The organism is Amycolatopsis sp. NPDC034160 (assembly GCF_055575355.1).
The window spans coordinates 15,528-73,198 of sequence record NZ_JBVISU010000009.1 but is presented as its reverse complement, the minus strand read 5'-3'; the positions used below and the strand labels follow the sequence as shown (position 1 = coordinate 73,198).

Below are 57,671 nucleotides of genomic sequence, written 5' to 3'. Positions count from 1 at the left end.
ATGCTGAACCTCACCGGAGCCCAGTTGGGCATTTGGACCGCGCAGCGGCTCGAACCCGACTCGCCGTACTACGTCGTCGGTGACGTCATCGAGATCGTCGGCGAAAAGCCGGTCGACCTCGACGCGCTGACCGAGGCGATCCGCGCGACCGCCGAAGAGGCCGACAGCCTGCGGCTGCGTGTCTTCGAGACGCCGGACGGCCCGCGCCAGCTGGTGTCCACGGATCCGGTGCCGTCGCCGTCGGTGGTGGATCTGCGCGGCGAGGCCGATCCGGTGGCCACCGCGCACGCGCGGGTGGACGCCGAACGCCGCCGGGTCGCCGAAGCCTGCCGCGAAATGGTCGACCGGCCGCTGTTCTCCCACCTCGTGCTGAGGCTTTCCGACTCGCACGTGTGGTTCACCCAGCTCGGGCACCACCTCGTGTTCGACGGCTACACCGCGGCGATGCTCGCGCGCCGGACCGCCGGCCGCTACACCGCTTCGGTCCTGGGCAAGGAAGTACCGCCGTCGACATTCGCGCGGTTCGCCGATCTCGTCGAGTCCGATCGCTCTTATCGCGAGAGCGAACGGTTCGCCCAAGACCAGGAGTACTGGCGCGAGCGGTTCACGCCGTTGCCGGATCTCGACGACGGCGGCAGCGCGTCGGGCCCGCCCGAACGCACGGTGACCGCCCGGTCGGTCCTGCCCGCCGAGGACCTGGCACGGTTGCGCGACTTGGGGAAACGCGCCGGAACGACCTGGGGCGACGCGCTGATCGCCTGCTACGCCGCCTTCCTGCACCGCGTCCTCGGCTGGACCGACGTCGTGTTCGCGATGCCGTTGATGTGCCGTGAAGGGGCCGCGTTGCGGACCCCGGCGATGGCGGTCAACGTGCTGCCGCTGCGGGTCACGGTGCTCCCGGAGGACTCCGGCACCGAACTGACCGCGCGCGTCGCGGGCGTACTGAAGGAGATGCGCACGCACCAGCGGTATCGCGGCGAGGACCTGCCGCAGGACCTGGCGGTACCCGGCGCCGGGGCGCTGCTGCACGGCCGGGGTATCAACCTCAAGGCCTTCGATCTGAAGCTCGACTTCGCGGGCTCGCACGGCACCATGCGCAACGTCGCCGGCGGACCGCCCGAGGACATGGGCCTGTCCGTGCTCCCGACGTCGGACGGTGGGCTGCTGCTCGGCTTCGAGGTCGACGCGCGGACCCACGACCAGGCCGCGGTCGACGCCAAGCTGACCGCGCTGCGCTGTCTCATCACCGCGTTGACCGAGCCGGACGGTCCGGCGCTCGCCAGTGCCGATCTGGTGCCGTCGGGGGAGCGGGACACGCTGCTCCAGGAGTGGTCGACACCCGCTCCGGACGGCGAACTCCTGGGCGTACCTGAACTTCTCGCCGGACTCGACCCAGAACAGACCGCTTTGGTGTCCGGTGACGAACGGCTGACCGGCGGGGAACTCGTCCAGCGCGTGCACCGGCTCGCGCGGGTGTTGCGGGCGCGTGGCGTCGGGCCTGACGACGTCGTCGCGCTGGCCCTCCCACGCTCCGCGGAACTCGTCGTCGCCCTGCTGGCGGTGCTCGACGCGGGGGCCGCGTTCCTGCCGCTGGACCTCGCCCATCCCGTCGAGCGGTTGCGGGAACTCGCCGCTGAAGCCGGTGCGGTGCTCACGATCGCGCTTGACGCGGAGATCGTGCCCGGGCGGCAGCTGCTGCTGAACGAGACCGATCTGTCCACAGTGGACGCCTCGCCGCTCGCATCGGAGCGTCATCCGGAACACCTCGCGTACGTCATCTTCACCTCCGGCTCGACCGGCCGCCCCAAGGGCGTCCTCGGCCGGGTCGGCGGGCTCGCGACGCTGTTGCGTCACCACCGCGCGACCACGGTCGCCGAAACCGAACGCGCCGCGGGCAGGCGGCTCCGGGTTGCGCACACGTACTCGTTCGCCTTCGACTCCGCCCTCGATCAGCTGATGTGGCTGCTGTTCGGGCACGAACTCCACGTCTACGGCCCCGACGTCGCCCGGGACGCCGACGCACTGCTGACGGCGTTCGCGCGTGATCGGATCGACGTCGTCGACACCACGCCGTCGATGGCCGGGCCGCTCGTCGACGCCGGACTGCTCGACGGCCCCCATCCGCCCGCCCTGCTCGTCCTCGGTGGTGAGGCGACCCCGCCCGCGCTGTGGCACCGGGTCGCGGAGTCGGGTGTCCGCGCCCGCAACATGTACGGCCCGACCGAGGCCACTGTGGACGGTGCTGGATCCTGGCTGGACGACGGGGAACCGACGATCGGGACCGCGGTACCCGGTACGGCGGTGCGGGTGCTCGACGCCGCGCTGCGTCCGGTGCCCGCCGGAACGCCGGGCGAGCTGTATCTCGCCGGACCGCATCTGGCGCGCGGCTATCTCGGGCGTCCCGGTGCCACCGCCGAGCGGTTCGTGGCGGATCCGTTCGGCGCGCCCGGCGACCGGATGTACCGCACCGGCGACCTCGCGCGCTGGGTGCCCGGCCGCGGCCTGGAGTACCTGGGCCGCCGCGACGGACAGGTAAAGGTCCGTGGCCACCGCGTCGAACTGGGCGAGGTCGAGGCCGCGCTGGCCGCCGTGCCCGGAGTGCGGGCGGCGGCCGCCGCCGTGCGCGGGCCGCGGCTCGTCGGGTACGTCGTCGGCGAGGTCGTGCCGGACGACGTTCGCGCGGAACTCGCCGGGCGGATGCCGGAGCATCTCGTCCCCGCCGCCGTGGTCGTACTCGACGCGCTTCCCTTGACCTCCAACGGGAAGATCGACCGGGCCGCGCTGCCCGCGCCGCGTGCGACGGCCGGCCGGACCGCGGCCACCGAACGCGAGCGCCTGCTGTGCGCGACCATCGCCGAGGTGATCGGCGTCGAAGAGGTCGCCGTCGACGACGACTTCTTCGCGCTGGGCGGCGACAGCATCACCGCGATCAGCGTCAGCAGCAGACTGCGCGCGCACGGCCTCGACCTTCGGCCGCGTGACCTGCTGGCCCGGCGCAGTTTCGAAGCGCTGGCCGCGGCGAGCGCCGAGATCGGCGGCCCCGCCGCACCGCCGGATGAACCTGTCGGTGAGGTACCCGCCCCACCGATCGTCCGGGCCCTGCTCGACCCGCATCCGGACGTCGCGACCATCGCCGGATACACCCAATGGACCGCCGTCCGGCTCGACGAACCCCTGCCGCTCGCCCGCCTCCTCACCGGGGTGCAAACGGTCCTGGACCACCACGACGCCCTCCGGCTGCATTTAGAGGACGAAACGCGGGTGCGCGAACGCGGGTCCGTGCGCGCCGCCGACGTCGTCACCGAAACGACGGGCGATCCGGCCGAGGTCGCGGCGGGGCTCGCGGATTCGCTCGATCTCCGCAGCGGAGTGCTCAGGCTCGCCCTGCTGCCGGATCACCTCGTCATCGTCGTCCACCACCTCGCGATCGACGGCGTTTCCTGGCGCGTCCTCCTGCCGGACCTGCACGCGGCTTGCGCCGGGGACCGGCTCGAACCGACCGGGACGTCGTGGCGGCGGCACGCGCTCCGCCTCGCCGGACAAGGAGCTTCGGGCGCCCGGCGCGGCGAACTCGACCACTGGCGCGGCGCACTCGACGGACCGCGCCTCGGCGACCGGCCCCTCGACCGTGCCGTCGACACGGTCGCGACCGCGAGGCGTTCGGTCACCCTCGCCTCACCGGAGCAGACCGAGGCGATACTTGCCAGTCTCCCGACGGCCTACCGCGCCGGGCCGGACGACGTCCTGCTCGCCGCGCTCGTGCTGGCCCTCCGGTCGTGGCGCGGTGCTCCGGTCGAGGCCGAAACCGTGTCCCTCGAAGGACACGGCCGGGATCAAGACGGCCTGGATCTGTCCCGCACCGTCGGCTGGTTCACCGCCGAGTATCCGCTGCGCGTACCCGTCGGCTCGGTGGCAGCGACCACGGACTTCGACAGCGCGCTCGCAGGCGGCGACGCGGCCGGACAGCTGGTGCGGGCGGCCAAAGAAGCCAAACGTGCCGTCCCGGACAACGGCGTCGGCTTCGGTGTCCTGCGCTACCTCGACCCGCTCACCCGGGACGAACTCGCCGCCGTCCCGTCGCCGGACGTCGTCTTGAACTACCTCGGCCGGTTCGCGGCGCTGCCCGGCAACGGGTGGCGGTTGCCGGAAGAAGACCCGTTCGCGGTGACCGAGCCCGAAGGCAAGTCACTGGACCAGGTCCTGGCACTGAACTGCTTCGTCCGCGAGGACGGCCGTGCCCGGCTCGCCGTCGAATGGACCGCGGCCGGTGCGGTGCTTTCCGAGGACAGCGTCGTGGCGCTTCAGGAAGCGTGGTCGCGAGCGCTGGCGGCCCTGGCCGCGCACGCCGCCCGGATCGGACCGGACGGCGGTGGGCTCACGCCGTCGGATCTGCCGCTGGTCGGCCTCGGCCAGGCCGACATCGACGCGCTGGAGAGCCGGGGCCGCGTCGAGGACGTCCTGCCCGCGACCCCGCTGCAGACCGGGCTCGCGTTCCACACCCTGGCGCGCGGTGACGACGAGACCGACGTCTACGTGGTGCAGGCCGTGACCCTGCTCAGCGGCGCACTCGAGGCCGACCGGATGCGCGAAGCCGCGGCGGAGGTGTTGCGGCGGCATCCCGCGCTGCGTGTCCACCTGCACACGACCGACGCGGGCGAAGTCGTCCAGGTCGTGCCCGCCACGGTCGCCCTGGACTGGCGGCACGCGAGCGTGTCACCGGAGCAGGTCGACGACGAATGCCGTACCGAACTCGCGCGGCCGTTCGATCCGGCGACCCCGCCGCTGATCCGGTTCCTGCTGCTCACCCTCGGCCCGGACGAGCACCGGCTGGTGCTCACCAACCATCACGCGCTCCTCGACGGCTGGTCGATGCCGCTCGTCGGCCGCACGCTCCTGGCCACCTACGCCGAACTCGGCGGCGGCCCGGCGGCCCCGGTCGCCCCGCCGCTCGCGGAGTACCACCGGGTGCTCGGCGAACGCGATCCGGACGCGGCGCTGGAGGCGTGGCGCGAGGCACTGGCCGGACTGGATGAAGGGACCCGGCTCGCCCCGGCGAGCGTGGAGTCCATTGTGGAGCGTCCGGAGCGCGTCACCGTGGAATTGGGCGGGGAGTTCAGCGAACGGCTGCGCGCCTTCGCCCGCGAGCGCGGAGTCACCCCGACGACGGTGTTCCAGACCGCCTGGGGTGTACTGCTCGCCAGGCTGACCGGCCGTCGCGATGTCGTCTTCGGCTGCCCGGTGTCCGGCCGTCCAGCCGAGGTCCCCGGCGTCGAGCGGATGATCGGGCAGCTCGGCGGCACGATCCCGGTGCGAGTGCGGTTCGATCCCGCCGACACCGCGGCCGCGGTGCTGGAGCGCGTGCACACCGAAAGCGTCCGGCTCACCGATCACCATCATGCCGGGCTGCCCGACATCCAGCGCGCGATCGGCGTCGGCGACCTGTTCGACACGATGCTGGTGATGGAGAACTTCCCGCTCTCCAGCCGCGCCCGCACCACCCTGGCCCCGGGGCTGGCTCTCGTCGGCGTCGACATCACCGACGCCACGCACTATCCGCTCACGGTGATCGTGCTGCCCGGCGACGAGTTCACCGTCGGGCTCGGCTACCAGCCCCAGGCCTTCACCCGCGACGAAGCCGAGTCCTTCGGCCGGTGGCTGCGTGCCGTCCTGCACGAGATCGTCACGGACCCGGCCCGCCCCGTCGCCCGGCTTCGCGCGCTCGACGCCGACGAGGAACGGGCGATGCTGCGTCTCGGCGAAGGCCCGGAACCGAAACGGGAGCGCGGCGGCATGCTGGCGGAGTTCGGCCGCTGGGTCCGCGAGACTCCGGACGCCGAAGCCGTCGTGTGCCGCGACCGGAGTCTGACCTACGCCGAGCTGGACCGGCGGGCCAACCGGTTGGCGAACACCCTGATCGACGCTCGCGTGAAACCGCAGGACCCGGTCGCGGTCCTGCTGCGCCGTGACGTCGACCTCGTGGTCGCGTTGTTCGGTGTGATCAAGGCGGGTGCGGTACACGTGCCGATGGATCCGGACTACCCGGCCGATCGGCTCGCGTACATGATCGACGACATCAGGCCCGCCGCCGTCGTGTCCACTTCGGACGTCGACGGCCTTCCGGTGGTCGACCCGGCGAAATTGTCCACAAAGGACACCGATCCGGCCGTCCGCCTCAGTGCGGACGCGCTCGCGTACGTCATCTACACCTCCGGCACGACCGGTAAACCCAAGGGTGTCGCGGTGCCGCACCGCGGCGTCCCGAGCTTGATCGCGTTGCAGGAGGACATCGTCGGGATCGGGACCGCCGAGCGGTACCTGCACTTCGCGTCGACGAGTTTCGACGTCGCCTTCTGGCAGTTCATGCTGCCGCTGCTGTCCGGCGGCACCTCGGTCATCGCGCCGGAAGAGGTGCGGGTCTCCGGTGACGACCTGCTGGCCTACGCCGCCGAACACCGCGTCACCGGGCTCAACCTGCTCCCGTCGTTCCTCTCCGCGATGCCGGACGACGCGACCGTCGATCCGGACGTGTTCTTCGTCGTCGGAGCCGAACGGCTCGACCCGGAGCTGGCCCGGCGCTGGGGGAACCGGCGCGCGCTGTTCAACGCCTACGGCCCGACCGAGGTCACCATCAACTCGGTCACCTGGCACTACGACCCGGCCGACCCCGGGCCACTGCCGATCGGCCGCCCGGATCCGGAGGTCCGCGCGTACGTGCTCGACGGCGGGCTGCTCCCGGTCGGCACGAACGTCACCGGCGAGCTGTATCTGGCCGGGCCGAAGCTGGCTCAGGGCTATGTCGGCCGGGCGGCGCTGACCGCCGAACGGTTCGTGGCCGATCCGTTCGGGCCGCCGGGGGAGCGCATGTACCGCACCGGGGACCTGGTCCGCTGGCGGCCGGACGGGCAGATCGTCTTCCTCGGCCGCGCCGACCACCAGGTCAAGCTGCGCGGATTCCGGATCGAACTCGGGGAGATCGAGGCCGCGCTGACCGCGCACGATGACGTCCGTGCCGCCGCGGTGATCGTCCGTGAGGACCGGTTGGTCGCCTACTTCGTGCCGGTGGACGGCACCGAACCCGATCCGGCCGCGCTGCGCGAGTACCTCGCCGCGGAGCTGCCCGCGTACATGGTGCCGACGGCGTTCGTGGCGCTGGAGCGGTTGCCGCTCGGCCCGAGCGGCAAACTCGACCAGGCCGCGTTGCCCGCGCCGGAAGCCCGCTCCGGCGACGGGCGGGAACCCACCACCCCGGCGGAAGCGGTGCTCCTGCGAGTGGTCCGCGAACTGCTCGGCCCCGGCGTCGGCCTGGACGACGGCTTTCTGGACGCGGGCGGCGACAGCATCGCCTCGCTCCGGGTCGTCTCCCGTGCCCGGCGCGAAGGGCTGAACCTGACCGCCCGCGACGTGCTCGAAGGCGGCACGGTCGCGGGGATCGCCGCGCGCTGTGGCGAACCCGAACAGGCCGAGGAGGCCCACGCCGTCGGCGACGCCCCGCTCACGCCGATCATGCGCGATCTGTTGCGGCGTGCGGGAAAGGCGGCGGACGGGTTCTGCCAGTGGGTCGAGATCTGCGTGCCTTCGGCGGACGACGTTCCTCGCTGGCGCTCGGTGCTCGACGTCGTTCTCGCCCGTCACGATGTCCTGCGTGCGCATCTGGTCGAGGATGCGCTCCGCGTACCGGATATCGGCGCCGTGACCGGTGCCGATGTGCTCACCGCCGTCCGCGTGACCGGTGATCCGCGTGCGGTGCTGGACGCCCAGGTCGAGCAGATCGTGGCGAGGATGGACCCACGCACCGGGCCGCTGGTGCGGGCGGTCCTGGTGGACGCCGGAGAGCACCGGCCAGGACGGTTGCTGCTGGTGGCACACCATCTGGTCGCCGACGCGGTGACCTGGCGGGTGCTGCTCGACGATGTCGAACAGGCCTTCCACGGCAACACCCCGCACCGGCGCGGTCAGTCGTTCCTCGGCTGGGCACGGTCGCTGCGGGCGGCCGCACCGCATCGAGAGGACGAAATGCCGTACTGGCGAGCGATCGCCGCCGCCCCCGAGACCCGGCTGGGCCGCACTCGGCTCGACCCGGCGCGGGATACCGTCGCGACCGCTCGGCATCACCGGATCCACATCGGGCCGGACACGACCCACGCCGTGCTCACCGCGCTGCCCACGGCGTATCGCACCGGCCCGGACACCGTGCTGTTGACCGCGCTCGCCCGCGCGGTCGCCGCGTGGCGGGGGACCGAGGCCGACTTGCTGGTCGCCGTGGAGAGTCATGGGCGGCCGGGGCACACCCCGGACTTCGCGGGCAGGGTCGATCTGGCCCAGACCGCGGGCTGGTTCACCGCCGTGCATCCGGCGCGCATCGCCCCGCCGGCCGGGCCGCTACCGGACGCCCTGCGGGCCGTCCGCGATCACTTGCGCGCGGCGGGAGACGGTCTCGGCCACGGAATCCTCGGCATCGGCGGCCCCCGGCCCGAGGTCGCCTGGAACTACCTCGGCCGCTTCCCGGCGGCCCCGATCGCCGAAACCCCGTGGCAGCGACCGCCGGACGCCGATCCGCTCGGTTCCGGCGGCGGCGCGGAATTGCCGCTGCCCTACGCGCTGACGGTGAACGCGATGGTTCCCGACGGCGGCGGGCTCGGCGTCCGCTTCACTTGGCCGTCCGCGCTGTTCACCGACGACGAGATCGCCGTCCTGGGCGAGCACTTCCGCCGGGAACTGGACGAACTCGCCGCCGATGTGCCGGGACCCGGCGAGGTGCTCCCGCTGACGCCGTTGCAGGAGGTGATCCTGCGTGAGTCCCGGGTGGCGGCGGAAGATCCGTATCCGGTGCAGGCCGCGTTCACGCTGTCCGGTGACCTCGACGTCGAGGCACTTCAGGCAGCGGCGGACGCGCTGGTGCGGCGGCATCCGCACCTGGGCGCGCTCTTCCCGCCGTCGCACGAGGTCCAGGTGATTCCCGCCGAACCGCGGGCCGGTTTCCGGATCCGTGAAGTGTCCGAAGTAGACACAGCTTTGGACGCGGAACTCGCCGAGCCGTTCGACCTCGCCCATGGGCCACTGTGGCGGGTCACCGTGCTGCGGCAGGGACCCGGCCGTCAAACCCTCGTGCTGACCAGTCACCATCTGCTGTCGGATGGCTGGTCCGCGCCACGGATTCTGGACGAGCTGTTCGCGCTGTACGCGGGAAAGCCGTTGCCGGAGCCGGTTCCGCTGACCCGGTACACCCGCTTGCTCGCCGCGGCCGATCACTCCGCCGACCTCCGGGCCTGGCGGGCGGAACTCGACGGCCTTCCCGAAGGCGACCATCTATCGTGCACCGGCGGGTCGGCCGAACCGGCTCTGTTCAGTGTGGACAGCCAGCTGGTGGCGGAACTGACCCGGCTGGGCTCGTCGCGCGGTCTCACCGTCAACACGCTGTTGCAGGGTGCCTGGGCGGCGGTGCTCGCGAGCCGGGTCGGGCGTGCGGACGTCAGCTTCGGGGTGATGACCTCGAACCGGACGTCCGATGTGGACGGTGTCGAAGAGATCATCGGACTGCTGGCGAACAGTGTCCCGGTCCGCGCCCGGTTCACCGGGACGGTCGCCGAGACTCTCGCCGATGTGCAGGCCCGGCAGCAGGCGATGGCGGGGCACCACCGGATCGGCCTGCCCGAACTCGCGTCGCTCGCCGGCCGCGAGCGGCTGTTCGACAGCCTGCTCGTCTTCGAGAACTACCCGGTGGACCCGGCGAAACTGCGCGAACCCGCGCCCGGCCTGACCGTCACCGGCACGAGGTTCCGGGAACGGACGCACCATCCGGTGAGCGTCACCGTGGTTCCCGGTGAACACGGCTGGGAGGGCGTTCTCTACGCGCGGCATACCGACGCACGGTCGCTGGCCGACGATCTGGTCCGGTTCCTCCGGAAGCTACCGTCCTGTTTGGACGGCGACGCCGCCGGATTCGTGGGGGAGCGGTGACCGCGCGCCCGATCGACGCCGCGTTGTGGCGGACGGCGGCCGTTCTGGTGCTCGGCACGTTCATGGCGACCCTGGACAGCACGATCGTCTCGGTCGGCGTCGACACCCTCGCCGACGAGTTCGGTGCGCCGGTCACCACCGTCCAATGGGTGACGACCGCCTATTTGCTGGCCGTGGTCACCGCCGTGCCGGCGTCCGGCTGGCTCGCCGACCGGTTCGGCGGCCGTCGCGTCTGGCTCACCGCCGTCGTCGTGTTCCTGCTGGCGTCGCTGTTGTGCGCGCTGGCGCCCACGCTGCCCGCGCTCATCGCCTTCCGTGTCCTGCAAGGGCTCGCCGGGGGCTTGCTGCCACCGACCGGACAGGCGTTGCTGGCGCGGTCCGCCGGGCCGGACCGGATCGGCCGCGTGATCAGCGTCGTCGGCCTGGTACCGCTGTTGTCGCCGGTGCTCGGCCCGCTGGCGAGCGGCACGATCCTCGCGGTCGCCGACTGGCCGTGGCTGTTCTACGTCAACCTTCCGGTCGGCGTGGTGGCCGTGGTCCTGGCGCGGCGCTGGGTCCCGGCGGACGAACCAGCCGGCCGGGGTGACCGGTTCGACTTCCGGGGCGCGTTGCTGTTGTCCCCGGGGCTCGCGGTCCTGGTGTTCGGACTCACCTGGTTCGAACGCGGGACGCCGGTTGTCGCCGGGATCGCCGTCGCGGTGGGCGTCATGATGCTCGCGGCGTTCGTGCGGCACGGGCTGCGCGCCGACGCGCCACTGCTCGACCCGCGCCTGTTCACCCGGCCGCCGTTCGGGGTCGCCGCGCTGGCGCTGGTCCTGCTCGGCGCGTCGGTGTTCGGCACGATGTTCCTGCTGCCGCTGTATCTCCAGCGTGGCGCCGGACTGTCCACTTGGGACACCGGGTTGCTGCTGGTGCCACAGGGTATCGGCGCGGCGGCCGGGTCGGTGCTGGTGAACCGGCTGGTGGACCGGCTCTCCCCACGCACGCTGGTGCTGAGCGGGATCGCGCTGGTCGCGCTCGGGACCGCACCCTTCACCCAGCTCGGCCCTGATTTCCCGGACTGGGTGATCGTGGCTTCGCTGCTGCTGCGCGGTTTCGGCGCGGCGCTGATCGGCGCACCGGTGATGACGATCGTCTACCGCCGGGTCGAACCCGCCCGGCTGCCCCGGGCCGCCGGGGCGCTGAACCTGCTCAACACGCTCGGCGGCTCGATCGGCACAGCGGTCTTGGCCGTGGTGCTGCAGGCGCGACTGGCCGCACGCGGCCCGGACGTCGCCGCGGCCTTCGCCGACGCGTTCTGGTGTGTTCTCGGCCTCGCCGTCGTGGCGGTCGCCGGTGCGACGCGGCTGCCCCGGGCGGCCGCCCCCGACAAGAAGAGAGGTCACGCGGATGCCTGACCAGGACACCCTGCCCAGCCCGGCCGAGGTGGCCACGAACGGCGTCGTGCCGGAGATCGCCCGGCACCGCGAAACCGTCGCGAACGTCCTCGCCCGGCGCGATTCCCGGCTGCTCGTCGTCGTGGGACCGTGTTCGGTGCACGACACCGCCGGAGCGCTCGAGTACGCGCACCGGCTCGCGGACGCGGCGCGGCGGTTCGCCGACGACCTCGTCGTGGTCCTGCGCGCCTACCTGGAGAAACCGCGGACGATCGCGGGCTGGACCGGCCTGGTGCCCGACCCCACCCTGGACGGCAAGGGCGATCTCGCGTCCGGCGTGCGGATCGGACGGCGGTTCCTGGACGACGCCGCCGCGACCGGGCTGCCGCTGGCGTACGAGTTCGTCGACCCGTTCCTGGCGCCCTACTTCGCGGACACCGTCAGCTGGGGCGCGATCGGCGCGAGGACCGTGGCCAGCCAGCCGCACCGGCACCTGTCGTCGTGGCTGCCGATGCCGGTGGGCATGAAGAACTGCGTCTCCGGGCGGCTCGACACCGCCGTCGCCGCCGTCCAGGCCGCCGGGCTGCCGCATGTCTTCCCCGGCGCCGCCGCGGACGGGCGCCCGCGGGTCCTGCGCAGCACCGGGAATCCGGACGCGCACCTCGTCCTGCGCGGCGGCCCGAAACCGAATCACCACGCGCACGCCGTCGCGGACGCCCTCGACGCGCTGACCGCCGCGGGTTTGCCGCACCGGCTCGTCGTCGACGCCTCGCACGGCAACAGCGGCAAGGACCACAACCGGCAACCCGTCGTCGTCGCGGACCTGGCGGACCAGATCTCGGCGGGCAACGACGCGCTGGCCGGGGTGATGATCGAGTCGTACCTCTCCGACGGCCGACAGGACGTCGGCGCGGTGCCGCCTCGGCCCGACCTCAGCATCACGGACGCTTGCCTGGGCTGGGAGCGGACGGTGCCGCTGCTGGAGTCGCTGGCCTGCGCGAACGCGGTGCGGCGGATCAGCGCCCCTCGGCGATCTCCGCATTTGGTCCTCTAAGTGCGGAGCGCTTCCAGCGCCTTGGTCATGGTCGGCACGAGTTCGTCGCCCATCTTCTCGAATTCGCGCTTCAGCAAGGGATCCGCGAGCTTCGCCAGTCCGTGGAACTTGATGGTGGCGTGGTAACTGATGGTCGTCTCGCCGCCTTCTTCGGTCACCGTCAGGTCGTCGGTGGAGGTCGCGGTCTTGTTGCTGCCGACGAACACGACCCGCCCCGGTTCCAGCTGGTCGAGGCGATAGGTCAGTTCGGTCTTCTTGCCGCGGAACTCGGACACGTTGCGCCATCGCGTCCCGACGGCGATCGGGCCGGCGTCCGCCCGCGTGCAGGACACGGTGCCCGGGTCCCACTCCTCGGCGTGCGCGAAGTCCCGCAGATAGTCGACGACGGTCTGCCTGGGGGTGCGGACGGTGACCGTCCGGTGCACGTGGACCATCCGGACAACGGTACGCAGGAGAATCGGTCACCGCAGTCTCAGTACATGAAGGCCCCCTTCCTTGCGCCAGGCGCAAGGAAGGGGGCCTTCATGTACTTGGGGGGCTTACTTCTTCCAGACGATCGGGTCGTCCTTGTACCCGTCACCGTCGCTGTAGGTCGCGCCGCCGACCTCGCCGCCGTCGCGCACGGCCTGGAGTTCGCAGGTGTCGTAGGTCGCGCCGACGGTCTTGAAGTCCTTCTTCGCTGTCTCGGACTGGCAGTTCGGGGTCTCGCCGGTGATGATCACGCCGGTGCTCTTGTTGTTCGGGCCCACCGCGCGCAGCCGCACCGTGCTGTAGGTGAGGTCGGTGCCGCCGACGTTCTCCACCGTCATCCGGATGTACACCGGCGTCATGCCCTTTGCCTTGTCGCCGTACGCGGCGAGGTCGTCCTTCGGGCCCAGTTCGATGGACTTCACGGTGATCGCGACGGTGCCGGTCTTGTCGGTGCCGTACTTGAACGGGACGACGGCGCGGTCGCCGACCTTCAGTTCACTGCCGGGCGCGGTGGCGTCCGCGTTCGAGACCGGGACGGTGCCGGTGGTGGCGGGGGAGGACGCCGCGGCCGACGTCGGCGCGGGCGACGGGGCGGGGGTGGGGGTGCCCGATTCCTCTTTGCCACCACAGGCGGAAAGCAGCAGAACGGCGGCGCAGCCGGTGGCGGACAGGGCGATGCGGTCGAACTTCATGGATCTCCTCGGACTCCCCGCCGAATCCTGCTCCGGCGTTCTCGCCACGCACCGTAGTCGACGGCGGAGTAGAGCGGTGTGGGCCATTCGCACCACGAATGATCACGAAAAGGTTGCGCTGATCGGCCCATGGGCACGTCCGCCGAACCTGTACCCGCGTGCTCGTGACGCACCGTAGCCGCAGCTGATGATCGCGACTGTGGCCCGTTCGCACCACAACCGATCACAAATCGCTTACGCCGATCAGCCCATCCTGGATCGCCCGCGCCACGAGCGCGGCCTTGGTCGGGGCCTCCCGGCCGATCTGGGCGTACTTGACCCGGATTCGCTCGAGATGCGAGTTGACCGTGTTCGGCGAGATCCCCAGCCGGTGCGCGACGAAGTCCTTCGACTCCGACTGAAACCACTCGATGAGCACTTCGGTCTCCCGCGCCGAGAGGGCGGGACGCCGGTCCGAGCGGTCCCCGGCCAGCGCGCCCGCCAGCGAAGGCGGCGTATACGGCCGGTCGGCGGCCGCCGCGCGCACGGCTTCGAGGAGGTGTTCCGCGCCCTCGGCCTTGGTGAGATAGCTGAGCGCGCCGAGTTCGAGGCACTGCAGGACGGTCTCGTCGTCGGCCCGCATCGAGTAGACGACGACGCGGCGGCCTGCCTCGGTGAGCCTGCGCAGATCGCCCATCGCGGGGGTGGTGCTGTTCAAGTGCAGGTCGAGGATGACGACGTCGGCCCGCGCCCCTTCCCCGATCCAGGCGGCACGCACGTCCTCACCCTCGGCCACCACCTTGACCGGCGGGGTCCCCGAGGACAACCAGTGCACGACCCCGGCCCGCACGGCCGGATGATCGTCGACGACCACCGCGGTCAGTTCGGTCGCGAACGCCATTTCGCCTCCATCCACGATCGTTCTCCCAGCGCGTGCCATTCGACGTCGACGGCGCCCGATCCGTTCACCGCCGCGCCCGGTTCACCGTCGGTGATCGCCGCGACCCGGACCTCGTCGCCGGTGCGCAAGACGCTGACCCGCGCCTGTGACCGGGCGGCGACCAGCGCGGTCATCAGCGGACCGGTCAGCTCGCGGCGGACCGCCGTCGGCACGGCCGCCGGTTCGCCGCTGACCGCCAAGGCCACCGTCAGCCCGCGTCGTTCGGCGAGGTCGACGCACGCCGACACCTCGTGCACCAGCGGATCGGGGACGTCGTCGTTCTCCGCGAACAGCCGCCGCAGCTGCGTGGCCGCGAGCGCGCACCGCCGCTGGACCGCCTCGTCGCGCGGGTCCAGTGTGCGGTCGGCCAGTCCGGCGAGCAGCGGCAGGGTGGCGCCGAGCTGACCGGCGAACCGGCTCCGCTGGTCGGCTTCCCGTTGCTCCGCGAGCGCCTTGCGGTGAAGCAGCCGGTCGCGTTCGGCCGAAGCCTCCGCGGCTTCGCCCGCCCGCCGGTTGACGACCCTGATCAGCGTCAGCGTCGCGGCCTGGAAGGTGAGCACGCTGAGCCCGACGATCACCAGGCTGCCGATCTCACCGCGATCGGTGGGCGCCGAACCGATCTGCCGGAAGAAGGTGAGTGTCATCTGGAGGATGAGCCCGCCCATCGCGAGCGCGGGGCGGTCCAGCAGCAGCACCAGCAGATGCCAGCCCGCGAGGCCGGACGCCCAGTCGTCGCTGTCGAGCAGCCTATCCGGTGGCAGCGCCCAGATGGCGGTCGTCGACGCGGCGAGGACCACCACCGCCCCCGCGAGCGCGACCGGCCAGGGCACCGGCTTCCAGCGCAGGACCCACCACGCCGCCACGACGAGCACCACGGCGAGCGCCGTGAACGCGATCAGATCGGCGGTGTCGTCCAGCCGGGCCAGGCTGAGCCCGACCTGGATCGCCGCCGTCGCGAGCAGGACCGCGATCCGGCAGCCACCGAGGACCCGGTCCGCCGTCTCATCCATCGGGCCACACCAGTTCCACCGTGGTCCCCGCACCGGGCGTGGAGGTCACCTTCGCGCGGCCGCCCACCGCGGCCATGCGCTCCACGAGCGAGCCTCGGACGCCTCGCCGCTGCGCCGGGGTCCCGGCGGGATCGAACCCGCGGCCCTCGTCCCGGACGGTCACGCGTACGCCGTCTTCGACCGTCAGCCGGGCTTCGCCGACGCCCGCGTGCCGGTCGACGTTCGCCAGGGCCTCGCGTACGGCGCGTACCAGCGCGAGCGCCGCGGAGGCCGGGATCGCCGGGAGCGGTGACCAGTGTGTCTCGACCTTCACCGGGCTTTCCGCGAGCACTCCGCGCAATGAGGTTTCGAGATCGACCACACCACCGGGGCCGGACTCGCCGGTGAGGATCGCGAGATCCCGGCGGGCGTACTCGGCGACCTCGGCCGGGCCCGCGCTCTCCCCGCGCTGGGCCACGGTGAGAAAGGTGGCCGCCGCCGTGTCGTGCAGGACGGCCAGATACTCCCGTTCCTGACGTCGTCGTTCCACGGCGAGGGATTCCTCACGCGCGAGCCGGGCGCGCCGCTCACGCAGGTCGTCGATCCGGCGGGTGGTGCGCAGCAACAGGAGGAAGGCGCCCCTGGCGAGCGCGGCTTCGAGCACCACCCGCAGCACCACGAAGAGGCCGTCCTCGAACCCGAGCGGCACCACCTCGATCGCCAGCAGGCAGGCGACGGCGGGCACGGTGACCTTCGGCGGCCATTCCCATTGGAGGGTGATCGCGGTGATGGTGAGGACGTTCAACGCCCACTGGTTCAGCTCGCCCACTTCGGGCGCGGTCAGGAACTGGGTGCCGCAGATCGCCGCGGCGCGCACCAGCGTCAGCGCGAACGTCACCGGCTTGCCGCGGCCCGTCTTCCCCGCCAGCTGCTCGGCCACGGCGGTGCCCAAGGCCAGCGCGAGCAGACCGAAGCCGAGAGGGAGCGCGCCCGACGGCGTCGCGAGCACCCCGAATACACTGATCACCAGCAGCCCGACGCCCCGCGCCGGTCCGGCGAACCGGCCGACCACCGTCAAGAACTCCGCTTCGACGGAGGTCTCACGAGCGGATGGCACGGCAGCAGTCAAGCAGACGCCTTGAGCGTGGGCAGGTCCAGCACCTCGCTTTGACGGGGGCACCACGACGGCGTGCCGTCGACCAGTTCGGCCGAGCTCGTGTCCGTCCACTTTGGTGTCCAGGGTTTTCGCCTTCCACCAGGGATTTCGTGGTCTGGACAACACTGGACGGCCACGAACGGAGGTGGGTGACCCATCTCGCCCGGTCGGGGGTATTTCGAGTTTTCGATTGTGCTCGCCCGGTCGGCCGGCACAAGAATCGCCCCATGCGTGCAAGGCGGTTCGCCTCGATTTCTGCCGGTGCCGCCGCGGTGGTGTGCGTGGCGGCCCTCGTCGTCACCGATGGGGCGGTCGCCGACCCGTTGCCGGGCGGACTGGGACCGTGTGTCGGACCCGCTTGTCCCGGCACGTACCCCCCGGTGAACAACAAGGACTACGCCGGGCGGGACAACGGGATCAACGTTTATGTCGGTGGCGAATTCCAGGTACGCGAAGCGGCGGCGGAAGCCGAAGGCCGAGTCGTCGTCCTCGGTGATTTCGACATGGCGAAACGAGCCGGTGCGTCCGCCGTGTACAACGTCGGCATCGCCGGGGTCGGCTCACGGGTCCCGCCGCCGGACGGGGCGGATTTCCTGACGACCGGCGGGGACGTGAGCATCGCGGCGGGACAGCGGCTGCTCGCCGAAAGCGGTGTGGTCCGGCACGCGGGAACGGTCATCGGGACGGTGGTCGGCGAACGCGAAAAGGACCCTTACGCGGCGAAACCGTATCTGGGCCTGCGTGAGGATCTTCGCGTGGCGAGCAAGTGCTACGCACGCGAGGACTCCACCCCGCGGCCCGCGACGGGCACGGCGCGCAACGAGGGACACCGCACTCTGTTCACCGGGGACGGGAAATCCGCCCTGCAGGTGTTCACCGTGGACTTCGACCTGACCGGCCGCAACGGCGGCATGCAGGGAATCGCGTTCGCCGGCATTCCGGCCGGGGCGACGATCCTGGTCAACATGGTGGGGGCGGAACGGACGATCAACACCTACACCGGTGACCTCGACGACCGGGACCCGCTGAACAAACTGCGCGAGCGGCTCCTGTGGAACTTCCCGGACGCCACCAAGGTCAAGATCGCGGGTGGCGCCCAGTTCCAGGGAAGCGTGCTGATCGGCGAACCGGGGAGCACCGCGACGGTCACCGCGTCCGGGATGAACGGCCGGTTCTTCACCACGGGCTCGCTGGTGCACACCTCGGAGGCGACTGGTGGCGGCGGGCAGGAGTTCCACGCGTATCCGTTCACCGGCGACTTGCCCGGCTGCGTCACCGCGCCGACCACGACGCCGAGCAGCTCGACGTCTTCGTCATCCAGCTCCACCAGCCCGACGACGACCAGCAGCAGCTCGGCGACGACCAGCAGTTCGACCAGTACTACCACGACGTCGAGTAGCGTGCCGTCGAAGACGACTTCGTCCAGCAGCATGTCTTCCAGCAGCACTTCGAGCACGACCCCGGGCGCGGGGGTGACTGTCAGCACCACTCCGGGACAGCCGATCGCGACCACCCCGGGTGGCGGGCCGTCCGACAGCGGCCCGCTGGCCTCGACCGGCAGTGAACTCCGGGGCCTGCTGGTCTCCGGCCTGTTCCTGCTGCTTATCGGCGGCGCGCTGGTGGTGCTCACGATCCGGTCGAGGCGCCGCGAGTCCTAGGAGAGCTCGGCGAGCGCGGTGTCGATGATGTCGCGGCGATCCGCCAGCAGGGCCTCCGCGGCCGTGCGGCCCGTCGCGGCCAGGTAGGCGTCGACGAGCCGGTTTCCCACGGCGTAACCGGCTCCGGCCGGGAGACCGACCGGTGTGCCGCCGTAGCGGGCGGCGGTCTCGTCGCCGTGTACCCAGGCCGTGAAATTCCGCATACCGGTGATCTCCAGCCCGGAGACGACTTTCGCGAACACCGCGTCGTCGTGCAGATGCGGCACGCCGATACGGGCATAGCCGAGTTCGTCGCCGTACAACTGGCGAGCGAAGGCGTCGGCTAGCCCCTCGGACACGATCTGCTCGCCGACGGTGACCGTCGCCGGGTCCCAGATCACCCCGCCGGGGCTGTACCGGAGATTGTGGTTCAGCTCGTGCACCGCCGTCGCCTCCAGCCGCGCCAAGTTCTCCGGGTACGGCCAGAAGGTGAGGTAGATGTAGCCGGACACGCTGCCGTTGGCCGACATTCCCAGGTTCGGCCCCAGGAAATGCGCGTCGCCGGGATCACCGAGGACGGTGAGGACGGTGATGTCCGGTACCGCGAGTTCCGGGGTCGCCGCGAGTTGTGCGGTGACGGCGTCGTCGAGTGCCCGCCGGATACGGTTCCAGGCGTCGGCTTCGTGCAGGGTGTCGAGGGCTTCGAGACAGCGCTCTTCGTCGCGGTCGAGCGGGAAGCCGGAACTCATCGCGTGCATGGCGACGAGATCTACTTCGCCGGGGAAGTAGCGGTACATACCGGCGGCGGGCTCGACCATCGCCGTGAGCAGCGCGGCACGGTCGGCCGGCGGCGCGCGCAGGATCTCGCGCATCGCCGGGCAGGTGTCCAGAACGGTGATCGTCATGGAGGCGACGGTAAAGGCTCCAGTGGGGGGGAGACTCAAGCCTCGCGAGAACCAGGGAGAATCCCGGATGCCGGTGGCGGCACCCGCTCTTAACGTCGTGATCATGATCCGACGGATACTCCTCGTCCTCCTCGCGGGGGCGGCGGTCTGCCTCGTGCCGTGGACCGTCTACCTCGCGCATACGCTGCCCGACCGGTACGACACCGGCCAATGGCGCGCGGCCTGGGTCGGATTCGACGTCGCACTCCTGGTCTGCTTCGCGGCAGGGGCATGGCTCGGGTTGCGCCGCCGCCGGGCGGCCGTCCCGCTGCTGTCGGCCACGGCCGCGCTGTTGTGCTGCGACGCGTGGTTCGACGTCATGCTCGGCTGGACGTCGGACGAGCGGTGGGCCAGTGTCGCGCTCGCGGCTTTCGTCGAGATCCCGGTCGCCGTGGTCCTGGCCCTCGCCGCAAGGCGGCTGCTGAGCACGGCGATGCCCCAGCGGACCGTGACCTTGCGTGACATCGAGCTGCGGGAAGACCCGCGATACCAGCGGGTGACACGCGAACTGCCCGCCACCGCCGAACAGGTGGCGCGGAACACCGGACTCAAACGGGCCGAGGTTGCCGAATGTCTGAAAACCTTGCAGGACAACGGTTTCGTGCGTCGTGGCCGGAAAGGGGAGTGGGTCTCGCTCCCGCAGGACCTGCGCGAGCCGAAACCGGAGGACTACGACGGCGCGGACCGGGAGCGGGTCACCGCGTTCCTCGACGCGAAGTACGAGAACGAGGTCGCGCTACTGTCCTGGGCCGCGTCGCATCGCGACGAGTTCGGCCCGTGGGCGACGGCTCAGCGGACCTCGACGCGGCTGACCGAAGAGGAATTCCGCGCACTGGACGCCGAATACCGCGAGCTGATCAACCGGTACTGCCAACGCCGTCGACGCTCGATGCCAGGCGAGCAGGAGCTTTCCGTGCGCTTCTACGCCTTCCCGCCACCGGAGGCCGTGCCGTCCTAGGGAGGTGGGGGCGGGTCGTGATGTCCCCAACGTGGCTTTGGGGACGCTGACCGTCTCCAAAGTGGCATTGGGGACATGCCCGGCTCCCGACCCCCTCAACGAGATGCCGCGAAAGCCGCTTTCGCATTGCTGAAGGGCCCAAAGTGGCTTTTCCGACACAGCGCGAAGACCGCTACCCGGCATAGAAGCCTTCACGGCACGCCACGTTTGCCTTACCCCTCAAACACCCGTCATTACCACTCACGACAGCCTAGGGATGCCGCCAGGCGAGGAACGTCTCCAGCGTCGTCAGCCGGTGCTCCCGCACGGCCAGTTCGATCTCCCCGGCAGGCGCCTTCCTGTCGAACAGGTCGAGGATCTTCTGGTGCTCCAGCACGGATTCGTGCGCGCGCCCGGGGACGAAGCTGAACGTCGACGTGCGCAGCCCGGCCAGCCGGTTCCAGCCGCGGATGACCAGATCGAGCACCTGCGGGTTGGGGCAGGTGCCGAACAGGACGCGGTGGAAGTCGCGGTTCAGCGCGGTGAACCGCGACGGCTCGAAGTTGTCGAGGCAGGCGGTCAGTTCCGCGTTGAGTCCCTTGGCCTCCTCGAGTGCCTTGCCGGGCAACGACGGCGCCGCCAGCGCCGCGGCGTAGCCCTCGACCAGGGCGAGCGTCTGCATCGTGTGCTGGTAGTCGCTCTCGTCGGCCATCGCGACCTGCGCGCCGATGTTGTGCTCGTAGGTCACCAGCCCTTCGGCTTCCAGCCGCCGGACCGCTTCGCGTACGGGCACCGTGCTGACCCCGAGTTCCTGCGCGATTTGCCCGAACACGAGGCGGTAGCCGGGGGAGAAGGTGCCGTCGTCGATCCGCGCCTTGAGCCAGTGGTAGGCGATCTGCGACTTGCTCTTCGCGGTCCCGTTCACCGCGTCGCCCGCGGTCACGAGTAGTGCAGCCAGACGGATTTGGTCTCGGTGTACGCGTCGATCGCCCACGGTCCCATCTCGCGGCCCCAGCCGGACGCCTTGTAGCCGCCCCACGGCGCGGCCATGTCGGGGATCGGCGGCATGTTGACGAACACCGCGCCCGCCCGGATGCCGTTGGCGAACCGGTGCGCGACACCGAGGTCGCGGGTCCACACGGTGGCCGCGAGCCCGTACTCGGTGTCGTTCGCGCGCGCCAGCAGCTCGTCCGGATCGTCGTAGGCGGTGACGGCGAGGACCGGCCCGAAGATCTCTTCGCGCATGATCGTCATGTCGTCGGCGACGCCGGCGAACAGCGTCGGCGAGTAGAAGTAGCCTTCGCGATCGACGACCTGGCCGCCGGTGACCAGGTCGGCGCCCTGTTCGCGACCTGTCGAGACGAGGAAGTCCACGTGCTCGCGGTGTTTCGCGGACACCAGCGGCCCGAGCTGAGTGGACTCGTCCAGGCCGGGCCCGAGCTTGAGACTTTCGAGCCCGGCGGCCAGTTTCGCGACGAACTCCTGTTCGCGCTTGCGGTCGACGAAGAACCGGGTGTACGCGGCACAAACCTGTCCGCTGTTCAGGGTCGCGCCCGCCAGGTTGCCCGCGACGGCGGCGTCGATGTCGGCGTCCGAGGCGATGATGCTGGGTGCCTTGCCGCCGAGTTCGAGGGTGAGCCGTTTGAGATTGGACTCCGCGCTGGCGGACGTGATCAGCTTTCCGACCGCGGTCGACCCGGTGTAGGACAGGTGGTCGACGTCGTCGTGCTTGCTCAGGAGCGCGCCCACCGCGCCGTCGCCGGTGACCAGATTGACCACGCCCGGCGGGAACCCGGCCTCGCGCACCAATTCCACCAGCCGGATGCTGGTCAGTGGCGTGACCTCACTGGGCTTGATCACCACCGTGTTCCCGGTGGCCAGGGCGGGCGCGAGTTTCCACACCAGGATCATCAGCGGGAAGTTCCACGGCGTGATCAGCGCGTTCACCCCGACCGGCTCGCGGCGGGTGTAGTGCAGGGTGTCCGGGAAGGACACCGGGTTGGTGGTGCCCTGGATCTTGGTCACCCAGCCGGCGAAGTACCGCAAATGCTCGGCCGCGCCGGTGACGCTGACCTGGCGGGAGATACCGATCGGCTGCCCCTGGTCGCGTGTTTCGAGCGCGGCCAGTTCCTCGTGGTGCTCGTCGACCAGTGCCGCCAGCTTGAACAGCAGCGCGGCCCGCTGAACCGGCAGCAGGCCCGCCCACGCGGGGTCGTTCAGTGCCTTCCGGGCGGCACCGACGGCGGCGTCGACGTCGGCGGCCGACGCGGTGCCGACCTCCTCGATCACCTGGCCTGTGGCCGGATCGTACGTCGGCAGGGATCCGCCTCCGGCGGCGGTCCACTGTCCGTCGATGAACAGGCTTGTGGCCATGGCTAGCTCCTCCTCGACCTGGATGTGATCGAGTATCGGGCGCCACCGGCTTCCCGGTCTTGCTCGCCAGGGCACGCCGATTGTCGGCCAGCGAACCGAATCCGCCGGACGGCGTCCCGCCTTGCGAGGGTGGTGGACATGGACGTCATCGTGGTGGGAGCGGGTTCGGCCGGTTCGGTGGTCGCCAGGAGACTGGCCGACTCCGGGGCGTGGGTCACCCTGCTCGAAGCGGGCGGGCCGGACACCAACCCGGCCATCCACGACCCCTCGCGGGCGGGCGAGCTGTGGCACGGCCCGGAGGACTGGGACCACTACACCGTGCCGCAGCCGCACGCGGCGAACCGGCGGCTGCATCTACCACGCGGCAAGGTGCTCGGCGGGTCGCATTCGCTCAACGCGATGATCTGGGTGCGCGGTGCCCCCGCCGACTACGACGGCTGGGACCTGCCCGGCTGGCGGTGGGACGACGTGCGCCCGGTGTTCGAGCGGATCGAGAAGGACTTGCTCGACGTCGTGCCGAACGAGCCACTCCACCCGATCCAGCAGTCCATTGTGGACGCCGCTGTGCAGACCGGTCTGCCGTTCAATCCTGACTACAACGGCGACGAACTCGACGGCGTGTCGGTGCAGCGCGTCACCACGCGGGACGGGAAACGGCTCAACACCTGGCTCGCCTACGGGTTCCCCGTCGCGGACCGGATGACCGTCCACACGGGAGCGCTCGTCCACCGGTTGCTGTTCGAGGGCGACCGGGTGACCGGTGTACTGGCCGAGGTCGACGGCGAGCTGCGCAAGGTCTTCGCCGACGAGGTCGTGCTCGCCGCGGGCGCGCTGGCGTCACCGGCGATCCTGCTGCGCAGCGGCGTCGGTCCGGCGGACGAACTGGCCGCCCAGGGCATCGACGTCGTCGTTGATCTGCCGGGCGTCGGCAAGAACCTGCACGATCACCTGCTCTCACCGGTCATCTTCGCGACCGATCGCCGTCAGGTCGAGCCGCCCGCGCCCGGTCGCTCGGTGACCCAGACCCATCTGTTCTGGCGCAGCCGTCCCGGTCTCGCCGTGCCCGACACCCAGCCCATCCACTTCAGCGTGCCGATGTACGAAGCATGGATGACCGGCCCCGAGACCGGGTTCTCGCTGATGGCGGGCATGGTCACGCCGCGCAGCCGGGGCAGCCTGCGGCTCTCCGGCCCGAGCCCGCTCGACGAACCGCTCATCGACCTCGCCGCACTGGAAGACCCGGCCGACTTCGAGAGCCTGGTCGCGTCGGTGGAGCAGTGCCGGGAGATCGGCCGGGCACCCGCGCTGGCGGAGGACTGGGGCGCCCGCGAGCTGTATCCGGGACCGGACACCGATGTCCGTGACTACGTCCGCCGGACTGCCATCACCTATCACCACCAGGTCGGGACCTGCCGGATGGGCACCGGCGAGCTGGCCGTGGTCGATCCGACGCTGGCCGTGCACGGACTCGAAGGGCTCCGGATCGCCGACGCGTCGGTGCTGCCACGCGTGACCACGGGCAACACCAACGCGCCGGCGGTGCTGGTCGGTGAGCAAGCGGCCAGGTTCATCCTCGGCCGATAGTGCGGCGCAGCCAGGAGGCCCGGGTGGCGAGCGCGGCCCGGGTCACCTCGCTGTCCGGCGCGATCCGGTCGAAACCGTGGTACGCGCCCGCCCAGACGTGCAATTCGGTGGGCACGCCCGCTCGCCAGAGGCGCCGCGCGTAAGCGACGTCCTCGTCACGGAAGATCTCCGCCGCACCGACCTCGATGAAGGCGGGTGGCAGCCCGGTGAGGTCTTCCGCGGTCGCCGGGACCGCGTACGGCGACGTCTGTCCTTTCAGGAGCGATCGCCAGCCGAATTCGTTGGCCTCTCGGCTCCAGACGCCACGTTCGGCGAATTCCACTGTGGACGCGGAATCGTTGCGGCTGTCGATCATCGGGCACAGCAATAACTGACCGGCCAAGGCCGGACCACCGCGGTCCCTGGCCAGCAAGGCGATTCCCGCGCTGAGCCCGCCGCCCGCACTGCCGCCGCCGACGATCAGGCGGCCGGGATCGAAACCGAGTTCACCGGCGTTTTCGACCATCCAGATCAACCCCGCGTAGCAGTCTTCGAGCGGCGCCGGATGCGGATGTTCGGGTGCCAGCCGGTAGTCCACGGTCACCGCGACGAAGCCGAACTCCTCGACGAGCGCGACCATCCGGGGCAGGTCGGCGAACCGGTCGTCCAGCACCATTCCGCCACCGTGGATGTTGTAGAACCCCGGCGCGCCCCGTTCGGGACGCCGGGGTTTGAGCACGGTGACGACGACGTCTGTACCGGGCACGGTGTGGTCTTCCCAGACGAGGTCCCGGTCGCCGATCGCCTCGGCACACGTCGGGTTCCCGTCGGCCAGCGCCTCACGGACACTCGCGAGCGACTCGGCACCGAGCGGTGGCCCGGACGGCAGGCCTTCGAGGGCTTCGGCGAGTTCGGGATCGAAGGCCGTCACGGGCCCTCCGGATCGACGACACCCCGGTCCGCCCAGTACGGCTCGACGAGTTCGCGCAACTTCTCCGCGCCCACCCGCTCGACGAGGTCGACCGCGCCGAGGTTGTCCTTGAGCTGATCGGTACTGGTCGCACCGAAGAGCGTGGTCGTGTTGGCCGGGTGCGTGAGAGTGAAGGCCAGGCACAGTTGTGCCGCCGTCGCACCGAGTTCGTTCGCGAGTTTCGCGAGTTCCGGGGCGGAGGCGGCGATGCGTTCGCGGATGTCGCCGGGGTCGCGGCCGACCTGGCGCGCGCCGCTGTTCTTGCCCAGCAGGATCCCGCCCTCGAAGATGTCCGAGGACTGCAGCGTGACGCCGAGTTCGCCGAAGACCTTCTTGAAGGGCTCACCGTCCGGAATGGACCGCCGGGCGACGCTGTACTTCAGTTGCGCGATGGCGGGTCCGGGCACGTTCTCCGCCGCGGCGAAGTCGTGCAGGGCCTGGATCGTGGCGGCGGACCAGTTGTTGACGCCCCACTGCCGGATGAGCCCCGCTGCCCGGAGTTCGTTCAGGTCCAGCACCAGTTGGCGCAGGTCGGTGTCGTCGCGCCGGAGATCGCCCAACACCACCAGATCGGCGTGTTCGACCCCGGCGCGGAACAGCGCGTTGTCCAGTTGGTCGCGGAGGTTGTGCTCCGGATAGCCCTCCAGCCAGAGCTTCGCCGAGAGCAGATAGTCGTCCCGGTCGAGCCCGGCCGCCCGGACCATGGCGGAGAACAGCACGTCGGTGTAGACCGGTGTACTGCCGGGGAATCCGTAGACGCCGACGTCGAAGAGCGTGATCCCGCGATCGACCGCGGTCCGGACGAGGTTCACCGCCTCGCGGAAGTCCATCCGGTCATAGGTGTGCCAGGAACCGAGCGAGAGTACGCCGGTGAGCGGGCCGTCCCGGCCGATCCGGCGCTGGGGGATGACGGACATGGGGTCTCCTAGGGAAGACGGGGATCGATGACGGCTTTGAGTTCGCCGAGCCGCGACATCGACTCGACGCTCTGCGAAGCTTCGGACAGTCCGACGGGTGCGCTGAACAGTTCGTCCCAGGGCATTCGGTCGGCGAAAGTGCGGAAGAACTCCACCGAGCGGTGGTAGTCGGCGATGTCGCCGTTGAGGGAGCCGACGACCGTGAGTTCCTTGCCCATCACGGTGCCCAGTGCCACCGGGGAGGGGGCGGGACCGGTGGAGCCGACGATCGCGATCGTGCCGCGCTGCGCGGCGAAGGCCACCGCCTCCGCGCCGATGGTGGGGCCACCGGCGAAGTCGAAGACGTGGTCGGCGCCGCGGCCCCCGGTGAGTTCCTTGACCCGTTCGATGCGGTCTTCGGCGCTGCAGTCAACGGGGATTGTCGCGGTGGCACCGAAACGCTCGGCGGTCTTGAGCCGATCGGCGGGTCCGCCGATGGTGATCACGTCGCCGGCGCCGGAGATCCGCGCGACGGCCGTGGCGAACACGCCGAGCGCGCCGGCGCCCTGGACCACGACCGTCGCACCGGGCCGGATCCCGCCCGAGCGCGCGACCGCCCGCAACACGGTTTTGCCCGCGCAGCCCGACATCGAGGCCCAGGTGTCCTTGACGTCGTCCGGCAGAAGGAGTTTGGCCGCGCCGGGAGTCACGTAGCAGTACCGGACGAGACCGCCGGTGGCGTAGGGAAAGACGTCGGAGCGCTGGAGGAACCCGTAGCCGCGCTTCTCGCAGGCGACCGGCTCACGCAGGATCGTGCAGCCGTGACACCTTCCGCAGGTGGACTCGGACCAGCCGATGCGGTCGCCATCGGCGATCTCGCGGCCGAGGGTGTCGGTGGTACCCGGCCCGACGGCCACCACCTCACCGACCATTTCGTGCCCCAGCACCATCGGGAGCATGCCGGGGAAGGTCATCTGGCCCGACCAGAGATGCACGTCGGTGCCGCACAGGGTGGTGCAGGTGATCCGGACCAGCGCGGCGCCCGGTTCCGGTTCCTCCGGCAGCGGCAGTTCCCGCAGGGTGAGCGCGGACCCGTGTTCGGTGAGCACCGCCGCTTCGGTTCTGTTGACCATCTTTTTAGTCTACAGTCGTAGGAGAAAAAGTCCAGATCCTGGAGGAAACCATGCCGTCGCAACGTATTCGCCCCGCATCGCTCGTGGTCCGCGGCGGCCCGATCCGCACCTTCGATCCGGCGGACACCGTCGTACGGGCGATGGCGGTGCGTGATGGCCGGATCGTCGCCGTCGGCGATGTGGCCCTGGATCACATCGGCCCGGAAACCGAAGTGATCGACCTCGCGGGCAGAACGGTTTTGCCCGGTATCAACGATTCCCACCTGCACGCGACCTGGCTCGGCGCCCGATGGCCGGACACGCTCATCGGTGCCGCGGGATTCTCCGGAGGCGAAGAGAAAACGGTGCGTACCGCACGCGAACGGCGGGCCGCCATCCTGCGGGCGGGCGAGCTGTGCGCGTCACTCGGCATCACGAGCTACACCGAGCCGGGCCTGGGGCCGGGGGAGTCGGGCTGCTTCGGCGCCGAGGTACTGGAGGAATACGCGGCACTGGCCGCGGAAGGCCTGCTGCGAGCTAGGGTGACCGCGTTGCGGCTGTTCGGCCTGCTGGACGGCGCCAGTTCGCTGGCGGACTTCGAGCGTGGACTCGCGACACCGGTCCCGGCGGCGGATCCGTCGTGGCTCACCGTGCCCGGGGTGAAGATCTTCGCCGACGGCATCCCGCCGATGCGGTCCGCGTGGACGAATCACTGCTACGCCGACGGTTCACACGGTGCGCTGCTCGTCGACGGCGGCGACGACCCGGATCGCGCGGGCAATCTCGCCGCGATGATCAGGCTCGCCCACGACGCCGGGATGGTGGTCGCCGTGCATGCCACCGGGGATCGCAGCATCGAGGTCGCGCTCGGGTCGCTCCGCCGAGGCGATCATCTCGTCCACGGTGACCTGGTGACCACGGACCAGCTGGCGCGGATGGCCGCGGCGGGAATCGGCCTGACCACTCAGCCCGCGATCGCGGTGGCGATGCGGGGAATGCTTTCGGAGGCGCTGGGCGCCGAGGTCGGTGCCCGTGCCTGGCCGCTGGCGGAGATGCTGGCCTCGGGCGTTCCGTTGACCTTGAGCAGTGATGCGCCGGTGGTCACCCCGGACTGGCGGGTGCACATCGCCGCGGCGGCCCGGATCCTGGAAGTGTCCGAAGTGGACGCCATGCTGATGACCCGGCTGCTGCGTTGTTACACGGTCGCGGCCGCCGAGCAGGACGGGGCGGCGTCGTGGAAGGGGACATTGACCATGGGCCGCGTCGCCGATTTCTGTGTGCTGGCGGCGAATCCACTTGAGGTCGCCTTCGCGGACCTGCCGGACGTCGATGTCGAACTCACCGTGTCCGGCGGCCGCGTCGTGTACTCAGGTGAGCAGCTGCCCGCCGTCGACCTGGAGGCTGACCCCGGTGAGATGGCCGGCGTCGGCGGAGGCGAGGAACAGGACTGACGGCACCACGTCGGCGACGGAAGCGATGGTCCCCAGCGGAATCCTCGCTTCCCACGCCGCGCGGGCCGCGGTGTCGGAAGCGAAGCCGGCGGTCATCGGCGTGAGCACCGGACCGGGCGCGACGGCGTTGACCCGGATGCCGTGCGGCGCGAGTTCGAGCGCGGCCGAGCGGGTGAGTGCCTCGACCGCGGCCTTGGTGGCTTCGTAGTGGCCGAGCCCGGGTGTGGGTTGCCGGGCGCCGATGGAGGTGATGTTGACGATCGCGCCACGGGTGCCCGCTTCGAGCATGTGCGCGCCGACCGCCCGGGTCATCAGGAAGGTGCCGCGGAAGTTCACCCGCAGGCACAGGTCGAAGACGCCGATGTCCAGTCCCACCAAGGGGCCCCCGCCTCCGGCGAGACCGGCGTTGTTGACCAGGACGTCCACCGGGCCGAACCGGCCGGTGACGAGGGCCAGCGCGTCCTCGACCGAGCCCGGGTCGGAAATGTCGAGTTCGACGTGCTCCGCGCCGAGTTCGCCCGCCAGATCGTGGGCCGCGCGCGCGTCGACGTCGGCGATGACCACCCGGTCGCCCGCGGACTGGAACGCTTCGGCGACGCCGCGGCCGATACCGCTGGCGCCGCCGGTCACCACTACGAGTCTCTTGTTCATTCTACGATCGTAGACTAAAAATGGTTTCCGTTGCCGGCGAAAGGAAATCTCGTGCACGAAAAGCAGAACGGACTGGGCTTCGCCACCTCGGCGCTCGGCCTCGGCTCGTGGAACACCTGGGACCGCATGGACTTCGACGACGCGGTGCGCCTGATCCGGCACGCGATCGACGCTCGAGTCACCCTGTTCGACGTGGCCCACTACAACATGGGGCCGCATTCCGAACAATCCCGCACGGACGTCCTTTTCGGTGAGGCCATCCGGGCGGCCGGGATCAAGCGCGACGAATATCAGCTGTGCGGGAAACTCTGGCTCTGGGACTACCCGAACACCGGTTTCGCCGAGCAGCTCGCGAACTCGTTCGACCGGATCGGCGTCGACCGCGCGGAGGCCGTCGTAGTCGGCGACTATTTCGAGCGACCGGACATCCCGCGGATCGTCACCGAGGTGGCCGAGCAGATCCGGCTCGGCCGGTTCGACGTGTGGGGTGTGAACAACTGGCAAGCCGCGGACCTCGATCTCGCACTGGAGTTCGCTTCTGCTGAGGGGCTGCCTGCGCCGAGTTTCGCCCAGTTGAAGTACAGCGTCGCCCGGCGTTCCATGGCCGAAGGTCCCTTTTACGGTGCGCATTTCGAGGCCGGGCGGTTGACCTTGCAGGCGTCGGACGTGTTCGAGGGCGGCGTGCTGCTCGGCAAGACTCCGGCGCGGAAGGTCGGCGCCGATCCGGGCGGGATCCGGGACGCGATCGGTGCCGCCGCCTCGCGTGTCACCGAGGTGGCGGGGGAGTTCGGGGTGAGTTCTTCGCAGCTGGCTATCGCGTTCTGTCTCGCGTACGGGCCGGTGGCGAACGTGTTGTTCGGCGTGAGCCGCCTTGCGCAATTAGAGGACAACTTGGGCGCGGTACGGCTGGCCTCCGGACACGGTGCGGAGGTTCGGGCGGCTCTGGAGGATCTCTGGCTGGACCGTTCGGTCGCCGCCGATGGCACCTTCTGACTGTCCTCAGGGACGCAATGAAGGACGCTTTCATCGCAAATTTTGCGATGAAAGCGTCCTTCATTGCGGTTGGGAGTCGGTCTACCCCAGTGTCCGTCGCTCCCTCGCGAACGTTCCCACCTGCCATGCTGTGAAAGGTCCTTTCCTTGCGAATTTTGCAAGGAAAGGACCTTTCATGGCGCGCGCGTCGGGGCGAAATCTCAGCCGAGGAACTCCAGCACGGCTGCCTTGAACTCCGGGCTCCGCAAAGCTCCACCGTGGTCCCCGGGCACCCGCACGAGATCCGCGCCCGGCACCAGCTCGACCAGCGTCTCGATCCCCTGACTCACCGGGTCATCGCTACCGGCCACGAACCGGGTCGGCACCGAAAGAGCGCCCGAGACCGGCGAGAAAGGCTCAGCGCGCAGATCCTCGATACACCGCGCGAGCGCGGCCGGATTCCGTCCCGGCGCGGTGATCATGTGCGCGATCATGCCCGTCAGCGGATCCGACGGCGCCTTGCCGCCCTCGGCGAACGCCAGCGCGGCCGCGACGTCGACGGCGCCGAACGGCTCGAACGGGCTCACCCCCGCCAGCACGAGCCGCCGGACCGGGGCCCGCGCGGGCAGTTCCCAGGACAGCCGGGCGCCCAGCGAATACCCGACGACGTCCACTTCGGACAGATCCGAAACGAGCCGCGTCAGTTCCGTGACGATCGCGGTGGCGCCCAGTGAACCCGGGAAAGCGGGGCTGGAGCCGTGAGCGGGCAGGTCGGGCACGAGCACTTCGCGGCCCGCCGCGGTGAGCGCGGCGGGCCACCCCGTGGTGATCCAGTCCGTGTGCCCGTCGGAAGCGAAGCCGTGCACCAGCAGCACGGGCGGACCTGAAGGTGCCGGAGGGGTGAAGCGGCGCACGGTCAGGGAAGTAGTGGCGGACAAAGGGATCCTTTCTCAACTGCCGGAGGGGCGGCGGGTGCGCAGGCGCTGCAGTTCGCTCAGCGTCCGCGCGCGGGCGTCGACGGCGATCCGCAGCGACGAGCCGATGAGGTTCAGCAAAAAAACGCACACCATGATCGCCACGCCGGGCGCGATCACCAGCCACGGTGCCTGCACCAGATACGACCGGCCCTCGGCGATCATGTTGCCCCAGGTCGGGGTCGGGGGTGCGATGCCGAGACCGAGGAAGCTCATCGCACCGTCGACGAGCATCGCCGCCGCGGACAGGATCACCACCTGCACCAGCGCCAGCGGAAGCACGTTCGGGAACACGTGCACGACGAGGATCTTCCCCCTGCTCATCCCGGAAACCCGGGCCGCGCCGATGTAGGCCCGGCCGGCGATGCCGAGCACCCGGCTGCGGATGACGCGGGCGGTGAACGGCGTGAAGATCACCGTCAGCGCGATCAGTTCGGTCCAGATGCTCGCGCCGAGCGAGATCGCCAGCGCCATCGCGAGGATGATCGCGGGGAACGACATCCAGGCGTCCATCAGCCGCATCAGCACCGCGTCCGCCGCCCGGAAGAACCCGCTGATCAGCCCGATCACCAGACCGCTGAAAGCCGCGCACAGGGTGATCAGCGCGGAGAGCCCGAGCGACGCCCGCCCGCCCGACACCAGCCTGGCGAGGACGTCGCGGCCGAACGAGTCCGTGCCGAGGGGATGCGCGGCCGACGGCGGCAACAGCCGGTTGACCGGATCGGTCGCGCTGACACTGGGCAGGAAGAACGGCAGCACGACCACGGCCAGGACGATCAGCGCCAGCAGCACGGTGGTGATGACCAGCATCCGGTTGCGCCGGAACAGCCTCGCCGCGCGACCGGCCGAGGGCACTTCCCGCACCGAGGGTGTTGTTTCCGCCAGAACCACGCTCACGAGACACGCACCTTCGGGTCGAGCAGTGCGTACGACAGGTCCACCAGCAGGTTGACCAGGACGAACAACACCGCGACGAACAGGGTCACGCCCTGGATCAACGGGAAGTCGCGGGTGGACACCGCGCCCATCAGCAGATGACCGAGCCCGGGCACGACGAAGATGGACTCGATGATCACGATCCCGCCGACCAGCATGGCGAAGTTGCTGCCCAGCTGGGTGATCAGTGGCATCAGCGCGTTCGGCAGGACGTGTTTGGTCATCACCTGCCGCTCCGAGAGCCCTTTGACCCGTGCGGTGCGCAGATACGCCAGCGGCAGTTCGCCGAGCAGGCTTTCGCGCAGGGTGAGCACGAACAACGCGGTCTGCCCGATGACCAAGACGGTCAGCGGCAGCACCAGTGCGGGCACCGCCGTCGCCGGATCGGTGAACAGGTTCTCGTAGCCACTGGACGGGAACCAGCGCAGCGTCACCGAGAACACCAGCACGAGCATCAGCGAGATCCAGAAGTCCGGCATCGCCATGCCCAGCGCGGAGAACCGGTCCAGTGCCCGCGCCACCGGGTTGCGCGGCGCGACCGCCTGCCAGGAGGTGATCGCGACCGAGAGGAAGAAGCTGATCACGGTGGACAGCACGGCCAGCGTCAGCGTCGGCAGGATGTGGTCGGCGACCACTCCGAGCACCGGCGCGTGGTAGGTGATCGATGTGCCGAAATCGCCTCGCAGCACGTTCCCGGCCCAGCTGAGATACTGCTCCCACAGCGTCCCGTTCAGCCCCATGCTCTCCCGCAGCGCGTCCACATCGGACGGACGCGCGGTCGGGCCGAGGATGGCCTGTGCCGGATCGCCGGGGATGAGCCGGATGACGAAGAACATCATCGTCCCGACGATCACCAGGATGATCAGCAGGTCGCGCAGCCTGCGCAGCAGCAGACCGGTCATGACGCCAGCCAAGCGTTCCAGAAGACGCGGTAGAAGTCGCCGTAGCCCTTGAGCTTGGGGGAGTAGGCCGCATACAGCTTGGACTGGCTCAGCGTGATGACGGACAGCTGCTTCCAGGTGAACGCCTGCATCTTGTCCACCACCGTCTTGGCCTGCTCGGGCGTCGTCGACGCGTTGTATTCGGCCATGAGCGCGTCGAGTTCGGGCGAGGACGACCCGTTCAGCGTGCCCAGGGTGAGCGCCGGCATCTGCGCGGGCGAGGTCAGCGCCGAATCGAAGAACAAGGTGGTGATGTCCCAGCCACCCGGCTCCTTGGTCAGGGTGCCGAGCATGGTGGCGAAGTCGAAGGTGTCGATCTTGGTGTTGATGCCGATCTTCGACAGGCCGTCCTGGATGAGCACGGCCCACTTGCCGAATTCGGGGTAGGAGTTGGTGGTGACGATGCGGATCGTCGCGCCGGCGGTGATGCCGACCTCGGCGAGCAGCTGCTTGGCCTTCTCCGGATCGTGCTTCTTGTAGACGTCCTCGCCCGCGGTGGAATAGAACTGTTTGTTGTCCGGCGAGGCGAAGGCGCCGGTTTCGAGGGTGAGGTCCTTGCTGCCGCCGGTGGCCGCGTTGATCGCGGGCTTGTCCAGCAGCAGGTTCAGTGCCTCACGGGCGCGCGGATCGGCGAACTTCGAACCGGTGTTGAAGTTCGGGATGACGACGTTTTCGTTGCCGCCGGGCAGGTTGTGCACGACCACGGCCGGATTGTCGCGCAACGTCTCGTACTGGTCGTTGGTGGGCATGATGTGGTCCCACTGCCCGGTCTGCAGGCCGTTGATCAGCGCGTCCTGATCGGAGACCACCTTGTAGGTCACGGTGTCCAGATACGCGTGCTTGGCACCCGCCTGACCGCCCCAGTCCTCTTCGGACCGGGATTTGTAGCCCTGGTAGCGCTCCAGTACCAATTCGCGGCCGATGTCCCAGCTCTTGAGCTTGTACGGCCCGGTCCCGACGGCCTTGTCCTGGCCGAACCCGGTCGGCGGGACACCGGTGAGGTTCTTCGCCTCGTAGATCTCCGTGCCCGCCCCGGCGAGTTCGTTGATCAGCGGATAGCGCGGCTGCTTGAGCTTGATGGTCACCGTCGCCGGATCGGCCGGGGTGATCGTCTCGATGTCCGGGGTGACCAGCTGGCCGGTGCGGTGGACCTGCTGCCACCGCTTCAGGCTCGCCACGACGTCCTCGGAGGTCAGCGGGCTGCCGTCGTGGAAGGTGACGCCCTGGCGCAGCTTGAAGGTGTAGGTGAGCCTGTCCGGGCTGGTGGTGTAGTCCTGGACCAGCATCGGCCGGGCGGTGAAGCCTCGGTCCACTTCGAACAGTTTCTCGTACATCATGTTGCCGATATGCGCGGTCACCTGGCCGGGGTTCGCGACCATGTCGAGCGACTGCGGGTCGGTGGGCACCGCGACGTTCAGGTTGCCGCCCGGCTTCGGGGGACCGTCGGCCGCGCCACCGCCCGCCTGCCCTCCCATGCACGAGCTGAGCAACAGGACGGTGGCCATGCCGAGCGTGGCCGTGGTCAGGGTTCGTCTCATGGGTTCCGCACTCCTGTATCGGGGTTCGCCGCGAGCAGGCGGCGGGTGTAGTCGTGCCGGGGGTGGAGCCGGATCCGGTCCGGATCGCCGATTTCGATCAGCTCGCCCCGGTACATCACGCCGACGCGGTCGGCGACCGAGAGCACCAGGCTGAGGTTGTGCGTGATGAACAGGAAGCTGAGCGCGCGGGTACGCCGCAGGTCGAGCAGCAGGTTCATCACCTGGCCCTGGACCGAGACGTCGAGCGCGGAGGTGGGCTCGTCGGCGACGATGAGGTCGGGTTCGGCTGCGATCGCGCGGGCGATCGAGACACGCTGCCGTTGTCCGCCGGAGAGCTGCGAGGGCAGTTTCTTGGCGGTGTCGGAGGGGAGACCGACCTCGTCGATCAGTTCGGTGACCCGGCGATCGAGTTCGGCGCCGCGAAGACCGGTCAGTTCGCGCAGCGGTTCGGCGATGATCCGGGCGGCGGTGTGCCGGGGATCGAGCGAGCTTTGCGGGTCCTGGAAGATGAGTTGCGAGCGGCGGCGGAACGCGCGCTCGTCGCCGTCGAGACCGGACGGCGTGCACCGGTGCTCTCCGAAGGTGATGCTGCCTTCGGTGGGTGGTTCGAGCGCGCTCACCAGCCGGCCCAGCGTGGTCTTGCCCGAACCGGATTCCCCGACCAGCCCGAAGAACTCACCGGGCGCGATCTCCAGCGAGACGCCCTTGACCGCGTGCACCTCAGGTTGGCGGTTCAGGGAGAACCGGCCGCGCCGTCCGTACACTTTGGACACCGAGTCGATGACGAGCGCGGTGCCCTCGCCGTCGTCGTGCCGAGTGGTACGGCTCAGCGTCCTGGTTTCGGTCGCGACCGCCGATTCGCCGTTCATCGCGGCTTCGAGGAGTGCTTCGGAGATGGTGGGGAAGCCGTCGCGTCTGCTCACCCCGAGTTTCGGTACGCAGTCGAGCAACGCCTTGGTGTAGGGGTGCTTCGGTGCGCTCAGAATGTCCTCTTTGGACCCGAGTTCGACCAGTTCGCCGCGGTACATCACCGCGATCCGGTCGGCCACCTGCGCGGCGACGCCCATGTCGTGTGTGATGAAGACGCACGCGGTGCCGTGGTCGCGGCGGACGCGATCGAACAGGGTGAGGATTTCGGCCTGCGTCGTCACGTCCAGGGCCGTGGTCGGCTCGTCGGCGATCAGCAGGCCGGGGTCGGCCATCAGGGCGAGCGCGATCATCACCCGCTGCTGCATCCCGCCCGACATCTGGTGCGGGTACAGCGATAGCACACGGTCGGTGTCGGTGAGGCCGACTTCTTTCAGCAGTCCCCGTGCCTTCGTCTCGGCCTCGCGGTGCAGCGCGGTGCCCTTGCGGGCGGCCTGGCGCGGCAGCGAACCGGGTTTCCGATAGGCCTCGATCAGCTGTTTGCCGACCCGCTGGCTCGGGTTGAGTGAATCCAAAGCCTCCTGGAAGATCATGCCGATCCGCGGGCCGCGGTACGCGCGCATCTCGTCGGCGGAAAGCCGTGTGACGTCCACGCCGTCGACGGTGATTTCACCGCGGGTGAACACCGGCGCGACGAACTCCAGCAACCGGATGATCGACAAGGCCGTCACCGTTTTGCCGCTGCCGGATTCGCCGACCACGCAGAGTGTCCGGCCTTGTTCGAGATCGAACGAAAGTTCGCGGACCAGTTCGCGTTCGGTCTCGTCGGCGATCACGCCGACGGTCAGTTCCCGTAATTCGAGCAGGGTCATGAATCCCCTTTCCCGAGCCCGCCCGAAGCGGACCGCACTGCCGGGGAGCTGGCCTCCGGCGGGGGTAGTTCTACGCATGTTGACACTGGGGGAGGTGCCTGTCAATGGGTATATTCTACGAATGTAGGAAGTTGATATCCGACCGGTTTTCCCTGGCAGTGGGCGGAAACTGGCACTGGATTCTTTTGTCTACGCCTGTAGACTCTCGGCGGAAACGAGCTAAGGAGGCCACCCGTGAGTGGGTCGACCAAAACCGCCGGTCCCGAGCGGATCGTGGACATCGCCGTGGGCTACATGGCGGCCAAGCAACTCTTCGCGGCGAGCCGGATCGGTCTGTTCGCCGCGCTCGCCGACGGGCCGCTGACGGTCGCGGAACTGGCGGGGAAGACCGGCAAGCCGGCGAAGATCGTCCACATCCTCGGTGACACCATGTCATCACTCGGACTGCTGTCCCGTGTGGACGGACGTTACGCGCTGGCCGCCGACACGGCGGAGTACCTCGGCGGCGGAGACCTCGATCTGGCGCCGTTCTTGACCTTCCTGGACTCGATCAGCTACCCGCATTGGCTGCAGTTCCAGGACACCGCCGACAGTGGCGAGCCCGGGAAACTGGAAATGGACGACGCGCGCTGGGGCACGTTCATGGCCGGCGTCATGACGTATAACGCCCTGCACGCCAAGATGCTGGTGAACGCGTTTGATTTCGGCCCGCACCGGAAGCTCCTGGACCTCGGCGGGCTCTCCAGCGCGTTCGCGGTCGAGGCCATGAAGACCACCCAGGACCTGCACACGACGTTCGTCTTCGACCCGGGCTTCACCGAATCGGTCACCACCGCGGTGGCCGAGGCGGGATTCGCGGACCGCGCCGCCGTCGTCGGCGCGCAGACCCCCACCGCGCGGCCCGAAGGCGCGTTCGACCTGGTGATGGTCAACCACGTCGTCCACCGCTTCGACGCGAACCAGAACGCGGAGATCCTGCGTAACGCCCGCGCGGCCGCGGCGCCGGGCGCGACTCTGCTGCTGCTCGACTTCTTCCTCGACGACGACGCCGTCCAGCGGCCGATCGACGCGCTGCACGCGGGGGAGTACCTGGTGATCGACGGAACGGTCGTCTATCCGGAGGCCGAGGTCCGGGAGTGGCTGAGCGCGGCGGGCTGGCGGGTGGCCGACCGGCTCACGCTGCCGGGCAGCCCGCGTGTGCTCGTCGCGGAAGCGGTGTGACCGTGACGCTCGATCCCGCCGTCAAGGAGCTGCTCGCCCGCAGTGTCGCGCCCGAAGCGCCGGCCACGCCGCCGACGGCCGCCGAGTTGCGCGCCGCTTTCGCCGCCTCGTGGCGACGACCGGAAACGGTCGAAGAGGTCGCCTCCGTCGCCGACCACGTCCTGCCCTCCGGCGTGCGCGTGCGGATCTACCTGCCCGACGTCGCCTCGCCGGTGCCGGCTTTCGTGTGGATCCACGGCGGCGGGTGGACGATCGGTTCGATCGACGAGAACGAGGTCGCGTCGCGGGCGGTGTGCAACGCGGCGAAGGTCGCCGTCGTCGCGGTGGACTACCGGCTCGCGCCCGAGCATCCGTTCCCGGCTGCCCCGGACGACTGCTACGCCGTCGTCGAATGGCTCGCCGCGGGCGGTGCCGGATCGGCGGTGGACCCGGGCCGGATCGCGATCGGCGGGGAGAGTGCCGGTGGGAATCTGTCCACAGTGGTCTCGATGATGTCCCGCGACCGGAGTGGGCCGCCGTTGGCCGCACAGGTGCTGATCTGCCCGGTCTACGGTCATCCGGACGACGGCTTCCGGTCCTATGTGGACTTCGCCGAGGGGTTCGGTATGACGGCCGGGGCGATGCGGTTCTTCTTCGATCAGTACGTGTCGGACCCGGCGCAGCTGAACGATCCGTATCTGCTGCCGTTGCGGGCCTCCGACCTGACGAGGCTCCCGCCGGCGCTCGTGCTGACGGCCGAGTACGACGTCCTGCGAGACGAGGGCGAGGAGTTCGCGCGGCGACTGGCCGACGCCGGGACGCGCGTGGAGATGACGCGGTACTCGGGGCAAATCCACGGCTTCTATGGCCTCTATACGGATCTTCCCGCTTCGCCCCGCTCGCACCGGCACGTGGCGAGCTTCCTGACCCGCGTCTTCGACCCCCGCCCCTGACCGCCGCATTTCGTCGCGGTCTGCGAAGGCCTCCTTCCCTACTCTCAAGGTAGGGAAGGAGGCCTTCACGGATTTCCTGGTTCGGAGCTGCCGGTGAGGGTGGGCTGGACTGGGGTGGTCGTGAGTGGCGATTCGGGTTCTATGGAGGGACAAGGCAAAAGTTGTCGTGGTCGGCACCTCTGCGTTGCGCGTTCCCCTTGAAGCCGACGCTCGCCCTCATGTCGCGAAAGCCACTTTCGGGACATGTGGTGTCCCGAAAGTGGCTTTCGCGACACCTCGTTGAGGGATCCGGTCATGTCCCCGATGTGGCATTGGAGACAGTCAGCGTCCCCAATGCCGCATTGGAGACATCAGACCGCGGCGCGCGCCGACGTCGCACGCAATACGCCACGTTTGCCTTACCTCTCGATAACCCGAATCGCCACTCACGACCTCCTGCGAAACCTCGCCGATCAGACGTCTCCAGGCAATCGTCCCTTGTGGACAAAGGGCGAGCGGGGAGGGTCAGGGGCGGGTCAGGCGGTCGAAGAAGGACTCGAGGTGTTGCCGCTGCAGGGCGACGGTCGAGAACTCCCCGGCGACCAGGCTCATCACGTTCGCCCCGGCGTTGATCAGCACGACCTCGTCGACCAGTTGCTCGTCGGGGGTCTCGGTGACGATGTCGCCGTCCTCCCGGCCCTCGGCGAGATACCGGTGCAGCAGCCCGCGCCACGAGCGGATGTGTTCGAGGTACTTGTCCTGCAGTTTCGGGTTGGTCAGCGAGAGCTGCCAGAAGGTGAGCAGGACGCGCCCCGCGGCGATGCGGTCCTCGTCGATCGGCAACGACGAGACGCACAGCTCGCGGAGCGCGACCAGTCCGCGCAGTCCGTCCAGTTCGACGTACTCGCGCATCATGCCGAGCGCACGCTCGTAGGTGGCCTGGATGATGTCTTCCTTGCTCGGGAAGTACAGCTTCAGCGCCCCGTTGGCGAAACCGGCGGCGGCCGCGATCTCGCGCATGGTGGCGGCCTCGATCCCGCCCTGGGTGATCAGTTCCCAGGTGACGTCGACGATATGACTTCGCCGCTCGTCGTGGTCGATGATCTTCGGCATCGGCAGACCTCCCGCACTGGTTCTTCTACCAGTGTAGGAGATCAGTCCCGCTGATACACGCGGTGCCCGGCGAACCACGTTTGCGTCACGTTCGTCTTGACCAGCGCCGACGGATCGGTCTGGAACGGATCCCGGTCCAGTACGACGAAATCCGCCGACTTCCCGGGGACCAGCGAACCGGTGACGTCGTCGACGCCCATCGCGCGGGCGGCGGAGAGGGTGAAGACCTCGATCGCCTCGGCCAGGGTGATGGCCTGCTCCGGCCACAGCGCGCCGGGGAACGTGCCGGTCGGGTCCTGGCGGGTGACGAGGCCGTGGATGCCCTCCCACGCGTTCGGCGACTCGCTGACCGGCCAGTCCGAACCGCCCGCGACCAGCGCGCCCTCGTCGAGCAGCGACCGGTTCGGCTGCATCCGCCCGGCCCGCTCGCCGGGCAGGACCTCCGCGATGGCCGCCGGGATGACGCCGGGGACCCACAGGAACGGCGAGATGTCCGCGGCGACGCCCAGCGCGGCGAAGCGCGGGAGGTCGTCGGGGTGCACGAACTGGCCGTGCGCGACCTGGAAACGCGCTTCACCGAAGCCCTCGGCCCGCACTTTTTCGACGGCGTCGAGCGTCGCGCGCACCGACGCGTCACCGGTGCAGTGGACCTTGGCCGACAGCCCGGCCGCGGCCGCGGTGCGCAGCCAGCCCACGAGTTCGTCACCGGGCATGGTGGTGGCTCCGTGATGACAGGCGCCGTGCACGTCGTCCGGCAGGTAGGGCTCCAGGAACGCGGCCGTGCGCGTCGGCGGGACACCGTCGAGGAAGATCTTCACGAAGTCCGGCCGGTGGTGCTCGCTCCGGTACCGCCCAGCGACCTCCAGCAGCGGCGCGCCGATCGGGTCGAAACCGAAGATCGGGTCGTTGATCAGCAGCGACGACACGACCCACGCGTGCAGTTCCCCCGCGTCGTCGAGGGACTTCAGTGCCCGCAGGATGTCCGAGGAGACTCCGGCGTCCTGGAACGCGGTGACCCCGTACGCATGCAGCGTGCCGATCCCGTGCCGCGACGCCGCCGCGTGCTGCTCGTCGGTGAGCGTCCGTGTCTCGCTGAGCGCTCGCTCCACCGCGACGCCGGCGGCTTCGAGCAGGACGCCGGCGGGTTCACCGGTCGACGGGTCCCGGATGATTTCCCCGCCCGCCGGATCGGGTGTCGAGGTGGTGATGCCCGCCAGCGCCAAGGCCCGGCTGCTCACCCAGCGGTTGTGCCTGCTGTCGTCCGAGAGCATGACCGGACGACCGCCCGCGGCATCGTCGAGCGCGTGCCTCGCGGAAGACCGCGACAAGGTGCTGACCAAAGTGGACGCCCAGGCCCCGCCGATCACCCACTCGTCCGGCCCGAGCCCGGCGGCCCGTGCCCGGACCGCCGCGAGGATGTCGTTGAGACCGGCGTCCACGCCGAAGTTCAGCTCGAACAGGGCGGAGCGGCCGGCGAGGGCGTGGTGGTTGTGCACGTCGACCAGGCCGGGCATCACGAACGCGCCGTCGAGGTCGACGACCTCGGTGGACGGCCCGCGTTCCATGTCCTCGAGGGACAGGACGCGACCGTCCTTGATCGCCAGTGACGACGCCCAGGGCCGGACACCGTCCACTGTGTACACCTTGGCGTTGGTGAAGATGAGGTCGGCGGTCAAGGCTCAGCTCCCGGCCGGGTCGTACGCCTCGGGGTGCACGGTGGTGCTCAGGAGCTTGCCGTGCGCGCCGAAGGTGAAGTGGGTCGGCGTGGTCCCGGTGGCGTCCAGTCCGAACAGGACACCGTGCGAGCGCAACCGCTTCGCGTCGCGGTGGTCGGCGACGGTCACCGACGCGCACGGGATCACCTTCTCCCGCCAGGCGAAAACGTAGATGCCGGGCCGCAGTTCGTAGACCGAGTTCTCGTCGGTGTCCGCGAGCCCCTTTTCCGGTCCGGCGAGACACTGCCAGGTGTACCAGTGCGGGCTGAGGTACACGTGCTCGTAGGCGTGCGCGGTGCTGTACACCCACAGCACCCGGCGGCCGACCAGCGACGTGGTGGGGGCGAGCGACTCGCCACTGGGCTCGATCCCGCCGATCGTGGCGGCCAGGAAGGTCTGCGTGACCCGCGGCGAGGTGTCGCCGATCTTGCTCAGCACGACGAGCGCGCGGCCGCGCCGCACGTCGAGCAGCAGGGTGACCGCCTCTTCCTGGCGGGCCTGAGGGTGGAACTGGACGTAGTACAGGTCGTCGTCGACCAGGAACGTCTCGCAGCGGTCGGTGCCGGACCCTTGGTAGGTCCAGTCGATCCGGGTGCCGGAGAAGGCCGCGGTGAACGTGGTGCCGTCCTCGCAGGCGAGTTCGAAAGTGCGGCCGTGCAGGTCGCCGACCGTGGGGGCCTTGTTCGCGTCGAAACCGGGGGCCAGGCCGTCCAGCGGCAGCCAGGTGGACGTGTCGGACAGGGTCAGTTCGGGCATGGAGTGGTCCTAGTGCTCGTGGGCGGAACAGTGCTCATCGGTGGCGCCGGAAGGCAGGTCCAGTGCCGGGTTGCGGTCCAGGAAGCCGTAGGGACGCAAAGTGAAGCCCGAGTAGTCGACCGGCATGACCGGCCAGTCCTCGGGACGCGGGATGTGCGTGGGGCCGAAGACGTGCCACAGCACGAGGTCGGTGTCGGTGAGGTTCCGGTCGGCGGCGGTCCAGGCGGGCAGCCCCGCCCCGCCGGGATGCGCGTTCGGCCGGTCGCCCGCGGGGAAGCGTTCGTCGGCGCGGTACGGCGTGGCCCACAGGTGCCGGGTGGCGAACGTCGCTCGCTTGTGGACACTCGATTCCGGTTGTGCCATCAGGGTCGCGGACGGCCGGGGCACCAGTTGGTACGCCGTCGGCGAGCCGAGCCGGTTGGTCCGCTCCGCGCTGCGGATCTCCCACACCCGTGCCTTGGCCGGATCCGCGTGCCGCTGCGCTTCCCGCTCGGTCCGCAGCGGGGTTTCCTTCCAGGTGAAGGCGTTCCCGTACGGGTTCCGGTCGCCCGTCGGGACGCCCTCGACGTCGATCTCGACGAGCGAGTTGCGTTCGCCGTCGATCGCCACGTCCAGCCGCGCGCAGAACAGGTGCTGGTGCACCGGCGCGAACAGGCCGGGCGCGATCTCGTTGGCGTGCGGGTGTTTCGTTCCGGAATGAGCGGCGCCGGCGAACACGATGCCGGTGGCCTTCGCCTCCAGTTCGACGGTACCGTCGAGGTAGAGGTACCAGAAGAAGCCGTAGTCGTAGTTGCCGATGGTGGAGATCGACGAGATCACCAGCCGCCGCGAGCGGCGGACCTCGGCACGGCCGTCGAGATCGGTGTGCTTCCAGAGGATCCCGTAGTCCTCCTCGTGCATACAGATCGCGCGGGGGATCTCGACCGGGTGGCCGTGGTCGTCGGCGACGAACGCGGGGAAGTAGTGGATGACACCGAGGCAGTCGCAACCCAGCCGGAGGTCGTTGCCGTTCTTGCCGAGCAGGTACTCGCCCGCGTCGAAATAGCTGATCCAGAACCGGCCGGGCGCGATGTCGCCGTAGGGCACGACCATCTCCGGCACCGAGGCCCGGTAAAGCACCGAGCGCTCCTGAAACGAGATCTCGTGCAGTGTGAGGCCTTCGCGGGCGTTGAAACCGACACGCAGCCGCCAGCCCTCCCAGGTGACCTCGTTGCCGTCGACGGTGAAGCTCGGGCCCTCGGGCTGGGTGATCTCGATGGGCTTGAGCGTGGTGCGGGCCGGGACGTCGTCGTAGCGGCCGTGTTCCGGCGGGACGGGCACGTCGCCCTCGTCCTCCACCCGGATGACGCGCTGCCCGGTCAGGTCGACGTGCACGATCAGGCCCTCGACCGGATGCGCCCACGGGCTGTCGGACTCGTCGTCGCGCAGGAAGGTCAGCGAGCGGATGACCCGTCCGGTCTCGTCAGGCCTGCCGAAGTAACCCGGCGCCAGCGGCGCGCAGAAGGCGTGGCCGATCCGGTCGCCGAGGCCGCGACGCTCCATCGCGGCCTGCCATCCGGGCGACGCCTTGGTGATCGACGCGGCGAGGTCGTACTCCTCGAACAGATACGCGGGCTGACCGTCGCCGCACTCCTCGTTCAGGAGGATTTCGCGTTTCGCCAGCGAAACGACCACGTCGCGCGCCAGGCCGGTCGCGGTGTCCAGCAGCGTGTACTGGACGCGGCGGTCGGGGGCGGCGTCGGCCTTGTCCGGCTCCACCGGCAGTACCGCCGGGAACCGCGTGGTCTCGGTGAGCAGGCCCTCGTCGGCCAGGATCGCGCGGCCTGCGGTGAGCTCGTCGGCGGTCAGCGGGTCCAAAGGGTGCGGCCTGGTCATGCTTCGCAGTCTTGCCGGTCCACCGGCGCGAGGAAAGGGCGCGACACCGTCGTGCGGCCGCGGACAAGAAGGATGCACTGTCGGCCAACCCCCGCGAACGGGCCGGACCGGAGGATGGCGCCATGCGACTGGATCTCGCGGGCAAGGCCGTGCTGGTGACCGGCGCGGCGTCCGGCATCGGCCTTGCCTGCGTCCAGGCTTTCCTGGCCGAAGGCGCGCGAGTCGGCGCCCTGGACCGGGCACCCGTGCCCACCCTCGCCGACGGTCTGCTGGCGGTCCACGCTGACGTCACCGACGAGCGTTCGGTGTCCGACGCGGTCGGCACTGTCGCCGAGCGGTTCGGCGGGCTCGACGTCGTCGTCGGCTGCGCGGGGATCTCCGGCCCGGTGGGGACACCGGTCACCGAAACCTCGGCGGCCGACTTCGCCGCGCTCATGGCGGTCAACGTCACCGGCCAGTTCCTGCTGGTCAAGCACGCCGCGCCGTGGCTCACCGCGGCACGCGGCGCGGTCGTCCTGCTGGCCAGCGACTCGGCGTTCACCAGCGCGCCCGGCATGGTGCCCTACTGCGCGTCGAAGGGCGCCGTGGTCACGATGACCAGGGCACTCGCGGTCGACCTCCCCGGTGTCCGGGTGAACTGCGTGTGCCCGTCGGTGGTCGACACCCCGATGGCGCGCGGTGACCTCGGTGCGGCGCTCGACGACCCCGCGTTTCCGGTGCAGGCTCCTGAAGACGTCGCGGACCAGGTGCTCTATCTCGCGTCCGCGCGTTCGCGGACGGTCAACGGCCAGGCCGTACTCGCCGACTTCGGCGTCTCGGCCCGCTCCGGTTTTCCCGCTTAGAAAGGACTCCGCAAGTGAAGAAGGTCATTGCGATCACAGGGGGCGGCACCGGCATCGGCGCGGCTGTCGCCCGCCGGTACGCCGACGAGGGCGCTCAGGTGGTGGTGCTCGGACGGCGTCGCGAGCCGCTGGAGAAGGTGGCCGCCGAGACGGGCGCGCACGTCATCGCCTGTGATGCCAGCGATCGCGAAGCCGCCGAGAGCGCCGTAGCCGAGATCGTCGGCAAGTTCGGCAGGCTGGACGTCGTGGTGGCCAACGCGGGCGGGCACGGGCTGTCTTCGGTGGTCGACACCGGTGACGAGGAATGGGAACTCGCGCTGCGCTCGAACCTGTCCAGCGCCTTCGTCTTCTGCCGGGCCACGCTGCCTTTGCTGATCGAAACCGGTGGTCAGGTGGTCATCGTGTCGTCGCTGGCGGGACTGTTCGCGGGGCCGAACGTCGCCGGCTACACCGTCGCCAAGCACGCGCTGATCGGGCTGACCCGCTCGATCGCCCGCGATTACGGGCCGAAGGGCGTCCGCGCGAACGCCGTCTGCCCGGGATGGGTGCGCACCCCGATGGCGGACGGTGAGATGGACCAGTTCGCCGAGGCGGCGGGCTTCGACGGCGGTCACGACGAGGGCTACCGCCGGGTCACCGCCGAGGTCCCGTTGCGCCGTCCCGCCGAGCCCGAGGAGATCGCGGCGATCGTGCGGTTCCTGGGGTCTTCGGAGTCGTCGTACATCACCGGCGCGGTGATCGTGGCCGACGGCGGCGCGCACGCCGTCGATCTGCCGACGCTGGCCTTCGAACGGGCGGGCATGGGTTCCTAGCCGTAGGGCGTGAAGGCCTCCTTCCCTACCCTCACAGTAGGGAAGGAGGCCTTCACGGCGCGGGGAACGGGCCTTCACGCACTTCAGGATTCCCCGAGGTAGGCGGAGTGCAGGGTGCTGGGGGAGTCCAGCAGGCCTTGCGCCGAGCCCGCGTAGGTGACGCGCCCCGAAGACACCACCAGCGCGTCGCTCGCCACCCCGAGCGCCAGATGCGTGAACTGCTCGACGAGCAGGATCGCCGCGCCTTCCTCGGCGAACCGGGTCACCATCGGCAGCAGCCGGGTGAACACCACCGGCGCGAGCCCGAGTGACATCTCGTCGATCAGCAGAAACGACGGCCGCGCGGCGAACGCGCGGGCCAGTACCACCATCTGCTGTTCCCCGCCGCTGAGCAGCGCCGCCGGTGAGTCGCGGCGTTTCTCCAGTTCGGGGAACAACTCGAACAGCTCGTCGGCCCGCGTGCGGGTGCGGGCGGTCAGCATCAGGTTCTCCAGCACGGTCAGTCCGCCGAACACCGCGCGACCCTGCTCGATATGCGCCAGACCGCGCCGCGCGCGGGCCACGCGCGACTGCTTCGTGATCTCGTCCGGTCCGATGTGGACGGTTCCGGCCGAGGCGGGGACGACGCCGGAGACCGCCTCCAGCAGGCTGGTCTTCCCAGCACCGTTGGGTCCGACGAGCGCGGTGATCCGGCCCGGCTCCATGGTCAGGTCGACACCGGAGATCACCGGCCCGGCCCCGCGGGTGACCGTCAGTCCCGCTATCCGCAAAGCGTTCACAGCAGCTCCGTTTCACCCATGTACGCCTTGAGTACGGCCGGATCGGCGAGCACTTCGGCCTGCGGGCCGGAGGCCAGGACACGGCCGAAGTCGAGGACGGTGATCGTGTCGCAGACCGACCGCACCAGGTCGAGGTCGTGCTCGATGAGCAGCACGGACACCCCGAAGCGGGCGGGAACCTGCCGCAGCCGTTCCCCGAACGCGACGTGCTCCTCGTGCGGAAGCCCTGCGGCCGGCTCGTCGAGCAGCAGAACCCGCGGCCGCGCCAGCAGATGCCCGACGACCTCGACCAGCCTCCGCGCGCCGACGTCCACTTGCGACAGCGGCGTGCGGGCGGCGGGGCAGCCGAAGAAGTCCAAGGCGTCCTCGATCTCGTCGGCGGTGAGGCGACGCCTGGCGAGGAACTTCAGGTACGCGCCGACCGTCAGACCCGGCGGGACACGGTCCTGCTGGAACGTCCGGCGCAGCCCGGCGCGGGCCCGGTTCGACGGTGACCCGGTCAACGGCTTGCCGCCGAGTTCGATCACGCCCTCCGCGTCCGGCAGGAATCCGCTGATCGCGTCGACCAGCGTCGACTTGCCCGCACCGTTGGGACCGATCACCCCCAGCACGCCGTGTTCCGGCACCACGATGTCCACTGAGGACAGTGCGGCCACGGGTCCGAAGTTCACGCTCAGCCCGCGCACGGTGAGCACCGGCGGCCCGGGCGCCTTGGACTCGATGTCCGCGGTTCCGGAAGCGAGATCGAGTTTCGCGGGTTCCTTTTTGGACCGCCGATACCAGACCTGCCGCACCGTCGTGCCCAGGTTCCCGCCGCTGGCCAGTGCCTGGACGCCGAGCACCCCGAAAACCACGAAACCCCAGTCCTGCGGGATTCCCCAGCGTTTCAGCAGCTCGGGCACGCCGACCCACAACACCGCGCCGAACACGGCCATGTCGATCAGATGCGCGCCGGACATGATCGCCAGCACGTACAGCGCCAGCGATTGGATCGCGGTGAAACTCGCCGGGAAGGCGAGCCCGACCTGCCCGGTGAGCAGGCCGCCGCTGATCCCGCCCAGGGTGGCGCTCACCGCGAACGCGGTCAGCTTCGACGACCGCACGCTGGTGCCGGCGGCCGCCGTGCCGCGTTCGGAGAACGCCACCGCCTGCCAGGCGCTGCCCCAGCGGCCGCGCCGCAGGAAGTACACGGCCAGGCAGCACAGCACCAGCACCACCACGGCGAGCAGGAAGTAGGACCGGTCGTCGGAGAAGGCGTCCGGCCGCTCGACCGAGATCCCGCCGGAGACGCCGGGGAACTGCAGTTGCACCAGCGCGAGGTCGGCCGCGGCGGCGAGCCCCAGCGTGACGACGGCGAGGTTGATCCCGCGCAGCCGCAACGCCGGGAGACCGACGAGCACCCCCACCACTCCGGCGGCGAGACCGCCGAGCAGCAGCCAGGTGAGGAACCCGCCGGGTGCCTGTGCCTCGTTCAGCGCGGACACCGTCCAAGCGCCGACAGCGCCGAAGGTCAGCTGGCACAGGGAGATCATGCCCGCGCTGCCGGTGACCACACCCAGCCCGAGCAACGAGATCCCGGCGACCACGGCACTCATGCCCAGGTAGACGAAGTACCCGTCGAGCCCGGCGCTCAGGCCGTATCCGGCCGCGATCGCCGCCAGCGCGATGACGAACGGAAGCCCTCGTTCAGCGAGCCGCATCCCACACCTCCTTGCGCTGCGACCACAGCAGCAGCGCGACGATCACCGCGAACGGCAGGAAATACCGCACCACCGAAAGGCCGTCGACCTGTGCGGCCGCGCCCTGGATCAGGCCGAGGCCCAGTCCGCCGGCGACCGCGAGGTCGAGACGGCGAAACCCGCCGAGCAGGGCCGCGGCGGCGGCCGGGACCACCAGCATCGCCAGCGACGTCGCGTCGTTCGACTGCGACGGCGCGACGATCGAGATGACCAGCGTGCTGACCACGCCGGTGACGGCCCAGACCGCGATGCTGAGCCGTTTCGCCGGGATGCCCAGCAGTTCGGCCGTCGTCGGCCGTTCCGAAAGGGCCCGGAGCTGGACTCCCGCCGATGTCCGGCCCAGCACGATCCGGCTGGCCACCGCCACCAGCACCGCCAGCGCGACCGTGACCACGGTGACCTGACTGATCACCACCCCGCCGACGGTGACCGCCGGACCGTCGAGGATCGGGTGGAACGGCTGTGGTTTGTTGCCGAACAGGATGAACGACGCCGAGATCAGCAAGAGCAGTACCGCCACGGTGACCGCCGAGCGGGTGCCGGTGTCGGCCTCGGCGAGCCAGGTGGACACGATCCAGCCGAGCAGCGCGCTGAGCAGCCCGCCGAGCAGGATCCCCGCCACCGTGGCGAGCCAGGTCGGCACTCCCCAGTCGACGGACAGGAACACCGCCACGTAACAACCGAACATCCCGGTGGCCGACTGGGCGAAGTTGACCACCCGCACCAAACGCGACATGAGTGTCAGGCACACCGCCAGTACCGCGTACAGTCCGCCGGCGGCGAGGCCTGCCAGCGCTCCCTGCAGCATCGAATCCTCCAGTGTGGGGGGAGGGGAGAAAGGGAAAGGGGGATAGGGCAAGTGGCCGTCCGGTCCGGGTGGTCGTGAGTGGCGATTCGGGTTAGAACCCGAATCGCCACCCCCGACCCACACGAACCGCCAGTTCACCCGCATCCCATTGATTTCTGGGAACCCCCAGCCAGTCGTTCGCCACGAGCTCCCATTTGTTGGTGCCCGAGGCGAGCTTGATCGGCCAGCCCGAGGTGTTGTCGTGGTGGGCTTTGCCGGGCCCGAAGACGTACGGCGTGCCGACCATGGGATCGCTGATCGGCTTCATTTCGCGCAGTGCCTTGGTCACCGACTCGCGGGTGATGTCACCGGTGATCCCGCGGATCACGTCGAGGAAGTACTTCGCCGCCAGGTAGCCGCCCTGGCTGAACGACGTCAGCGGGATGCCGTTCTTCGTCATTAGCTCACGCCAGTCCTTGTTCTGTGAGCTGGTCGCGTCGGTGAACGGGTAGAACTCGGCGGGCACGTACACCCCGGCACCGGCGTTGGTGATGGCCTTGGCGTAGTTCTCGCTGTAGACGCTGGTCAGCAGCAACCACGTGACGTCGTTCCACCCCTGCGCGGCGGCGGCCTTGAGCTGCCCGATCGAATCCGGCTCCACCGGGTTCACCGTGATCGCCTTGCAGCCGGCGTTGCGGGCCTTGACGATGTAGGAGGTGTAGTCGGAACCGCCGTAGGGCACGGTCGCGTCGAGGTACTTGAGCTTCTTGCCGGTGATGGCCGACCACTCGTCGATGGCCGCCTGATACGACGGCAGCGTGTTGCCCGCGATCTCCAGCAACGCGCAGATGTCGTTCAGCTTCAGCGTTTCCGAGCCGTAGAGCAGCGTCAGCGTCATGTCGTGGTACGGCCCGACGTTGACCGGGGCGATATTGGGACTGGTGAAGCACGCCGGGTCCACCCCGATGCCCTGCATGGACAGGATCTTCTGCTGCTCGTAGTACTTGTTGTTGATCTCGCACTCGATGAGGCTGGACGAGCCGACCAGCGCCACGGCCTCGTCGCGGCCGACGACCTCGCGGGCCGCGGCCGCCGCGGCTGCCGGATCGCCCTTGTCGTCGAGGGCCTTGTACTGGATCTGTCTGCCGTTGACACCGCCGCTCGCGTTGGCCGCGTCGAAGACCGCCTTGGCCGCCTGGGAGGCCTCGGGGAAGGTGGCCGCGCCGCTGAGCGCGTTGACCGAGCCGACCACGATCGGGCTGGTCGAACCGCTTTCGGCTCCGGCGCAGCCCGCCGTGCCGAGCAGGACGGCGGCGGCGAGGGCCACCAGACCCCGCGCGGGTTTCACCGGTTCTCCATGGCGTTCACCACGGGCACGGAGTCGACGATCTGCTCGAACGAAGTGACCTTGCCGCCGTCGAACTTCCACACGTGTGCGACGCGCGCGGTGAACGAGCGGCCGGTCTGGCGGTGTTCGCCCTGGTAGGTGCCGATGCCGATCACCGTGTCACCGGCGTCGAGCAGGTCGCCGAGGGTGAAGGTGTAGCCCTCCCAGTCCTTCGCGATGGCGCCGAAAACGTTGTCCCGGACCTCCTCCGGGCCGGTGTAGGTTCCGGCGTAAGGGAAACCGGCCGCCTCCGTCCAGGTGGTGCCGGGACCGAGCGGGGCCAGCATGCCCGCCAGGTCGCCCCGGTCGCTCGCGGCGTAGTGCGCGGCGATGGTGTCTAGATTGGACACTTGAAGCTCCTTCAGACTGGTTGCGCGTCGGGGTAGGCGACGGCGCCGAGTGGGTAGATGTGCCCGCCCGCGCGGGAGTGCTCCGACCGGCCGTCCCCGGTCAGGCCGAGGAAGACGCCGGTGGTCTTCAACGCGTAACCGAGGTCGTGCAGCCACACACTGGCCACGGCGATGCGGAATTCACGGAAGCAGAACAGGTAGAGACCGTCCTGGAACTTCCACACCGTCGACAGGTCCATGTCCCCGTGGCCGCGCTGCACGCCTTCGAGGCACTGCCAGGCATAGCGCTGGGAGGACACGTACACGTGCTCGTAGAGGTGTTCCGGGCTGTAGCGGTAGACGTTGCGCTTGCCGATCAGGTCGCGCGACGGCCCCGGCACCTCGCCGGTCGGCGTGCCCGCGCCGGTGGTGCCGGACCAGAACGTCTGCGAGACACAGGGAACGCCTTCGACGTCCTCGGCGCCGATCACCGAGCGCACGGCCAGCGCACGATGTGTCGTCGTGGAGAACACGACGGTGAGCGCTTCACCTTCCACGCTGGTGTGTGGGAGATTGACGAAGAAGACGTCTTCCCGGACGGCGACCGCGTCGTACGGGTCCTCGATACCGTTGCAGGTGACGGTTTCCGCGTCCTCGAACCGCAACGCGAGCGTCGTCCCGTCGTCGAGGGTGACGGTGAGCTCGCGACCCGACAGGTCCGCGTTCGGCAGGCGGTAGGTGGCTATTCCGGCGGCGAACTCGTCATAGGTGCGCCACTGTTCCTCGGGTGCTTCGGACATGCGGTCATCGTCGGGGCGACCGCCGGGGGAGGGCCAGCGCTCACGCGCTGGGCGGCAACAACCGATCGCTCACGGTCAAGCCACGGCGCAGTTCGCTCGGCGAGCGGCCGAATTCCGTCTTGAAGACCCGGCTGAAGTGCGGCGCGTCGACGAAACCCCACTTCGCCGCGATGGCGGCGACGGGCCGTGAAGCGTGCACCGGGTCGAGCAGTTCGCGACGGCAGTGTTCGAGGCGCCGGGTGCGGATCCAGCTCGAGACGGTCGTGCCCTGTTCGTGGAAGAGACCGTGCAGATGCCGGGTGGAGATGTAGTGCTCCGCCGCGATCTGCGCCGGGCCGAGGTCGGTGGAGGACAGGTTCGCGTCGATGTAGGCGAGGACGCGGCGCATCAGTTCGTGATGCGGTCCGGCGGTGGCGCGGGCGAGGTCGAGTTCGCTGGCGAACAGGGTGGCGAGCAGGTCGACCGCGGTGTGCGCGAGCCGGACACCCGCCGGCCCGCCGAGCTGGTCGAGGTTGCTGCCGAGCTGCGCGAGGAACGGCACCACCACGTTGCCCATCCCGCGTTTGCCCGACATCGGGACCGCGGTCAGCTGACCGACCAGGTCACGGGGGAGATCGATGAGCCGCTGCGGGAACATCACCACGAGCGTGCGGAAGTCCTCCTCGAACGCCAGCGTGTACGGCCGGTTCGTGTCGTACAACGCCACGTCACCGGGGCGCAGCATCGCCTCGCGGTTGTCCTGCACCAGCAGCCCGGTCCCGGACAGGATCAGGCTGAGCTTGTAGTAGTGCCTGTCCGCCCTGGCGATGAGCTCGGGCGTGCGCTCGACCACGTGTGCCGAGGCGGTCACCTCGGTCAGCTGTACCTCGTCGGCACCACACGAGCGGATGCGGCCGCGGAAGTGGTCGCGGTGCTCGCTCGTCACGTGCAACGGCACGAAGGATTGCGACACCACCGTGCGGAAATCGGTGAAATCTCGCGCGACCGTGGTGGTGGTCGGGTCGGCGGTGGCGGTGGTCAAGACGTCACCTCGCAGCATCGGGGGGTGAATTTCATATACGATAAGCGATACGATGCTGCCGGGCAATGACCGCGAGAAGGTCAGTCGGCGAGGCGGAACAGGAGGGTCCTCGGGTCCACGTCGACGGCTACCACCGTGCCCGTTTCGTAGCGGCCGACGTCCTCGGTCAGCAGCCGGGCACTGAACGGCGTCACGCCGGGGCCGGTGACGACGAAGTCGACGTCGTCGGCGGGAGTGCTCACTTCACCGACCCAGATCCGTTTCCTGGAAACGACTTCGGCGGTCGCGCGGACCCCGGCCCGGTCGAGCGCGCGGTGGACTTCGCGGGCCCTGGCGTTCTGCCGCAGGTGCGCGGCTACCGTGGCCAGCCCGCCGATCGTGAACACGGCGCCCATGGCGACGACGACCAGCCGGTCGTCGTCGGCAGGATCGAACCGGGTGCTGAGCCAGAGCAAAGCGGGCCCGATGAGAGCCATCACGGTCATGAAGAAGCCCATCAGGCACCCGAAGCCGGTGAGGGCGGGCAACTCCGGGGCTTCCACCCCTTGGCGGGCCGGAGTCGTCGTCACCGGCGCGACAGTAGTGACCGGTCCTCGTGACCGGTGCGGTAAAAATGCCGGTTCGGGTCGAGCGGGGAGGCGTCGGTCTCGTGAGTGGTAATGACGGTTCTAACCGTCGTTACCACTCACGAGAGCGCGGCGGGCAGTGTTTCGAAACCGCGCAAGATCCGGGTCTGCCGCCGCCGCGCGCCGTCCAGCAGCCGCAAATCCGGGAACCGCTCGAAGATCGACCGCAAACCGATCTCCCCTTCCATCCTCGCCAGCGACGCGCCGAGGCAGTAGTGCCGCCCGGCGCCGAAGGACACGTGGTCCCGCGCGTTCGCCCGGGTGACGTCGAAAGCGGACGGGTCGTCGAAGATCTCCGGGTCCCGATTCGCGCCCGCGAGGACCGTGCTGACGATCGCCCCTCGCTCGACGGGCGCTCCGCCGATCTCGGTGTCGCGCGCGCACAACCGTCCGGTGAGCAGGACGGGCGGGTCGTAGCGGAGGACCTCGTCGACGGCGTTGCTCCACAATCCCGGGTCCTCCCGCAGTTTCCGGAGCTGGTCCGGATGCCGGGTGAGCAAGGCGATGCCGTTGCCGAGGAGGTTGACGGTCGTTTCGAAACCGGCCGCCAGCACCAGTCCCGCGGTGGCCTTGAGTTCCCGCTCGGTCAGGCCGACGCCGTCCTCGCGGGCGGCGATCAGTTTGCTGAGCAGGTTGTCCCCGGGATTCGCCCGCAGTTTCTCCAGATGTTCCGTGAGCCAGGAGTCGAACTCGGCCAGTGTCGACTCCACGGTCCGGAAGGTCCGCCACGGCAGTCCGAGATCGAGGCTGGGGGCCGCGGCCCCGCCCAGCGCGAGGACCTTGTCCCGTTCTTCCAGCGGAACACCGAGGATCTGGCTGATGACGGTGACCGGCAGGAGCCCGCAATAGGACTCGACGAGGTCGGCGGGGTCCTTCGGGTCGAGGCCGTCGAGCAGTTCGTCGGTGATCGCCTGCGTGCGCTCCCGCAGTTGCTCGACCGCGCGAGCGGTGAAGACGCGCGTGACCAGTTTCCGGTAACGCGTGTGGTCCGGCGGTTCGCTGGCGAGCAGCGACGGCGGTTCGATCGGATGGATCAGCCCGGACGCCGACCAGGTAACGAGCCGGTTGAGCAGCGGGTTGTCCGGAACGAAACGCACCGTCTTGAACGCGTCGCTGGTCAGGATCTCCTTGCACGCCGCGTGCCGGGTGGTCACATGCCCGACCCGGGTGGTGGCGATGGCACCGTGCGAGCGGATCTCGTCGAACAGCCCGGTCAGATCGGCCCCGCCGCTCGCTTCGACGGACAATCTGCCCTGGAGATCACCCCGGCGAGCCGCGGCCCGCAGGGCCACCCGGGGGATCGCGTGGCCGAGGCTCCAGCGGGTGACCGGTTTGGCGATCTCCTCCGCCCGGCGCAGGAAGGTCCGGGCGGGAGCGGTCTTGAGTGCGAACATCAGGACTCCGTCCGTGCAGGTCCTTCGACGGTAGCGGAACGACGTGTCAGTATCGACCCGTCCGGATATCTGCGGACGGGCTCGCCCCTCGGTAATGTTCTGCACTTCCGGCGGGCCGGGGAGTGCTTGTGGGCGGCTACGGGTTCGACATCGCGCTGGTCGCGGTGCTGGTGGTGCTCAACGCGGTGTTCGCGGGCAGCGAGATGGCGCTGATCTCGTTGCGCGAGGGGCAGTTGCGGGCCTTGGAACGGGACGGCCGCGCCGCCGCCCGGACGCTGGTGCGGCTGGCGCGCGACCCGAACCGCTTTCTCGCGACGATCCAGATCGGGATCACGCTCGCCGGGTTCCTCGCCTCGGCGACGGCGGCGGTGTCCCTCGCCGAGCCCGTGGTGCCACTCTTGGGTTTCCTCGGCAACGCCGCGCCGGCTGTGGCCATCGCGCTGGTGACGATGGTGCTCACCTTCCTGACCCTGGTGCTCGGCGAGCTGGCGCCCAAGCGGCTGGCCATGCAGAACGCGCTGCGATGGGCGTTGCTGGTGGCGCGTCCGCTGACCTTGTTGTCGGCGATCTCCCGGCCCGCGGTGTGGGCGCTGAGCGTGTCGACGAACTTCGTCGTGCGGATGCTGGGCGGACGGGCGGAAGCCGATCCGGATCAGATGTCGCCCGAGGAGCTCCGGGAACTGGTGTCGGCGCAACGCGGGCTGAACGCCGAGCAGCGCATGATCATGAACGGCGCCTTGGAGATCCACGAGCGACGGCTTCGGGAAGTGCTCGTCCCTCGGCGGGCGGTCCTGACGCTCGCGGTGGAGCAGGACCTCGAGTCGGCGCGAAGGCAGTTGGCCGATTCCGGCCATTCCCGGGCGCCGGTGGCCCGCGGCGGGCATCTGGACGACGTCGTCGGCGTGGTGCACCTGCGCGATCTGCTCGACGACCGCGAAGAACTCGCCGACGTGGTCAGGCCGGCGGTGGTGTTCCCCGATTCGCTGCGGGTCTCCGACGCGCTGCGTGGTTTCAAGGCCGAGCGGGAGCAGATGGCGCTGGTCGTCGACGAACACGGCGCGGTCGCGGGAATGGTCACGCTGGAGGACCTGCTGGAGGAGATCGTCGGGGAGATCTACGACGAGACCGACCGGGACGTCCTGGCCGTCCGGGACGGCCAGGACGGTTCCCTGGTGCTGCCGGGTACCTTCCCGGTGCACGACCTCGTCGACATCGGTGTCGAACTGCCGGACGCGCCGCCGGGGGAGTACGCGACGATCGCGGGACTGATCCTCGTGCTCCTCGGCCGGATCCCCGAGAAACCGGGTGACCGGGTGGTGGTCTCCGGCTGGACGGTCGAAGTGCTCGGCGTCGACCACCACGCGATCACGCGGGTCGCGCTGCGCCGTGGACCGAACGCGGAGCGGTGAGTTGCGCCGGGCGGCCTCCGTTGGCAGCGTGCCCGGTGTCCACCACGAAGGAAAGGTATCCCGATGCCGCAGGACCAGCCGGATCTGAAGCCTCGTTCCCGCGACGTGACCGACGGCCTGGAGCGTGCCGCCGCCCGCGGCATGCTTCGCGCGGTCGGCATGGGCGACGACGACTTCGCCAAACCGCAGATCGGCGTGGCGTCGTCGTGGAACGAGATCACCCCGTGCAACCTGTCGCTGGACAGGCTGGCCAAGGCGGTCAAGAACGGCGTGCACGCGGGCGGCGGTTACCCGCTCGAGTTCGGCACGATCTCGGTGTCCGACGGAATTTCCATGGGGCACGAAGGCATGCACTTCTCGCTGGTGTCGCGGGAGGTCATCGCGGACTCGGTCGAGACGGTGATGATGGCCGAGCGGCTGGACGGCTCCGTGCTCCTCGCGGGCTGTGACAAATCGCTGCCGGGCATGCTGATGGCCGCGGCCCGGCTCGACCTCGCCTCCGTCTTCCTGTACGCCGGTTCGATCATGCCCGGTCAGGTCGACGGCAAGGACGTCACGATCATCGACGCCTTCGAGGCCGTCGGCGCCTGTCTGGCAGGCAAGATCACCCGTGCCGAAGTGGACAGGATCGAGCGCGCGATCTGCCCCGGCGAGGGCGCCTGCGGCGGGATGTACACCGCCAACACGATGGCGTCGGTGGCCGAGGCACTCGGCATGTCGCTGCCCGGTTCGGCCGCCCCGCCCGCCGTCGACCGGCGCCGTGACGGGTTCGCCCACCGGTCGGGGGAGGCCGTCGTCGGCATGCTCCGCCAGGGCATCACCGCGCGGCAGATCATGACCATGGAGGCGTTCGAGAACGCCATCGCCGTCGTGATGGCGCTGGGCGGCTCGACCAACGCCGTCCTCCACCTGCTCGCGATCGCGCGTGAGGCCGAGGTCGACCTGCGCATCGAGGATTTCAACCGCATCGGCGACAAGGTCCCGCACCTGGGCGATCTGAAGCCGTTCGGCAAGTACGTGATGAACGACGTCGACAAGGTCGGCGGCATCCCCGTGGTGATGAAGGCGCTGCTCGACGCCGGGCTCATGCACGGCGACGTACTGACCGTGACCGGCAAGACGATGGCCGAGAATCTCGAAGGCATCGCGCCCGCCGGTCTCGACGGGGAGATCATCCGCCCGCTCGACCGGCCGATCCACAAGACCGGCGGGCTGACCATCCTCAAGGGATCGCTCGCGCCGGAAGGCGCGGTCGTGAAGTCGGCGGGCTTCGACGAATCGACGTTCACCGGGACCGCGCGGGTCTTCGACGGCGAACGGGCCGCGCTCGACGCGCTCGCCGAGGGCCGGATCGTCGCCGGGGACGTCGTCGTCATCCGCTACGAAGGGCCCAAGGGCGGGCCGGGGATGCGGGAGATGCTCGCCATCACCGGCGCGATCAAGGGCGCCGGACTCGGGAAGGACGTCCTGCTCATCACCGACGGCCGGTTCAGCGGCGGCACGACCGGCCTCTGCGTCGGGCACATCGCGCCGGAAGCGGTCGACGCCGGGCCGATCGCGTTCGTGCGAGACGGGGACCCGATCACGCTGGACGTCGCGAACCGGACGCTCGAAGTCGAGATCGACGACATCGAGGCGCGCCGGGAGGGCTGGACCCCCAAGGCACCGACGTACACGCGCGGAGTGCTCGGCAAGTACGCGAAAGTCGTCCGGAGCGCCGCGCACGGAGCCGTGTGCGAGTAGGCCGCCACCCGCCGCGAGTGCCTCCTGGCTCGTGAGTGGTAATGACGGGTGAGGCGTGGGTCGGGTCGGTCGTGAGTGGCGATTCGGGTTCTGACCCGAACCGCCACTCACGACCACCTGGACCGACGGGCCCACGACGACGGCCTCTCGTCCAATCCACGGTG

General features: G+C 69.7%; 45 protein-coding genes (1 of these 45 only partly in view). 15 read left to right on the top strand and 30 right to left on the bottom strand.

What is annotated here, in order from left to right:
- Nucleotides 1-7 carry the final stretch of an ABC transporter ATP-binding protein gene (locus ACZ54P_RS19620; RefSeq protein WP_465462973.1) on the top strand. It extends 770 nt beyond the left edge of the window, so the window shows 7 of its 777 coding nt (coding positions 771-777); its start codon lies beyond the left edge, outside the window; the stop codon is at nucleotides 5-7.
- Nucleotides 1-9,957, top strand: a complete 9,957-nt coding sequence (locus ACZ54P_RS19615; RefSeq protein ID WP_465462972.1) for an amino acid adenylation domain-containing protein — start codon at nucleotides 1-3, stop codon at nucleotides 9,955-9,957. Before ACZ54P_RS19620 ends, ACZ54P_RS19615 begins: the two co-directional genes overlap by 7 nt.
- Entirely contained in the window at nucleotides 9,954-11,354 is a 1,401-nt protein-coding gene (locus tag ACZ54P_RS19610; protein WP_465462971.1) for a DHA2 family efflux MFS transporter permease subunit, read from the top strand. The genes ACZ54P_RS19615 and ACZ54P_RS19610 overlap by 4 nt, the downstream gene beginning before the upstream one ends.
- Nucleotides 11,347-12,387, top strand: a complete 1,041-nt coding sequence (locus tag ACZ54P_RS19605; protein ID WP_465462970.1) for a 3-deoxy-7-phosphoheptulonate synthase — start codon at nucleotides 11,347-11,349, stop codon at nucleotides 12,385-12,387. Before ACZ54P_RS19610 ends, ACZ54P_RS19605 begins: the two co-directional genes overlap by 8 nt.
- Here ACZ54P_RS19605 and ACZ54P_RS19600 read toward each other — a convergent pair.
- The 5 genes from ACZ54P_RS19600 to ACZ54P_RS19580 form a co-directional block, all read right to left on the bottom strand.
- Nucleotides 12,384-12,821, bottom strand: coding sequence for an SRPBCC family protein (locus ACZ54P_RS19600; RefSeq protein ID WP_465462969.1), 438 nt, complete (start codon nucleotides 12,819-12,821; stop codon nucleotides 12,384-12,386). The genes ACZ54P_RS19605 and ACZ54P_RS19600 overlap by 4 nt on opposite strands.
- Nucleotides 12,822-12,926: 105 nt before the next feature.
- Complete coding sequence (locus ACZ54P_RS19595; RefSeq protein ID WP_465462968.1) at nucleotides 12,927-13,550, bottom strand: hypothetical protein; 624 nt, start codon at nucleotides 13,548-13,550, stop codon at nucleotides 12,927-12,929.
- A gap of 223 nt (nucleotides 13,551-13,773) precedes the next feature.
- Nucleotides 13,774-14,430 (bottom strand): response regulator, encoded by a 657-nt coding sequence (locus ACZ54P_RS19590; protein ID WP_465462967.1) that lies wholly within the window; start codon nucleotides 14,428-14,430, stop codon nucleotides 13,774-13,776.
- Nucleotides 14,409-15,479, bottom strand: coding sequence for a histidine kinase (locus ACZ54P_RS19585; protein WP_465462966.1), 1,071 nt, complete (start codon nucleotides 15,477-15,479; stop codon nucleotides 14,409-14,411). Before ACZ54P_RS19585 ends, ACZ54P_RS19590 begins: the two co-directional genes overlap by 22 nt.
- The gene (locus ACZ54P_RS19580) at nucleotides 15,472-16,575 is read right to left on the bottom strand and encodes a sensor histidine kinase (protein WP_465462965.1); all 1,104 of its coding nucleotides are present in this window, start codon (nucleotides 16,573-16,575) and stop codon (nucleotides 15,472-15,474) included. The genes ACZ54P_RS19585 and ACZ54P_RS19580 overlap by 8 nt, the downstream gene beginning before the upstream one ends.
- A 266-nt stretch (nucleotides 16,576-16,841) precedes the next feature.
- Here ACZ54P_RS19580 and ACZ54P_RS19575 point away from each other — a divergent pair, with 266 nt between their 5' ends.
- Entirely contained in the window at nucleotides 16,842-18,272 is a 1,431-nt protein-coding gene (locus tag ACZ54P_RS19575) for a choice-of-anchor A family protein (protein WP_465462964.1), read from the top strand.
- On the opposite strand, the gene ACZ54P_RS19570 is transcribed toward ACZ54P_RS19575, so the two are convergent.
- Nucleotides 18,269-19,156: a DUF2268 domain-containing putative Zn-dependent protease gene (locus ACZ54P_RS19570; protein ID WP_465462963.1), complete on the bottom strand. Its 888-nt coding sequence runs from the start codon at nucleotides 19,154-19,156 to the stop codon at nucleotides 18,269-18,271. The genes ACZ54P_RS19575 and ACZ54P_RS19570 overlap by 4 nt on opposite strands.
- A 103-nt stretch (nucleotides 19,157-19,259) precedes the next feature.
- Here ACZ54P_RS19570 and ACZ54P_RS19565 point away from each other — a divergent pair, with 103 nt between their 5' ends.
- Nucleotides 19,260-20,153: a helix-turn-helix domain-containing protein gene (locus ACZ54P_RS19565; RefSeq protein ID WP_465462962.1), complete on the top strand. Its 894-nt coding sequence runs from the start codon at nucleotides 19,260-19,262 to the stop codon at nucleotides 20,151-20,153.
- A gap of 250 nt (nucleotides 20,154-20,403) precedes the next feature.
- On the opposite strand, the gene ACZ54P_RS19560 is transcribed toward ACZ54P_RS19565, so the two are convergent.
- Together ACZ54P_RS19560 and ACZ54P_RS19555 are read right to left on the bottom strand one after the other, a co-directional pair.
- Complete coding sequence (locus ACZ54P_RS19560) at nucleotides 20,404-21,075, bottom strand: GntR family transcriptional regulator (RefSeq protein ID WP_465462961.1); 672 nt, start codon at nucleotides 21,073-21,075, stop codon at nucleotides 20,404-20,406.
- On the bottom strand, nucleotides 21,072-22,505 hold the full coding sequence (locus tag ACZ54P_RS19555) for an aldehyde dehydrogenase family protein (protein WP_465462960.1): 1,434 nt from the start codon (nucleotides 22,503-22,505) through the stop codon (nucleotides 21,072-21,074). Before ACZ54P_RS19555 ends, ACZ54P_RS19560 begins: the two co-directional genes overlap by 4 nt.
- A 138-nt stretch (nucleotides 22,506-22,643) precedes the next feature.
- On the opposite strand from ACZ54P_RS19555, the gene ACZ54P_RS19550 reads away from it, so the two are divergent.
- Nucleotides 22,644-24,089, top strand: a complete 1,446-nt coding sequence (locus tag ACZ54P_RS19550) for a GMC family oxidoreductase (RefSeq protein WP_465462959.1) — start codon at nucleotides 22,644-22,646, stop codon at nucleotides 24,087-24,089.
- On the opposite strand, the gene ACZ54P_RS19545 is transcribed toward ACZ54P_RS19550, so the two are convergent.
- Genes ACZ54P_RS19545 through ACZ54P_RS19535 form a run of 3 tightly spaced genes read right to left on the bottom strand, consistent with a single transcriptional unit; the run spans nucleotide 24,073 to nucleotide 27,067 of the window.
- Nucleotides 24,073-24,999, bottom strand: coding sequence for an alpha/beta hydrolase (locus tag ACZ54P_RS19545; protein ID WP_465462958.1), 927 nt, complete (start codon nucleotides 24,997-24,999; stop codon nucleotides 24,073-24,075). The genes ACZ54P_RS19550 and ACZ54P_RS19545 overlap by 17 nt on opposite strands.
- Entirely contained in the window at nucleotides 24,996-25,955 is a 960-nt protein-coding gene (locus tag ACZ54P_RS19540; protein ID WP_465462957.1) for an aldo/keto reductase, read from the bottom strand. The genes ACZ54P_RS19545 and ACZ54P_RS19540 overlap by 4 nt, the downstream gene beginning before the upstream one ends.
- Nucleotides 25,956-25,963: 8 nt before the next feature.
- Complete coding sequence (locus ACZ54P_RS19535) at nucleotides 25,964-27,067, bottom strand: zinc-binding dehydrogenase (protein ID WP_465462956.1); 1,104 nt, start codon at nucleotides 27,065-27,067, stop codon at nucleotides 25,964-25,966.
- 50 nt (nucleotides 27,068-27,117) lie between these two features.
- Here ACZ54P_RS19535 and ACZ54P_RS19530 point away from each other — a divergent pair, with 50 nt between their 5' ends.
- Nucleotides 27,118-28,497 (top strand): amidohydrolase, encoded by a 1,380-nt coding sequence (locus ACZ54P_RS19530; RefSeq protein ID WP_465462955.1) that lies wholly within the window; start codon nucleotides 27,118-27,120, stop codon nucleotides 28,495-28,497.
- On the opposite strand, the gene ACZ54P_RS19525 is transcribed toward ACZ54P_RS19530, so the two are convergent.
- On the bottom strand, nucleotides 28,414-29,130 hold the full coding sequence (locus ACZ54P_RS19525; RefSeq protein ID WP_465463143.1) for an SDR family NAD(P)-dependent oxidoreductase: 717 nt from the start codon (nucleotides 29,128-29,130) through the stop codon (nucleotides 28,414-28,416). The genes ACZ54P_RS19530 and ACZ54P_RS19525 overlap by 84 nt on opposite strands.
- 69 nt (nucleotides 29,131-29,199) lie before the next feature.
- Here ACZ54P_RS19525 and ACZ54P_RS19520 point away from each other — a divergent pair, with 69 nt between their 5' ends.
- Nucleotides 29,200-30,141, top strand: a complete 942-nt coding sequence (locus tag ACZ54P_RS19520) for an aldo/keto reductase (protein WP_465462954.1) — start codon at nucleotides 29,200-29,202, stop codon at nucleotides 30,139-30,141.
- 200 nt (nucleotides 30,142-30,341) lie between these two features.
- Here ACZ54P_RS19520 and ACZ54P_RS19515 read toward each other — a convergent pair whose 3' ends face one another.
- From ACZ54P_RS19515 to ACZ54P_RS19495, 5 genes are all read right to left on the bottom strand, one after another.
- Nucleotides 30,342-30,995, bottom strand: coding sequence for an alpha/beta fold hydrolase (locus ACZ54P_RS19515; RefSeq protein WP_465462953.1), 654 nt, complete (start codon nucleotides 30,993-30,995; stop codon nucleotides 30,342-30,344).
- Between the two features lie 75 nt (nucleotides 30,996-31,070).
- Nucleotides 31,071-31,991: an ABC transporter permease gene (locus ACZ54P_RS19510; protein ID WP_465462952.1), complete on the bottom strand. Its 921-nt coding sequence runs from the start codon at nucleotides 31,989-31,991 to the stop codon at nucleotides 31,071-31,073.
- Nucleotides 31,988-32,932: an ABC transporter permease gene (locus ACZ54P_RS19505; RefSeq protein WP_465462951.1), complete on the bottom strand. Its 945-nt coding sequence runs from the start codon at nucleotides 32,930-32,932 to the stop codon at nucleotides 31,988-31,990. Before ACZ54P_RS19505 ends, ACZ54P_RS19510 begins: the two co-directional genes overlap by 4 nt.
- Complete coding sequence (locus tag ACZ54P_RS19500) at nucleotides 32,929-34,509, bottom strand: ABC transporter substrate-binding protein (RefSeq protein WP_465462950.1); 1,581 nt, start codon at nucleotides 34,507-34,509, stop codon at nucleotides 32,929-32,931. Before ACZ54P_RS19500 ends, ACZ54P_RS19505 begins: the two co-directional genes overlap by 4 nt.
- Nucleotides 34,506-36,248 carry a dipeptide ABC transporter ATP-binding protein gene (locus ACZ54P_RS19495; RefSeq protein ID WP_465462949.1) on the bottom strand — a complete coding sequence of 581 codons (1,743 nt, stop codon included), beginning with the start codon at nucleotides 36,246-36,248 and terminating at the stop codon, nucleotides 34,506-34,508. The genes ACZ54P_RS19500 and ACZ54P_RS19495 overlap by 4 nt, the downstream gene beginning before the upstream one ends.
- A gap of 234 nt (nucleotides 36,249-36,482) precedes the next feature.
- Between ACZ54P_RS19495 and ACZ54P_RS19490 the strand changes: the two genes are divergently transcribed.
- Entirely contained in the window at nucleotides 36,483-37,469 is a 987-nt protein-coding gene (locus ACZ54P_RS19490) for a methyltransferase (protein WP_465462948.1), read from the top strand.
- Nucleotides 37,466-38,401, top strand: a complete 936-nt coding sequence (locus ACZ54P_RS19485; RefSeq protein WP_465462947.1) for an alpha/beta hydrolase — start codon at nucleotides 37,466-37,468, stop codon at nucleotides 38,399-38,401. The genes ACZ54P_RS19490 and ACZ54P_RS19485 overlap by 4 nt, the downstream gene beginning before the upstream one ends.
- Nucleotides 38,402-38,905: 504 nt before the next feature.
- Here ACZ54P_RS19485 and ACZ54P_RS19480 read toward each other — a convergent pair.
- Genes ACZ54P_RS19480 through ACZ54P_RS19465 form a run of 4 tightly spaced genes read right to left on the bottom strand, consistent with a single transcriptional unit; the run spans nucleotide 38,906 to nucleotide 43,839 of the window.
- Nucleotides 38,906-39,493 carry a TetR/AcrR family transcriptional regulator gene (locus ACZ54P_RS19480; RefSeq protein WP_465462946.1) on the bottom strand — a complete coding sequence of 196 codons (588 nt, stop codon included), beginning with the start codon at nucleotides 39,491-39,493 and terminating at the stop codon, nucleotides 38,906-38,908.
- Between the two features lie 41 nt (nucleotides 39,494-39,534).
- Nucleotides 39,535-41,169: an amidohydrolase gene (locus tag ACZ54P_RS19475; protein WP_465462945.1), complete on the bottom strand. Its 1,635-nt coding sequence runs from the start codon at nucleotides 41,167-41,169 to the stop codon at nucleotides 39,535-39,537.
- A gap of 3 nt (nucleotides 41,170-41,172) precedes the next feature.
- Entirely contained in the window at nucleotides 41,173-41,964 is a 792-nt protein-coding gene (locus ACZ54P_RS19470; protein ID WP_465462944.1) for a molybdenum cofactor biosynthesis F family protein, read from the bottom strand.
- 9 nt (nucleotides 41,965-41,973) lie between these two features.
- Entirely contained in the window at nucleotides 41,974-43,839 is a 1,866-nt protein-coding gene (locus ACZ54P_RS19465) for a primary-amine oxidase (RefSeq protein WP_465462943.1), read from the bottom strand.
- Nucleotides 43,840-43,961: 122 nt separating this feature from the next.
- On the opposite strand from ACZ54P_RS19465, the gene ACZ54P_RS19460 reads away from it, so the two are divergent.
- Nucleotides 43,962-44,681 (top strand): SDR family NAD(P)-dependent oxidoreductase, encoded by a 720-nt coding sequence (locus ACZ54P_RS19460; protein ID WP_465462942.1) that lies wholly within the window; start codon nucleotides 43,962-43,964, stop codon nucleotides 44,679-44,681.
- 14 nt (nucleotides 44,682-44,695) lie between these two features.
- Nucleotides 44,696-45,493, top strand: coding sequence for an SDR family NAD(P)-dependent oxidoreductase (locus tag ACZ54P_RS19455; protein ID WP_465462941.1), 798 nt, complete (start codon nucleotides 44,696-44,698; stop codon nucleotides 45,491-45,493).
- Nucleotides 45,494-45,576: 83 nt separating this feature from the next.
- Here ACZ54P_RS19455 and ACZ54P_RS19450 read toward each other — a convergent pair whose 3' ends face one another.
- The 9 genes from ACZ54P_RS19450 to ACZ54P_RS19410 all read right to left on the bottom strand — a co-directional run bounded on the left by ACZ54P_RS19450 (nucleotide 45,577) and on the right by ACZ54P_RS19410 (nucleotide 54,355).
- Entirely contained in the window at nucleotides 45,577-46,272 is a 696-nt protein-coding gene (locus ACZ54P_RS19450; protein ID WP_465462940.1) for an ABC transporter ATP-binding protein, read from the bottom strand.
- Entirely contained in the window at nucleotides 46,269-47,972 is a 1,704-nt protein-coding gene (locus ACZ54P_RS19445) for a branched-chain amino acid ABC transporter ATP-binding protein/permease (protein WP_465462939.1), read from the bottom strand. The genes ACZ54P_RS19450 and ACZ54P_RS19445 overlap by 4 nt, the downstream gene beginning before the upstream one ends.
- Nucleotides 47,959-48,819, bottom strand: a complete 861-nt coding sequence (locus ACZ54P_RS19440) for an ABC transporter permease subunit (protein WP_465462938.1) — start codon at nucleotides 48,817-48,819, stop codon at nucleotides 47,959-47,961. The genes ACZ54P_RS19445 and ACZ54P_RS19440 overlap by 14 nt, the downstream gene beginning before the upstream one ends.
- Before the next feature lie 91 nt (nucleotides 48,820-48,910).
- On the bottom strand, nucleotides 48,911-50,146 hold the full coding sequence (locus ACZ54P_RS19435; protein ID WP_465462937.1) for an ABC transporter substrate-binding protein: 1,236 nt from the start codon (nucleotides 50,144-50,146) through the stop codon (nucleotides 48,911-48,913).
- Complete coding sequence (locus ACZ54P_RS19430) at nucleotides 50,143-50,535, bottom strand: nuclear transport factor 2 family protein (RefSeq protein ID WP_465462936.1); 393 nt, start codon at nucleotides 50,533-50,535, stop codon at nucleotides 50,143-50,145. The genes ACZ54P_RS19435 and ACZ54P_RS19430 overlap by 4 nt, the downstream gene beginning before the upstream one ends.
- Before the next feature lie 11 nt (nucleotides 50,536-50,546).
- Nucleotides 50,547-51,314: a MoaF C-terminal domain-containing protein gene (locus ACZ54P_RS19425; RefSeq protein WP_465462935.1), complete on the bottom strand. Its 768-nt coding sequence runs from the start codon at nucleotides 51,312-51,314 to the stop codon at nucleotides 50,547-50,549.
- 40 nt (nucleotides 51,315-51,354) lie between these two features.
- Complete coding sequence (locus ACZ54P_RS19420) at nucleotides 51,355-52,353, bottom strand: AraC-like ligand-binding domain-containing protein (RefSeq protein ID WP_465462934.1); 999 nt, start codon at nucleotides 52,351-52,353, stop codon at nucleotides 51,355-51,357.
- A 62-nt stretch (nucleotides 52,354-52,415) separates the two neighbouring features.
- Complete coding sequence (locus ACZ54P_RS19415; protein ID WP_465462933.1) at nucleotides 52,416-52,904, bottom strand: hypothetical protein; 489 nt, start codon at nucleotides 52,902-52,904, stop codon at nucleotides 52,416-52,418.
- A 116-nt stretch (nucleotides 52,905-53,020) separates the two neighbouring features.
- Nucleotides 53,021-54,355, bottom strand: coding sequence for a cytochrome P450 (locus ACZ54P_RS19410; RefSeq protein ID WP_465462932.1), 1,335 nt, complete (start codon nucleotides 54,353-54,355; stop codon nucleotides 53,021-53,023).
- Between the two features lie 128 nt (nucleotides 54,356-54,483).
- On the opposite strand from ACZ54P_RS19410, the gene ACZ54P_RS19405 reads away from it, so the two are divergent.
- The gene (locus ACZ54P_RS19405; RefSeq protein ID WP_465462931.1) at nucleotides 54,484-55,764 is read left to right on the top strand and encodes a hemolysin family protein; all 1,281 of its coding nucleotides are present in this window, start codon (nucleotides 54,484-54,486) and stop codon (nucleotides 55,762-55,764) included.
- 63 nt (nucleotides 55,765-55,827) lie between these two features.
- On the top strand, nucleotides 55,828-57,507 hold the full coding sequence (ilvD, locus tag ACZ54P_RS19400) for a dihydroxy-acid dehydratase (RefSeq protein WP_465462930.1): 1,680 nt from the start codon (nucleotides 55,828-55,830) through the stop codon (nucleotides 57,505-57,507).
- Nucleotides 57,508-57,671 lie beyond the last annotated feature (164 nt).

What these genes read in the sequence shown, in the direction of transcription:
- ACZ54P_RS19535 (WP_465462956.1), bottom strand. Translation starts at nt 27,067, where the DNA reads ATGGTCAACAGAACCGAAGCGGCGGTGCTCACCGAACACGGGTCCGCG.
- ACZ54P_RS19540 (WP_465462957.1), bottom strand. Translation starts at nt 25,955, where the DNA reads ATGTCCGTCATCCCCCAGCGCCGGATCGGCCGGGACGGCCCGCTCACC.
- ACZ54P_RS19595 (WP_465462968.1), bottom strand. Translation starts at nt 13,550, where the DNA reads ATGAAGTTCGACCGCATCGCCCTGTCCGCCACCGGCTGCGCCGCCGTT.
- ACZ54P_RS19605 (WP_465462970.1), top strand. Translation starts at nt 11,347, where the DNA reads ATGCCTGACCAGGACACCCTGCCCAGCCCGGCCGAGGTGGCCACGAAC.
- ACZ54P_RS19465 (WP_465462943.1), bottom strand. Translation starts at nt 43,839, where the DNA reads ATGACCAGGCCGCACCCTTTGGACCCGCTGACCGCCGACGAGCTCACC.
- ACZ54P_RS19530 (WP_465462955.1), top strand. Translation starts at nt 27,118, where the DNA reads ATGCCGTCGCAACGTATTCGCCCCGCATCGCTCGTGGTCCGCGGCGGC.
- ACZ54P_RS19550 (WP_465462959.1), top strand. Translation starts at nt 22,644, where the DNA reads ATGGACGTCATCGTGGTGGGAGCGGGTTCGGCCGGTTCGGTGGTCGCC.
- ACZ54P_RS19445 (WP_465462939.1), bottom strand. Translation starts at nt 47,972, where the DNA reads ATGCGGCTCGCTGAACGAGGGCTTCCGTTCGTCATCGCGCTGGCGGCG.
- ilvD (WP_465462930.1), top strand. Translation starts at nt 55,828, where the DNA reads ATGCCGCAGGACCAGCCGGATCTGAAGCCTCGTTCCCGCGACGTGACC.
- ACZ54P_RS19615 (WP_465462972.1), top strand. Translation starts at nt 1, where the DNA reads ATGCTGAACCTCACCGGAGCCCAGTTGGGCATTTGGACCGCGCAGCGG.
- ACZ54P_RS19420 (WP_465462934.1), bottom strand. Translation starts at nt 52,353, where the DNA reads ATGCTGCGAGGTGACGTCTTGACCACCGCCACCGCCGACCCGACCACC.
- ACZ54P_RS19440 (WP_465462938.1), bottom strand. Translation starts at nt 48,819, where the DNA reads ATGCTGCAGGGAGCGCTGGCAGGCCTCGCCGCCGGCGGACTGTACGCG.
- ACZ54P_RS19590 (WP_465462967.1), bottom strand. Translation starts at nt 14,430, where the DNA reads ATGGCGTTCGCGACCGAACTGACCGCGGTGGTCGTCGACGATCATCCG.
- ACZ54P_RS19575 (WP_465462964.1), top strand. Translation starts at nt 16,842, where the DNA reads ATGCGTGCAAGGCGGTTCGCCTCGATTTCTGCCGGTGCCGCCGCGGTG.
- ACZ54P_RS19600 (WP_465462969.1), bottom strand. Translation starts at nt 12,821, where the DNA reads ATGGTCCACGTGCACCGGACGGTCACCGTCCGCACCCCCAGGCAGACC.
- ACZ54P_RS19570 (WP_465462963.1), bottom strand. Translation starts at nt 19,156, where the DNA reads ATGACGATCACCGTTCTGGACACCTGCCCGGCGATGCGCGAGATCCTG.
- ACZ54P_RS19555 (WP_465462960.1), bottom strand. Translation starts at nt 22,505, where the DNA reads ATGGCCACAAGCCTGTTCATCGACGGACAGTGGACCGCCGCCGGAGGC.
- ACZ54P_RS19470 (WP_465462944.1), bottom strand. Translation starts at nt 41,964, where the DNA reads ATGCCCGAACTGACCCTGTCCGACACGTCCACCTGGCTGCCGCTGGAC.
- ACZ54P_RS19410 (WP_465462932.1), bottom strand. Translation starts at nt 54,355, where the DNA reads ATGTTCGCACTCAAGACCGCTCCCGCCCGGACCTTCCTGCGCCGGGCG.
- ACZ54P_RS19495 (WP_465462949.1), bottom strand. Translation starts at nt 36,248, where the DNA reads ATGACCCTGCTCGAATTACGGGAACTGACCGTCGGCGTGATCGCCGAC.
- ACZ54P_RS19585 (WP_465462966.1), bottom strand. Translation starts at nt 15,479, where the DNA reads ATGGATGAGACGGCGGACCGGGTCCTCGGTGGCTGCCGGATCGCGGTC.
- ACZ54P_RS19460 (WP_465462942.1), top strand. Translation starts at nt 43,962, where the DNA reads ATGCGACTGGATCTCGCGGGCAAGGCCGTGCTGGTGACCGGCGCGGCG.
- ACZ54P_RS19480 (WP_465462946.1), bottom strand. Translation starts at nt 39,493, where the DNA reads ATGCCGAAGATCATCGACCACGACGAGCGGCGAAGTCATATCGTCGAC.
- ACZ54P_RS19425 (WP_465462935.1), bottom strand. Translation starts at nt 51,314, where the DNA reads ATGTCCGAAGCACCCGAGGAACAGTGGCGCACCTATGACGAGTTCGCC.
- ACZ54P_RS19500 (WP_465462950.1), bottom strand. Translation starts at nt 34,509, where the DNA reads ATGAGACGAACCCTGACCACGGCCACGCTCGGCATGGCCACCGTCCTG.
- ACZ54P_RS19505 (WP_465462951.1), bottom strand. Translation starts at nt 32,932, where the DNA reads ATGACCGGTCTGCTGCTGCGCAGGCTGCGCGACCTGCTGATCATCCTG.
- ACZ54P_RS19565 (WP_465462962.1), top strand. Translation starts at nt 19,260, where the DNA reads ATGATCCGACGGATACTCCTCGTCCTCCTCGCGGGGGCGGCGGTCTGC.